This is a genomic window from Pseudomonas putida, from assembly GCF_050989985.1.
Taxonomy (GTDB): domain Bacteria; phylum Pseudomonadota; class Gammaproteobacteria; order Pseudomonadales; family Pseudomonadaceae; genus Aquipseudomonas; species Aquipseudomonas putida_AI.
The window spans coordinates 6,710,748-6,767,955 of sequence record NZ_CP158815.1; the positions used below are offsets into that span (position 1 = coordinate 6,710,748).

Below are 57,208 nucleotides of genomic sequence, written 5' to 3' on the forward strand. Positions count from 1 at the left end.
TCGATGGTGCCGCAAGACATGGGGCTGGAGTTCCTGCCGTTCCTCAATAACCCGATCGTCGCCGTCGCCCCACCGGATCATCCGTTGTGCCATATGGGGCCGTTGCGCTTGCAAGACCTTGAACCCTACACATTGCTGTTGCGCGAACCCGGCTCGGGTACACGCATGGCGTGCGAGGAGTATTTCAAGGAGAAGCGCGTGCACTTCAACCAGACTCAGGAAGTCTCGTCAGCCGAAGCCCAGCGTGAATGCGTGTTGGCCGGATTGGGCGTTGCGCTATTGACACGCCACGCCCTGAATCTGGAACTGGCAACCGGCGGGCTGATCGAGCTGCCGGTCGAAGAACTGCCGCTGTACCGCAGTTGGTGCCTGGTGCAGGCCAAGGCCAAACGGCTTTCACCGGTGGCCCACGCATTCCTTGCGTTTGTCCGCAGCGAGCGGGTGCAGATCAGCGGGCTGGTTGAGCGTTTCGACGGGAAGTCGTCGACGCTGTCTGCCAGAAGTTGAGCTCGAAATCTTCAGGAAAATCGCCGATTTCGGCAAGAAGTTGACGCTGTTCAGAGCGATATTCGATAGCGCGGCGGAACTCCATGCGACGCTGGTCTTCCTGCTGACGGCGGGTTTTGACGGCGCTGTTGCGTTCTTCGTAGTGCTGGGCCATTTCGAGTCTCCCAAGGCGAGTACGGGAGCTTCAAGATAGGTGCGAGGGATGACGGTTTGGCGGCTTGGGGGTTACAGGCTGATGAATGTTGTGGCGAATTCAATGACGCCTCGCGAGCAGGCTCGCTCCCACAGTCGACCGAGACCTCCTGTGGGAGCGAGCCTGCTCGCGAATCAGGTCGGAACGACCTGAGGGCGACGTCAGTCGTCCAGCGCTTTGACCGACTTGGGCGACAACCGCAAGCTGCGAAGGCTGCGCTTGACGCTCTTGAGGTGATTCACCAGACTCGGTCCGCGCGCCATGGCAACGCCCATCGCCAGCACATCGATCACCACCAGATGGGCGATCCGTGAGGTCAGTGGCGTATAGATCTCGGTATCTTCGTGCACATCGATCGCCAGGTTGACGGTCGACAGCTCGGCCAGCGGCGTCTGGCTGGGGCACAGGGTAATCAGCGAAGCACCGCTTTCACGCACCAGGTTGGCGGTGATCAGCAGATCCTTGGAACGCCCGGACTGGGAAATACAGATCGCAACGTCAGTTGGCTTCAGGGTCACCGCCGACATCGCTTGCATGTGCGGGTCGGAATAGGCCGCCGCGGTCAGCAGCAAGCGGAAAAACTTATGCTGCGCATCCGCCGCTACCGCGCCCGAGGCGCCGAAGCCGTAGAACTCCACGCGCTGGGCCTGGGACATCAGCGTCACCGCTCGCTGCAGCTCCACCGGATCGAGCTTCTCGCGAACCTCCATCAGGGTGTGCAGAGTGGTGTCGAAGATTTTCAGGCTGTAGTCGGCGACCGAATCATCTTCATGGATCGCGAACTGCCCGAAACTCGCGCCCGCCGCCAGGCTTTGGGCCAGCTTCAACTTCAGGTCCTGGAACCCGGAACAACCGATGGCACGGCAAAAACGCACGATGGTCGGCTCACTGATGCCGACGCTGTGGGCCAGGTCGGCCATGGAGCTGTGCATCACGGCCGCGGGGTCAAGCAGCACGTGATCGGCGACCTTGAGCTCCGACTTGCGTAACAGGTGACGAGACTGGGCGATGTGTTGCAGCAGGTTCAAAGGGATGGACTCTTTGTTATTGGCAGGTGCCGGGGATGTAGCACGCTTGTAGTTATACTACATGAAACGGCATTTTGCCTGCACCATACGTAACCAGATCCCTCGATTTCAGGTGCTCGCGCTTCATGTAGCCCCTGCTCAGCGCTCGACACACCATCTCTACAAGACATGAAAGGACAGGGCGCAACATCAAAGTTATATATATCCGCATCCAACTTATAACTAGCGAAACATACAGCCTCACAAAACAAACCTGTAAAGACTTCTCACCCGCTATTTCAGGTGGATATATTGATTTGGCAGGAAGCAACTAAATCAACTACAGGAGTTAAACATTATGAGCATTGAAACCAAAGACTGGACCGCACAAATCGACAGGATGCCAGGCAACCCATCTTTCCGTGTCTATGGCACCGTAGCCGTTGCCCACGCAGGCGTTACACCCAAGCTGGAATACATGAAACTGCAGGACAAATCATTCAATATCCGACTTGAGCTGAAACTTGAAACTTCCAATGAAGCATCGCTGCAAGTCGTAACTGAGAAATTTGTCGAATACAAAGTAATGGGGAACTCCAATGTCACTGGCGTCAGTATTTTTCATGAAGGCAAACTACTGCACCATATCGACGACATCATGATTACCGACTAAATGGCAAATCCACTTCCCGTCGACCTTGAAGAACGTTCGGCGGGAAGTGTTTCTTCAATCCACGCGTTGTTCGCGCAGCAGACCTGCCAACCCCTCCGCCTCAATCGGCCGACTGATCAGATACCCCTGAACCTCATCGCAGCACTCTTTCTTGAGGAACTCCAACTGCTCGAGCCGCTCCACCCCTTCCGCCACGACCTTCAACGACAAACCATGCGCCATGGTGATGATTGCCCGCGTAATCGCCGCATCTTCAGTGCCCTCGCCCAAGCCGCGAATGAAGGCCTGATCGATCTTCACGTAGTCCACCGGAATCCGTTTGAGATAGCTCAGGGATGAATAGCCGGTACCGAAATCGTCGATCGCCAGCTTCACCCCCAGGTCGCGTAGTTGCTGAAACGTCGCAATGATGTGCTCGACGCTGTCCAGCAACTGACTCTCAGTGAGTTCCAGCTCCAGATAGCGCGGCGCCAGCCCGGTATCTTCCAGCACTTGCCGGACCAGACTGACCAGCTTGCCCTGGCGTAGCTGATGCACCGACAGATTGACCGAGACCCGAATAGGCTCAAGCCCCTGCCGCTGCCACTCACAGGCTTGCAAGCACGCCTGGCGCAACACGAATTCACCGATCGGGCCGATCAGCCCGGTTTCCTCGGCCAGGCCAATGAAGTCCCCTGGCGGCACGCGCCCCATGGTCGGGTGATCCCAACGCACCAGCGCCTCGGCAGCATTCAGCTTGCCCGTGGCCAGGCACAGCTTCGGTTGGTAAAACACCTTCAACTGCCGCTCTTCAACCGCCTTGCGCAGCTGGTTTTCCAGCTGCAAACGCTCCAGCGTGCTGGCTTGCAAGCTATCGGTGTAGAACTGGAAGTTGTTACCGCCCAGATGCTTGGCATGTTGCATGGCCATGTTCGACTGACTGACCAATGCAGAAACATCCCGGGCGCTGTCCGGCAACAGGCTGATGCCCATCGACGCACTGACCACCAGCTCATGACCGTCGATCGTCACCGGCATGCGCAACTTGTTTGACAGCCTTGTCGCCACCCGCGCCAAACTGGAAAGGTTGCCGTAGGCATTGAACAGGACGGCGAATTCATCACCGGACAAGCGTGCAATGGTGTCCGCCTCCGGCAATGCGTTGATCAGGCGACGCGCCATTTTCTGCAGCAGCTGATCGGCGACTTCGTGGCCCAGACTGTCGTTGAGCTGCTTGAAGCGGTCCAGATTGATGTGCAGCAGCGCCAGGTTGCGGTATCCGCCCTGGCGTACGCGTTGCTGCGCTTCACTGAGCCGCTCGCGGAACATCGAACGGTTCGCCAGGCCGGTCAGCTCATCGTGATGGGTCAGGTAGCGCATGCGCTCCTCGGACTCTCGCCTGGCAGAAAGATCGGCGAAGAAGCCCACGATATGACTGACATTTCCCCGACTATCGCGCACGGCATTCAGATGCAGCCATTGCGGATACATCTCGCCGTTCTTGCGGGTTTCCACCAACTCGCCCTGCCAACTGCCGTGCTGTTCCAGCGCATGATGAATCGCGGCGTAATGACGACGGGCATCGCGGCTGCACGGCAACTCGACGACGTTGCGGCCAATGATGTCTTCCATTTCATAGCCGGTTACCCGGCTGAAGGCCTGATTGACCGCGATCAAGGAGTAATGGGGATCGAAAATCACGATGCCTTCGCTGGCGGCCTCGAACACCATCGCCGCCAGTTGCTGCTGTTCTTCGAGCGCCTTGTTGACGCTGATATCGCGGCGGGTACCGACCATACGAATCACCCGGCCATTGGCGGTACGCTCGACCGCTCGACCGCGGTCCTCGATCCAGACCCAATGCCCGTCGCTATGCCGCACGCGGTACTCGACCTGGTAGTCCTCGGTCTGGCCCTTCAAATGCTCGACCAGCGCCCTTCTCAACGCCGGCAGATCTTCCGGGTGCAGACGAGGCTTGAGGTGGCGCAACATTGCCGTCACGTATTCCGGCTCGAGGCCGAACAGCTCCTGAATATGCGTGTGATGGACTTCGTCGGTTTGCAGGTTCCAGTCCCACAACCCCAGCTCACTGGCCTTCAACGCCAGGGCCAGCCGCGCCTCGCTTTTACTCAGCGCCTGGTTGGCGGCATCCAGTTCCAGACTGCGCTGCGCAACGCGGCTTTCCAGACCCACCTGGATCTCGCGCAACTCTTGTTCGGCACGCCGGCGCTGCTCTATTTCCCTGCCCAACTTCTGATTGAGCTGGTCGCTGCAGCTTTGCGCCTGCTGCAGATGCTCGATCAACGCCTGATTCTGGAAACGTTGCAGCAAGCTGCGGTCGATCAGCCGATTGACCTGCCAGGCAACCACGCTCAAGGCCCCGAGCAGAATCAGGCCAAACCAGCCCCACCCCTGCTCCTGCCCCCAAAACATGTAGCCGATGGCCGGCAACAGACAGGGCAAAGTAAACGACAGAAACGCCGGCAAGCTGACGGCATAGGCCACACTGGCTGAAAGCGCCGCCGCGCCGATCAGGCCGAAAACCCAGGCTTGCTGGATAAAGTTGTCGGCGGGAACCAGCGCAATGCCGGCGCCTGCCAGGGTCAGGCCGGTGAGACCCGAACCCAGCAAAAACATGCGCAGCCAGATGGGATGGGCTTGGCGGTTAGGGATCGCCGAATCAAAGGCCGCCACCTGAATCACCCGCAGGGCCACCAGCGACAACAACCACACCAGCCAGACCGTGATCAGGAAGTAGCGCTGCGGACTCCAGAGCAACCCGGCGCAGACCAGACCATTGATCAACATGAACAGCGTGGGCAGCAAAGAGCCTTGATACAGCAGGCGCGTGCGTTCAACCGCTATTTCAACGGCGTATTGCTTGCGGATAACCCGGGGTTCCACAGAAGGGCCCGACAGGTCGGAACTGAGGGTCATAGTTAATATTCTTGTTCTTATAAGGATGGGCATGAGCCCGAAACGTCGACGGAGCATACACAAGCAAATGACCGGACCAAACTGCTCCCGGTCAAAAAACAGACAAAAATCTCGAGCACCCGACTTCGCTTCAAAGGCGTCAGACGAGACCGGCCAACGCTCGCAGCCGGTGACTGACCGGTCGTCCCTCGCACATCTTTCATCGGCTAAAGCAAAGCGATGTTTGCCCGGTGTGACGCCGCCCCCTAGAATGCCCCGATGCGCGATGATCTCTCCCTTCTGCTGAACTCCCTCAACGATGCCCAACGCCAGGCCGTAGCCGCCCCCGTGGGTCGTCAGTTGGTCCTGGCCGGTGCTGGTTCCGGTAAAACCCGAGTGCTGGTGCACCGTATCGCCTGGTTGATCCAGGTCGAAAACGCGTCGCCCCACTCAATCCTGTCGGTGACATTCACCAACAAGGCCGCTGCCGAGATGCGCCAGCGCATCGAACAGCTGATGGGTATCAACCCGGCCGGCATGTGGGTCGGCACCTTCCACGGCCTGGCGCATCGCTTGTTGCGTGCGCACTGGCAAGAAGCGGGCTTGAGCCAGACCTTCCAGATTCTCGACAGCGACGACCAGCAGCGCCTGGTCAAGCGGGTGATCCGCGAGCTCGGCCTGGATGAGCAACGCTGGCCAGCGCGCCAGGCCCAATGGTTCATCAACGGGCAGAAAGACGAAGGCCTGCGCCCGCAACACATTCAAGCCAGCGGCGATTTGTTCCTGGCGACCATGCGCAGCATCTATGAAGCCTACGAGGCTGCGTGCCTGCGTGCCGGTGTTATCGACTTCTCCGAATTGCTGCTGCGCGCCCTCGACCTGTGGCGCGATCACCCCGGGCTGCTGGCGCATTATCAAAAGCGTTTCCGGCACATTCTGGTGGACGAATTCCAGGACACCAACGCCGTGCAGTACGCCTGGTTGCGCCTGCTGGCCAAGGGTGGCGACAGCCTGATGGTGGTGGGTGATGACGATCAGTCGATTTACGGCTGGCGTGGCGCGAAAATCGAGAACATCTACCAGTATTCCGACGATTTCCCGGATGCCGAGCTTATTCGTCTGGAACAGAACTACCGCTCCACCGCCGGCATCCTGAAAGCCGCCAACGCCTTGATCGCCAACAACACCGGGCGCATGGGCAAAGAGCTGTGGACCGAAGGCGGCGATGGCGAAGCCATTAATCTGTACGCAGCGTTCAACGAACACGACGAGGCGCGCTACGTTGTCGAAACCATCGAAAGCGCGCTGAAAACCGGCTTGTCCCGCAGTGATATCGCGATTCTTTACCGCTCCAACGCCCAATCGCGGGTTTTGGAAGAAGCCTTGCTGCGTGAGCGCATCCCTTATCGCATTTATGGCGGTCAGCGCTTCTTCGAACGGGCCGAAATCAAGAACGCCATGGCCTACCTTCGCCTGCTCGAAGGCCGTGGCAACGATGCCGCGCTGGAGCGTGTGATCAATGTACCGGCGCGCGGCATCGGCGAGAAAACAGTCGAAGCGATTCGCGAGCATGCGCGCCACAGCGATGTGTCCATGTGGGAAGCCATGCGTCAGCTGGTTGCCAACAAGGGCGTCACCGGTCGTGCCGCCAGCGCGCTGGGCGCGTTCATGGAGCTGATCGAAAACCTCGCGGCCAAGTGCATGGAGATGCCGCTGCACCTGATGACCCAAACCGTCATCGAGCAGTCGGGGCTCATCGCCTATCACGAAGCGGAAAAAGGCGAGAAAGGCCAGGCCCGGGTAGAAAACCTTGAAGAACTGGTCAGCGCCGCGCGCAACTTCGAAAACAGCGAAGAAGACGAGGACCTGACGCCATTGGCGGCGTTCCTCGGTCACGCCTCGCTGGAAGCAGGGGATACCCAGGCCGACGAGCACGAAGACAGCATTCAACTGATGACCTTGCACAGCGCCAAAGGCCTGGAGTTTCCCTACGTGTTCCTGGTGGGCATGGAAGAAGGCCTGTTCCCCCACAAGATGAGCCTGGAAGAGCCTGGGCGTCTTGAGGAAGAACGTCGCCTGGCCTATGTCGGCGTCACCCGCGCCATGCAGAACCTGGTGATGACCTATGCTGAAACCCGTCGCCTCTATGGCAGCGAGACCTACAACAAGGTGTCGCGCTTCGTACGCGAAGTGCCCAAAGGCCTGATCCAGGAAGTACGGCTGTCAAACAGCGTCAGCCGCCCGTTCGGCGGTGGCCAGCAGCAGAGCACCAGCAGCCTGTTCGGCGGCAGCGAGATACCGCAGACCGGTTTCACCCTGGGCCAGGCGGTACGGCATTCGGTGTTCGGCGACGGCGTGATCCTAAACTTCGAAGGCGCAGGCGCGCAGGCGCGGGTCCAGGTGAACTTCAGCGAAGGCAGCAAGTGGTTGATGCTGGGGTATGCGAAGCTGGAAGCGATCTAACTGCTTTCAAAGGCCCCATGTGGGAGCGGGCTTGCTCGCGAATGCGATGTGTCAGTCACTATATTCGTCGCCTGACATTCCCTCTTCGCGAGCAAGCCCGCTCCCACAATGATCTATGCAACCTTCTACATCATGTTTGCGATCAAGGAATCCGTCATGGGCTCAGGCTTTTTTTCTTCCTGGACATTCTGGGCCCTGTTGTCGGCTGCATTCGCGGCGTTGACCGCCATTTTCGCGAAGATCGGCGTGGAGAACGTCAACTCGGATTTCGCCACGCTGCTCCGGACGATAGTGGTGCTGGTCAGCCTGGCCTTGATTTTGTACGCCACGGGCCAATATCAGTCCCTGGGATCGATCTCCGGCAGGAGTTATCTGTTCCTGCTGTTGTCTGGCCTGGCCACAGGCGCATCATGGATCTGCTACTTCCGTGCGCTCAAGGTCGGCCCGGCCTCTCTGGTCGCTCCGGTCGACAAACTCAGCGTGGTGCTCGTAGCCATACTCGGTGTGGTTCTGCTGGGCGAAAAACTCGACCTGCGCCAATGGGGCGGAATCGGTCTGATCACAGCCGGGGTGGTCATGCTGGCGCTGAGACGCTAGGCATCTTTCCTACAGAACTTATCCACTCATCCTACCGACGAAAGTGAACCAGCCTTATTGCCTGACTGAAGCTGAACCCGACCTGTCAGGCAAAAGCCCGAAACACTCTGCCGCTAGCCAGTAACACCTCAGCTGTGCAACATGGCGCGCGTGCCTTCCACAAACGGGAATTCCCTTTATGAAACGTTTTCTTAGCATCGCCATGGCGTTGTGCATTGGCCTGACGATGAGTCTCGACGTCAATGCCGCCAAGCGCTTCGGTGGTGGCAAAAGCGCAGGTGCTGCGCCTACTCACCAAACCAGCCAGATGGCTCCTTCTTCTCCAGGCATGGGCGGCGCTGCGGCGACCGCTGGTGCTGCCGGCGCCGCTGGCGCGGCTGCCAAGGCCGGCGGTGCTTCGCGCTGGCTCGGCCCTCTGGCCGGTATCGCCGCCGGTGGCCTGCTGGCTTCCATGTTCATGGGCGACGGTTTCCAGGGCATGCAAATCTTCGACATCCTGATCATGGCGGTCATCGCGTTCCTGGTCTTCCGCTTCATCGCCGCCCGTCGTCGCAAGCAGCAGGAGCAATACGCTCCGGCCGGTCACGCGCCGATGCAGCGTGAAGCGTTCGAGCAGAAACCAGCCATGGGCTCGATCTTCGGTGGTTCCGCCGCACCTGCTGCCGCCCGTCCAGTGATCAACGCGCCAGCCTGGTTCAATGAAAGGAACTTCGTCGAAGCGGCCCGCAATCACTTCCAGTCTCTGCAACAGCACTGGGACGCCAACGAGATGGACAAGATCGCCGAGTTCGTAACCCCACAGATGCTGGAGTTCCTCAAGCGCGAACGTGCCGATCTGGGCGACGGTTTCCAGTCCACCTACATTGATAACCTCAATGTGCAGCTGGATGGTGTGGATGATCGCGCCGACAAGACCATCGCTACCCTGACCTTCAGCGGCGTGTCGAAAAACTCGCGTTTCGACCAGGGCGAAGCCTTCAGCGAAAGCTGGAACATGGAACGCGCCCAGGGCGAAAACCAGCCTTGGCTGGTAGCAGGTATCCGCCAGAACGGCTGATCCCCCGCCTCGCTTTTCACGCTGTAAATAAAAACCCCGGCTTGCCGGGGTTTTCTATTTCGCGGTTGCATCTATAGCGAGCTACTGTATAAACCGCCCCATATAAACCGCGCCATTCAAGCAAGAGGATCCCGGACGTGGAAGAAATCATCGAACAACTGCGTGAAGCCAACGAACCGGTACCGGTCCCCTTGGAGTTGCCCGACGAAGATCTGCTGGTCGAAATCGAAGAACAACTGTTCATCGACATCCCCTTCGTCTTCAGAGAGTTTTTGCTGACCGTCAGCGACGTGGTCTACGGCAGCCTTGAGCCCGTGACCGTTACCGACCCGCAATCCCACACCTACCTGCCGGACGTTGCAGCCAACGCCTGGGACGCTGGTGTCGATCGCAGCCTGATTCCGATCTGCCAGGACGGCGACAATTACTATTGCGTCGAAGAAGACGGCACCGTGGTGTTGTGGCTAGCCGAAGAAGAACTGCTCTCCGAAGAAACCTGGGAGTCGGTATGGCACTGGGCGCGGGACGTCTGGCTGGAAAGTTGATTCAGCTGACGCCCCACCGGGTCAGTGCCCTGGCGAGTCCTTGTGATTATCCAGGGTATCGAGCAAAGCCACCTGCATGCGTGTGTGGACGCGGATAAACCAGCGCCACAGCAGCGCGGCCACCCCAGCCGCTACCACGGCAATCAGCATCAGCAACTTGTTGGTCGGCAGAATACTGGCCGACAAGGCTGCCAATAGCAGGAAAATCACCAGCAGCGAAAGAATCGGGATCACTTCGGAGATCACCCGGCGCACCCGCTGCGTGTGACGTCCGGCCATTTCGGGCTTCACCCCCATTTCCGCCAGCAACATCGACAGCGCCTTGAGCTTTCGATAGGCGGCAATCAGGAACGGCAGTGACACCAGCAGCGCCCCTCCCCAGATCAATGCTTTCTGCCAGCTCGGGTCGCCGATCCAGTCTTGCAGATTGACCGAGATACGCTCGGCGAAAAACGCGCCTGCGAGGAAGATCGCAACGACCAGCGCCAGATTGACGCCGACCTGCAACAGAATTCGCCGAATCATCGAGGCCAGCAGCGCACCCTCGCCCTGGGGCTGGATGCTGCGCAACCATTCACCGTACATCCCCAACACCCGCCCCAGCCGTTGTGGCATGACCGCGGCCAGCTTGATCGACAACGGGTCGGCCGCGCGAATGAGATAAGGCGTCAACAGCGTGGTAATCACCGAAACCGCCACGGCCACCGGGTAAAGGAAGTTGCTGGTGACCTGCAGGGTCATGCCCAGCGAAGCGATGATGAAAGAGAACTCGCCAATCTGCGAAAGCCCCATGCCGACGCGCAATGAGGTGCGTCCGTCATTCCCGGCGATATACGCGCCAAGGCCGCAGGACAACATCTTGCCGAGCACCACGGCGACCGTGATCACCGCAATCGGCCAGGCGTATTGCAGCAGGATCATCGGGTCGAGCATCAACCCGATCGCCACGAAGAAAATCGCGCTGAACAAGTCGCGAACAGGTTCGATAAGGCGTTCGATTTTGAGCAACTGCCGGGATTCGGCCATGATGGCGCCAATCAGGAACGCGCCGAGCACCATGCTGTACTCGAGCTTGACCACCAGCAGGCAGAAGCCGAAACACAGGCCCAGCACGGTAATCAGCAGCATTTCGTTGCTTTCGAATTTGGCCACGTAGGCCAGCAATCGCGGCACCAGCAGAATGCCGATCACCAATGCGACGATCATGAACAGCGAAAGCTTGCCGACCGTGGAAAACACTTCGCCGGAACTGACCGTACCGCTGACCGCGATGCTCGACAGCAAGGCGATGATGCCGATCCCCAGGATGTCTTCGACGATCAGCACCCCGAAAATCAGCTGCGCGAAGCGCTGGTTTTTCATCTTCAGGTCGTTGAGTGCCTTGACGATGATGGTGGTCGAGGAAATGGCCAGGATCGCGCCGAGGAACAACGAATCCATGGTGTTCCAGTCGAACCAGCGGCCGATTTCGTAGCCGATCCAGATCATCAGCACGATTTCCAGGAACGCCGCGATAAACGCCGTGGCGCCCACCTTGAACAGCTTGCGCAGGCTGAACTCCAGGCCCAGGCAGAACATCAGGAAAATCACCCCGAGTTCAGCCAGGGTCTTGATGGTGTCTTCGTCATGAATGAGGCCGAAAGGTGGGGTATGCGGGCCAATGATGAAACCCGCCACGATGTAACCCAACACCACCGGCTGCTTGAACCTGTGGAAAAGCACGGTCACCACGCCTGCGACCAACATGATCACTGCCAGATCCTGAATAAAGCTGATGGCATGCATGGTGTGGGGCTCCTTGGATGGAATAGCCCAAGCGCAGACGCAGGAAGCATCCGCTCGAGCAAACTGAAAAATCCGCATTCCGCGTAGGAAATCGCCTCTGCAGCAGGGCTTTTGCAGGGTAACACCGCGACTTCCGACAGAAAGGCGGTGCAATATATGGAAACAGATCGATCCGGCGTGACGGCGGCTTCTCGCCCGGCGTCCCGATAACTGTTGGTTGGAAAAAACCAGCGAGGCACCCCCAGAGGTGCATTCCTCAAACCTTGCCTTGACCCGTGAGAATGCTATGGAACCCGGAAACGCCCAGCTGTCGATGACGGTATTGATGACCCCCGACATGGCCAACTTCTCTGGCAATGTTCACGGCGGGACCCTGCTCAAATACCTCGACGAAGTCGCCTACGCCTGTGCAGCCCGGTATGCCGGACGCTACGTGGTGACCCTGTCGGTGGACCAGGTGATTTTCCGTGAGCCGATCCATGTCGGTGAACTCGTGACCTTTCTTGCTTCGGTCAACTACACCGGGAACACCTCGATGGAGGTGGGCATCAAGGTGGTGACCGAGAACATCCGCGAGCGCTCGGTACGCCATACCAACAGTTGTTTCTTCACCATGGTCGCGGTGGATGACCAGCGCAAACCCGCTTCCGTACCGCCCCTGCAACCGCAAAACAGTGAAGACAAGCGCCGCTTCATGCAGGCCCAGCAACGCCGCCAGATTCGTCAGGAGCTGGAAAAGCGGTATCAGGAAATCAAGGGCGATGCCTGAGTTGGGCAGGCAATTTTGATGCTGTTGTTGAGATAGTCATCGCGAGCAAGCTCGCTCCCACAGTAGATCCCTGTGGGAGCGAACTTGCTCGCGATTGGCTCAACGCCGATCAGAGACTGATCGGCGTCGCTTCGAACCGCACCCGCGGATGGGCAATCCGGTCCTGCGCCCTTACCAGTTCCAGCTCATAGCTGGCGCAGGCCTGGGTTTCCAGCAACACCTCATGCACCGCCGATGCGGCGAATTCGAAAGCGGCCACCAGGCTGTCACCCAGCAGCACACGCGCCAGGAACAATCCGGACGTCAGATCGCCAACGCCCACCGGCTGTCGCGGAAACGCCAGCAGTGGACGTTGCAGATGCCAACTGCCCTCAGCCGTCACCAGCAGCATCTCGAAGACGTCCGGGTTTTTGCCGGGATAGTCCAGATGCTTGACCAGCACGGCTTTCGGTCCGCGCACCAGCAGCGCCCGCGCCATCGCCAGGCAGTCGAACAGGGACTGCGGCTTGCGCCCCGCGAAGCTGTCGAGTTCCAGTTGGTTCGGGCACATGAAATCGGCCACGGCGGCGGCCTCTTCCAGCAGAAAATCACTGACTTCCGCAGGCACGCTGCACCCCTTCTCCGGATGCCCCATCACCGGGTCACACAAGTAGAGCGCTTTCGGATTCATCGATTTGATTCGCGCTACACCCGTCAGGATGGCCCGGCCCTGGGCGGCACTGCCCAGATAGCCCGACAATACGGCATCGCAGTTGCCCAGCTCGCCAATGGCCGCGATACCTTCCACCAGATCAGGTATCTGCTGCGGAGCCAGCACCTCGCCGGCCCACTGCCCGTACTGAGTGTGGTTGGAGAACTGCACGGTATTGAGCGGCCAGACATTCACCCCGACCCGCTGCATCGGGAAAACCGCGGCACTGTTGCCAGCATGGCCGAACACCACGTGGGACTGGATAGCGAGCAGATGGGGCGTGCGTTTCATGCGGTGAGTTTCCGTAAAACGATTGAAATTCGAGCGGCGCAGTATGCGACGAAACACAGCCTGTACGACAGACCGGCGACGCAGTTAAGCTGACACTCTCTTGTTGGAGCACCCTGTTGATGCTGACCCTTGGAAATATTTTCGTGCTGATGCTGTTCGCCACGGCCGGCGCCTGGCTGTGGCACAACCACGGTTTGCGCGAACGCGCGCTGGAGCGGGTCAAGCAGCATTGCAGCAACCTTGGAGTCGAGTTGCTGGACGGCAACGTGGCGCTGAAGAAAATCGCGTTCATCAAGGACGGACGCGGCAAGCGCCGCCTGGCTCGTGTGTATAACTTCGAATTCACCGTGACCGGTGAAACCCGTCATAACGGCACTATCACCCAGTTCGGCGCCCACAGTGCGCAAATTGAACTGGCGCCCTACCCGATGCCCTTCGATGAAACGCCACCTGTGGTCGATGTGGTCAAGCCCGGCAGCAATGTCGTCGAGCTGAGCCATTGGCGGCAGGAACACAGTAAATGGCGCCCGTGAGTTGAAAGATCGCAACCTGCGATCTTTTGACTTTTACCCCACGCGACAGCTGTCCAGACCCTCTTGCAGCACTTTAATCTCCTGCGGTTCAGGGAAAATCAGCTCGATCCGCGAATCCTGTCGCCATTCGCTCGGCTGCCACTGCAGTATCGAGCCATCCAGTGCATTGACCGACTTCCACCCTTCGGCACTGTGAACAACCAGCTTCGCCCGCTGCCAGGCAAGGCTTGAAAGCCACTGGCCGACACGCGCTATATCGAATGCCTGGCTCGGATGCCAGCGCCAGCCGATGCTCCAGCCGCCCTCCTGTTCCTGACTCAGACAGATCGGGAGCGTCGGGTCAGTCCAGATCGCCGGCAATTGCGCTAGCCCCTTGGGCAGTACAAGGTTATCCACGCCTGCTACAGCCTGGGCTGCCAAACCGGGTAACTGGCTCAAAGGCATCGCCGCCTGTTGCGTCCAGTACATCGGCCGTTCAGGCAACTGCGTGGTGAGGCGCTGGCGATCAGCCTCACTGAGGTTTTCCGATTTGTTCATCAGCAGCAGTCCAGCACTGCTCAACGCCTCCTGCTGCGCTTGTGGCAGCGTTTTGCCCGCCGCGAGTGCCTCAGCGTCCAAAACCAGTACACTTGGCAGTACGTTTAGTACACCTAGCCACGGTGTTTCGCTCAGTTGCCTGAGCAATTGCGCCGGATGCCCGAGCCCGGACGGCTCGATAAACAGTCGATCCGGCCGCGCCTTGCGCAGCAATCGTCCGAGGCCGACTTGAAACGGCGCGCCATTGACACAACACAAACAGCCCCCGGCCACTTCACCCAGTGCGATACCATCGGCATCGCGGGTCAATAACGCAGCGTCGAGACCGATCTGGCCGAATTCATTGATCAGCACCGCCCAACGCTCACCGTCCGGGCGTTGCGCCAGCAGGTGCTTGATCAGGCTGGTCTTGCCAGCCCCCAAGGGGCCTGCGATGACGTGGGTGGGGATGTTCTGCAACATGATCGAAGGCTTCTGAGGAGGTGCGGATGCGGTGGATGGGATTGTCATTATTGCTGATGCTGGCCGCCAGTGAGGCGCTCGCACAGGCCTGTGTTGTCCACAGCCAGGGGGAGCGACTGGACGTGAAAGTCTGCCAGCAGAATCGCAACATCCCGGAAAAACTGTTCACCGACGGTTTCTGCCAGCCCACCCTGGCAGGGCAGAAAGTCGAGGTGCAATACGTTGAGCAGTGTCCCGGCGGTGCGTTTGGCGTATGCAGCAACGCTCAAGTCGCCAATATGCCTTACCGCCAGGATATTCACTATTACGGCGTGGCCACCGATGCGGCGTATCTGAAGCCATTCTGCGAAGCCCAGAGCCAGGGAACCTGGCTCAAACCTTGATCTGTTGTACGGTCAGGCAGCCTCGTCGAACCAGGGTCCGAACGGATCTGGAAGCAAACGCCAGCCCTCGGCACCCAAGGCCATTTCGTCATCGGTCAGCAGGCAATCGTCCAGGTCGGAGGTGAGCTGCGCAAAATCGATATTCTGGCCGATGAACACCAGTTCCTGCCGGCAATCGCCCGAGTCGACAGCCCAGTTTTTCATGATGGCCGCGGTGCTTTCCTCATCCTGCGGCCATTGATCCTTCGGCACGAAACGCCACCAGCGCCCCGCGTAACCATGCCGCATCATCCCGCCCGCCTGCGACCAGCTACCGGCGTGCTCAGGCTTGCTCGCCAGCCAGAAGAAGCCCTTGGAGCGCAGCAATTTACCGTTGAGCCATTCACCATCGATGAAATCGAAAAAGCGCTGCGGATGGAACGGACGGCGCGCGCGATAAGCGCGGGAGGCGATGCCGTATTCCTGGGTTTCCGGTATGTGTTCGCCGCGTAGCTCCTGCAACCAGCCTGGCGCCTGCGCGGCTTTCTCGAAGTTGAAACGGCCGGTATTGAGGATCTTCTCCAGCGGCACCTCGCCCATGACCATGGGGATGATCTCTGCCTGTGGATTAAGCCGTTCGAGGATGGCCATCAGCTCCTGTCGCTCCTGGCTACTGATCATGTCGATCTTGCTGATCAAAATGACGTCGGCAAATTCGACCTGCTCGATCAACAGTTCCGTAATGGCGCGCTCATCCTCCTCACCCAGGGTTTCGCCACGGGAAGCCAGGCTTTGCGCAGCCTGGTAATCGGGAAGGAAATTCAGGCCATCGACCACGGTAACCAGTGTGTCCAGGCGGGCGATATCGCTGAGGCTCTGTCCCTTTTCGTCGCGAAACGTGAACGTCTCCGCCACGGGCAGCGGCTCGGAAATCCCCGTGGATTCGATCAGCAGGTAATCAAAACGCCCTTCCCGGGCGAGATTGCTCACCTCCTCCAGCAAATCTTCGCGCAGGGTGCAGCAGATGCAGCCGTTGCTCATCTCGACGAGCTTTTCCTCAGCGCGATTGAGACTGACATCACGTTGAACCTCGCTGCCGTCGATGTTGATCTCACTCATATCATTGACGATTACAGCAACACGCAGATGAGTACGATTACGTAGTACGTAATTAAGAAGTGTACTTTTCCCTGCTCCAAGAAAGCCCGACAGGACGGTCACGGGTAAACGATCAGGCATTTGAGGTTCCTCACAGGTTTCCCGGTCAAATCGTCGGGCTAAAACAATGTTATAGTGTAACAACATTATTAATCCAGCCCTGTTGCCCGCGATGACAAAGAGCACGATGCTGAAGGCCGTCCTGATCGGTGAGAAAAACCATGGGTAATCCCCTGAAAATCGTGCTGCTGAGCGCTTCATTGCTGGCGGCAGTCGATGCCTGGGCGCAAGTCCCGCCCCTCGCCAACTGCACACGCAGCGCCAACCTGCTGGCCTGTGTGGATGGCCAAGGCAACGCCTACAGCGTCAACACCGCCGGTAGCACGATCTATTTGCGAGGCTTCGAATCCTCCGGAAATCGCTATTGGGCTCAAACGAACAGCCGCTATGGCCAGCTGACTTTTTTCACCGGTATCGCCTCGGACGGCGAAACCTGGGTGGGTTACAACCAGCGAGTCGGCTGGACCACGATCAACCGGTTCTCCAGTTCCGGAGGCAGCAGTGGCAAGTTCACCTGCAGCCGGATCGCCGGCTGTTGAGGTGAGATCGGAGGACAAACCTGTCGTCCGTGCGCAATGAAGAACTGTTCATGAAAATGGCATCGCCGGCATTATTGTTATAGTGTAACGTCAAATCGACTTTCACTCTGGACCTGCCCATGAATGCGCTGACTCTCCCGGATATCGCCGCGCAGGCCTCACGCCAAGCCCTGCCACTGGAATGGGTAGGCATGTGTGGCATTGCTCTTCCCGTGTTGTTTGATGGCGAACGGTTAGCCGCAAAGGTCGATGCTGGCGTGAGCCTCGATAACGGTGAAGCACGTGGCATTCACATGTCGCGGCTCTATCTGGCGCTTGAAATGCTTGAACAGGAAAGCCTCTCGCCTGCGCTGCTCCGGCAGGTTTTGCAGCAGTTCCTCGACAGCCATGAAGGACTGTCGAACAGTGCTTTCCTGAAGATTCACAGCCAATTGCTGTTGAAAAGGTCAGCGCTGATCAGTCCTTTATCAGGGTGGAAAACCTATCCCGTCAGCATCGATGCGCGTTTGAAAAACGCGATGTTCCACGTGGAACTAAAAATCGAGGTGGCTTATTCCTCAACGTGCCCTTGCTCAGCGGCGCTGTCTCGACAACTAATCCAACAGCAATTCGCCGAAGATTTCCCCAACCGGACACTGCATCAGGCCGACGTATTGGCTTGGCTCGGCTCTCCCAAAGGCATCGTCGCCACACCGCACAGTCAACGAAGCACCGCGCAATTGACGCTGCACCTGGATGATTATCTGGAGGAGCTACCGCTGATCGCGCTGATCAATGACGCCGAAGCCGCCCTCGGCACCGCTGTGCAAACCGCCGTGAAGCGCGCGGACGAACAAGCCTTCGCGTTGGCCAACGGGCAGAATCTGATGTTCTGCGAAGACGCCGCACGCCGCCTGAACCTGGCTCTGAAGCGCGCACCCGGTATCAATGGCTTCCATATCCGGGTTGTTCACGCCGAAAGCCTCCACGCCCACGACGCCGTCGCTGAAAGTCACTGGAGGCGCGAGCCAAGTCCCCAAGTGCCCCCTGGATATGCGTCGACAAACGTCTAGATGACAACAGCTAACAATTACCTCTAATGTGAATGGGCATGTGATCGAAGCAGAGAACAATAACCATGATCCAGATCACCCTGCCGGACGGTTCATTGCGTGAATACGATCAGCCTCTGACTGTGCATGAGGTGGCGGCGAGCATCGGTCTTGGATTGGCCACTGCAGCAGTCGCGGGTCGGGTGGACGGGGTGCTGGTGGATTGTGAGTTCATGATCCGCACAAACGCCCGGGTCAGCATCGTGACACCGCAGGAGCCCGATGGACTGGAGATCCTGCGCCGTTCCTGCACACTGATGCTGGCGATGGCGGTCAAGCAACTGCATGCCCATGCACAGTGGCGAATGGGTTCGGAGCTGGGTGATGGGTTCTATTGCGAATTCTCTGTCGAGCGTCCTCTGACGACGACGGATCTGCATCTGATCGAAGCGCGCATGCAATCGCTGGCAGCCACCAACCATTCCATTCGCCGACGCTCAACGCCCGCTCAAACTTCCGCAGGTCCCTCGTTGTATCGCCTCGGGGACACCGATTATCTGACGACAGGCCCCCACGTCCCCACCACCAGGGTTTTGCAGGCATTCGCCCTCGATCACATCAGCGGTACCTTGCAACAACGCATCTACGGCACTTGCTGGTCCAGCCACGAGGAGCTGCAGCAATGGCGCCTGCCACCACACGTGATGGTGGTCAGCATGGACGACCGTCAGACCCACTATGCACACAGAGTCACCGAACGCTTGCGACGCAGCGGCGTACGCGCCCTCGCGGATCTGCGCAACGAGAAAGTTCATCACAAGATTCGTCAGCACAGTCAGACGGTGCCGTATCTGGTGGTGGTCGGAGAGAAGGAAAAGGCGGGGGGGTTTGTCAGTGTCCGCAGTCGCAGCGGAGAGGATTTGGGCAGGATGGAGATTGAAGCGGTGTGTGAGTGGCTGGACCAGCCTGAGGTTTGATATTGACCCTGCTGACGCCATCGCGGGCAAGCCTTGCTCCTACACGTACGCTGAGCCTGTAGGAGCGGGGCTTGCCCGCAAAGCTTTTAGGCTCTTGGCTTGACGGTCCCGCAATCCTGTCCCAGCCACACAGCCCGGGTGTCCAGACTTCCCTTCTGCTGAATGCCGGTCGCATTGAACGTACCGTTGACCTTGGTGGTGAACTCACGATCGCTGACGAACGTGGCGACGCCCGCGCCCTGCGCTTTCGGACAGCTGAAACGGAATTTCCACTGATTGCCCGTGCGATCGGTGATTTGCTGTTTGCAGCCCGATTGCGGATCCGTCAGCGGGATGTCGTCTGACTTGACCTGCTCCGGCGTCAGGCACGCGCGAATGCCTTTGCCACCCATGGTGATGCCCTGCTTTTCCAGCTGTGCGCGTTGTTCCGGGGTCATCTGGCTTTGTATCTGACCGAGGATCAATTGCAGATCCGGCATGTTCTGGTCATCGACCTTCATGTTGCTGGTGGTCAATTCCCACAAACCCGGCTGGAGCATTTGCGCATGAGCAGCAACAGGAAGTGCCAAACCCAGCGTGATGGCCAAACCCAGCAGACGAACGTTCATCGTGTAACTCCTGATCAGTAATGGCCGTTAGACGCCAACCGCGAGGTTCGGTTCATGGGCCAATTAAATAGCGACATTCTGCCCGGAACATGGTCTGTTAGGCATTGAATCTTCAGGAGCAAGGCTGCCCCCATGGATTATTTTGGACCGCATATTTTCGGCTACACCATCGCGTTGCTGCACTCTCTCGGCACGATTGCAGCGATCCATGCCGTGCTGACCGTCCGAACCGCACAAGGCTCGATCGCATGGGCCTTGTCTCTGATCTTCATGCCGTACCTGACACTCATCCCCTACCTGGTATTCGGCCGCAGCACCTTCGACGGTTACATCAAGGCCCGGCGCCAGGCCAACGAAGAAATGCGCAAAGCCGTCTCCGAGCTCAACTGGCGGCCCTGGGTGGAAGAAGCACTCACCGCCCGCGCCTCCAACGCCTATGCATCGCTGCGGGCCATGCCGAAGCTCGGACGCATGCCTTGCCTGGCCAACAACGAAGTACGGCTGCTGATCAATGGCCGCGCCACCTTCGATGCAATCTTCGATGCCATCAGCCAAGCGAAGGAAGCGGTGCTGATTCAGTTCTTCATCATTCACGACGACCGCCTCGGCCAGCGCCTGCAAAAACTGCTGCTGGAGAAAGCCGCCGAAGGCGTTGCGATTTACCTGCTCTACGACCGCATCGGCAGCCACTCCCTGCCCCATGGTTACGTCCAGGCGCTGCGCGAGGGTGGTGTCGAGGTCAAAGCCTTCGCCACGCGCAGCGGCTGGCTCAATCGCTTCCAGGTCAACTTCCGCAATCATCGCAAGATAGTAGTCGTCGACGGCATTATCGGCTTCGTCGGCGGGCACAACGTGGGCGACGAGTACATGGGCGAGAAACCGCCCCTGGCACCCTGGCGCGATACCCATGTACAGGTCCGCGGCCCTGTGGTGGCCAGCATGCAGGAGTCTTTCGCCGAGGACTGGTTCTGGGCTGCACGCTCGTTACCGCCGCTGATCCTGCCGGAGGTGTACCCGGACGGCGGTGTGCTGTGCCAGATGCTCGCCAGCGGACCGGCAGACCCCTATGAGACTTGCTCGCTGTTCTTCGTCGAGTCCATCCACGCAGCCACCGAACGAGTGTGGATCACCAGCCCGTATTTCATCCCCGACGAAGCGGTATTCGCCGCTCTGCGCCTGGCCGTCTTGCGTGGGGTCGATGTGCGGATCCTGCTGCCCTCCCGCCCCGATCATCGAATCGTCTACGCAGCTTCCAGCCTGTTTGCCTTTGAAGCTGTGCGCGCCGGCGTGCGGGTGTTCCGCTACGAACCCGGCTTCCTGCATCAGAAAGTGGTGTTGATCGATAATGAAATCAGCGCGATCGGCAGTGCCAACATGGACAACCGTTCGTTCCGCCTGAATTTCGAAGTGATGCTGTTGACCGTCGACAGCGCGTTTGCCGCCAAGGTGGAACAGATGCTCAACGACGACTTCGATCAGGCCCACGAGATCGCCAAGGAAGAAAGCCGGGAGACCCACCGCCTGCAACAGGTCGGCATGCGGATCGCCCGGCTTATCTCACCCATTCTCTGAGTGGGTTCTAGGGGTTGTAGATATCGTCCCGCGTCCATGGCAGTTCATGACTGCCATCGGCGTGCGCCTTGACCGCCAGAATCTGGTGCAGGTTGATCCAGCCCTTGGCGAACGCGTAGGCACAACCGGCCAGATACAGGCGCCAGATCCGCAACGCTTGTTCCGGCACCAGTTTCCCTGCCGCTTCAAGATTGTCTTCCAGGCGTTCGCTCCAATGATCCAGCGTGCGCGCGTAATGCAGGCGCAGGCTTTCAACGTCGACAATCTCGAGCCCCGCTTCGCTGATCCGCGCGGAAATCATCGACAGATGCGGCAGCTCGCCGTTGGGGAAAACGTACTTCTCGATGAAATCGCCGGCACCGCGTCCAACCGGACGGCCATCAGTGTGCTTGGCGGTGATCCCGTGGTTCATCACCAGGCCGCCTTCTTTCACCGCGCCGAACAGGGTGTTGCAGTACTCAGCCAGATTCTCGTGGCCGACGTGTTCGAACATGCCGACACTGACCACTTTGTCGAAACGACCGTCCTGCGGCAGGTCGCGATAGTCGAGCAATTGCAACTCGACCAGGTCTTCAAGACCTTCTTCCTTGACCCGCTCGCGGGCCAGGGCCAGTTGTTCCTTGCTGAGGGTGATGCCGAATACTTTTGCACCGAACTCACGGGCCGCATAGCGCGCCAGACCACCCCAGCCACAACCTACGTCCAGCAGATATTCACCCGGCTGCAAACGCAGCTTGCGGCACAGATGACGAAACTTGGCTTGCTGGGCTTGCTCAAGGCTTTCGCTACCGGTCTCGAAATACGCACAGGAATAGGCCATGTCGCTGTCGAGCCACAGCTGATAGAAAGCGTTGGAAAGGTCATAGTGATAGGAAATCGCCTTGGCGTCGGTTTCCTTGTCGTGGGGGATACGGACCGTATCTCCATCGTCATCATCCTCCAGCAACGCCTGACTCAACTCATCGCAGACGCGGATGACTTCACTGATGGAGCCTTCAAGTTCCAGTTTGCCCTCGACAAACGCGGCCCCCAGCGAGTCCAGGCTGGGACGGGAAAACTGGGTCACCATCTTGGGATCCTTGACCACGATCGTGACGCTGGGCGTGGGTCCCAGATTGAACTCATGGCCATCCCAGAGTCGCAGGCGTAGCGGAAGCTGCAGATTCTGTAAGGCCGGTGGAAGTTGCGCGAGCATGGAATATCCCCCTGGTTTCAGACGTCTGCTGAGAGGTTAGCCCATCCTTGAAAAATAGCCTCCTATCGAATTAATAGCGGATTTCCATGGGTTTTCCACTCTGCTTTCCAGCCGCGTGGACTCACAAAAATGACCGCTATTACCGTAGAAGACTGCGGACTCAGCTAACAGTTCGCTAAATTTTTACGTGCCCTACTGTAGGAGCTAGCCCTGCTAGCGATGAACAAAAGAGCGCCGCGCTCACCCGGAAAACACGCGTTATCGTTAACGACCATCGCGAGCAGGCTCGCTCCTACAGTTTCAGCAACGGCTCCTGAAAACGCAGCAAACGACCCGCGTTGCCCAGCACCAGCAAGGTGCTGAGGTTGTGCAGCACGGCGGCGATCATCGCCCCGGCCGCGCCGAGCCAGCCAAATGCGGCGAAGGCAACGATAGCCAGCGTCCAGCCTAGACCGATGATCACGTTGACCTGCAAAGTGCTCCGGCACTGGCGGCTCAAACGCACACAGGTACCGAGGCGACGCAAATCACTGCCGATCAGCACGACATCCGCCGACGCCAGGGCAATGTCCGCGCCACCAGCGCCCATCGCCACGCCGACCACGCCAGCCTTGAGGGCCAGCGAATCGTTGATGCCATCCCCCACTACCATAGGCCGGAAACCGTTACCGATTTCTTTCAACACGCGATTGAGCTTGTCTTCGGGCAACGCCTGCGCCTCGACATCGCTGATGCCGATATCACGGGCGAGTGTGTGCGCAACGCTCTTGCGGTCGCCGGTGAGCAACAATTGCCGACCCAGGCCAAGCTCACGTAACTCGTTCAGGGCAAACCGCGCTTCGGGTTTCACGCTATCGGCCAGCAGCAGCCAGGCGAGGAATTCGCCGTTGAGCGCCAGCCCGGCAATCGGGCCATCGTGTTCCGGAACCGCCGAGGTCGGAATCTGCAATTGGGCGAACAACTCAGGTCGCCCCAGCGCCGCCTCACCCTGATCGGTCATAGCCACCACACCCAAACCCTGATGCTCACGAATATCGGTCAGCAGCAGGAAATGCTCATGGGTCACCAGGCCAGCCAGCGCTCGGCTGACCGGATGACTGCTGGCGGAACCGAGGCTGGCGGCGAGCTTCAGGACAGGCGAATGATCTTCCAGCGGGCTGTCGATGGATTGCAGGCGCAAGGTGCCGAAGGTCAGGGTTCCGGTCTTGTCGACCACCAGCGAAGTGAGATCGGCCAGCTCCTCCAGGAACGCCGAGCTGCGAATCAAAATCCCGTGGCGCGCAGCCACGGCCACTCCGGCAATCGCCGTAGCCGGCGCCGACAACACCAACGCACAGGGACACGCTGCCACCAATACCGCGAGCATCGCCTGGGCGTTGTTGGTGATGAACCAGGTCACCGCGGCCAACAGCAAGACCAGCACCAGGTAGCTTCCCGCATACCGCTCCAGCAAGCGGGTGATCGGCGGCTTGGAACGCTCGGCGTTTTGCATTAGTGCGATGACTTTGCCGAGGGTCGATTCGCGCCCGGTGCGGGTCACTTCGATTTGCAGCAGGCCATCGAGATTGATCGCACCACCGAACACCTGCATTCCGGCGCTGGCTTCAATCGGCACCGATTCACCGGTAATGGAGGCGGTGTCGAGACTCGCCTGGCCAGACAACACCCGACCATCGGCCGGCACCCGATCACCGGCGCGCACTTCCACTCGATCCCCGGCCTTGAGCTTGGCGTTGTCGACTTCGACGATGGAGCCATCGGCCTGAACCAGGCGCGCGTGGCTGCGCGTCAGTTTGCCCAGGGCGTGAATGGCTTCCTGCGAACCGATGACACTGCGCTCTTCCAGCACATGGCCGAAGATCATGATGATCGGCAACAGGGCCGCCGTCAGCAGATCACCGGTTGCCCAGGCGCCGAGCATGGCCAACGCGATCAACTGATCGGTGATGCCATGCAGGCTCGGATAACGCAGGCTGTACCAGGCCGAACGCATCACCGGCACGGCCACCAACACAGAGGCGAAACCCAACAGCAGTTGGCTGACACCGGTTTGCTCAGGCGCCAGCCAGCGCCAAACCAGACCCAGTGCGAGCAAGCCAAGTGCGAGCATGGCCAGGGTCAATTGGCGGGCGGCGCTGCGTTGTTCAGCCGAGGACAACAGGCTCGGTGCAGCGGCGGTTTGCGCAGTCATTGTGCAGCTCCCTGAATGATCAGGCGGGAATCGTCTTTGGGATCGACGGTGGTCACTGAGCCTGCCTGGCCGAGAATTTTCGGCATCCGCTCGCGGTAGATTCGCAGCAGCATTTGCGGGTCGGTCCCCTGTTGTTGCGCCTTGGCCAGACTCAACACAGTGGCAGTGTCGGCGGAGGCTTTCGCCAATCGTTCACTGGCCTGGGCATGGGCAACTTGCAGCGTTCGATCCGCTTGCTCGTTGGCAGATTGGGTCAATTTCTCGGCTTCCGTGCGCGCGTTGGCCACGGCTTTATCGGCTTGCTGGCTGGCCGTCAGTACGGCGTTGAAGGCATTTACTGCCGGGCCGGGCAAGCTCGATTGCACATCCACTCGCGCCACCTCGATGCCGAGCCCTTGTCCTGTGGAGGCCAAATCGGCGAGGCGTTGGTTGATGCCCCGCACCAAATCGCCACGCAAGCGCTCGCGCCGTTCCGCCGCCTGATTGTCCGCGCCAATCAGTTCCGGTCGCGCCACGAGGATGGTGTCCAAATCCCGTGCCGCCGTCAGCGCCACGGTGCTTCGGGTGACGAGTCGATCCAGTGCCGGCAACACATGTTCGCCCTGCAGCACGAAGGCATAGGGATCGGTGACTTTGTAAAACACCCGCACATCCAGTTGCACCACCCCGGCATCCCCGGTCAGCAGATACCCGGAGCCCGCCAGCGCATCGCTGATCGGCGTGGCAAAACTGGCCACACGATCGGCCTGTAACGCCGCATCACTGCGCAGCAGATTTTCGACCCGGCGCTCGCTCACCCGATCCGCGGCCGGCAACAAGATGACCTGCTCAAAGGGTCGCGGCCAAGCCAACAGCAGGCCGGCATTCTGGATGCGATCCAGCGCCCCAAAGTGCAAAACCACCGCGCGATCCTGCGGATCGATCTGCCGCACATTGGAGAACGCCCATGCCAAGGCGGCCAATGCCGTCACCGCGTACAAGGCAAAAAACGCCAGACGCCCGGCTTGAATCCACGGGCTGCTCAACTCATTTGTTCCACGTGGAACCCAACTCATGGTTGCGATCCGGATTTGTTGTCGAGGCTCGGCGGGCCATCCACCAGCACACGGAATGGCGCGGCATCGGTACGCAGTATCAGTTTCGCCCCCGGAGTGACCACCGTGCCCAGGGTATCGAGGGAGCGCAGCAAGTTATAAAGCTGCGGCGAACCCGCATAGGCGCGACCGTAAATTTGCGCCGCTTCCACCCGGGATTGCGCTTCGATTTCCGCCGCTTTCACCGACGCATCGGCCTGCACGATCCGCGCATCACGCTCGGCGGCTGAACGGATTTGCGCCGCTTCCCGTTTGCCGATGGCGGTGCGTTCGGTGGCGATGGTTTCACGCTCGGCGCGCATGCGATCGACCGTTGCAGTGAGAGTTACCGATGGCAACGTCAGACGCTCGACGCCCACTTGCAACACGCGCACGCCATAGGTGGCCAGTAACTGCTGATCGATTTGCTGGCGCAGCTGCGCTTCGAAATCGGCGATGTGCACCTGGCTGGCGTCGGTGTTCACCAGATTGGCCAGATCGAAACTGCTGGCCGTGGTTTCCAGCGCCGAGCCGACAAAGGTGCGAATCTGCCGCGCCGCTTCGTCCGGCTGATTCTGCACGGCACGCATGAAGCGTTGCACATTGTCCGGATCGCCCTGAACCTGCCACGCCACATAGGCCTGAACGATGATACGAAGACCGTCTCGCGTGCCGACGTCCTGCAAGCCGCTTGAGGTGGTGCGCAACCGCAGATCCACTGGAATCGCCGCCTCGAACGGCGCCGGCCAGCGCCAGCCAAGTCCAGGCTCAAGCAACACCCGTGACGGATTACCGAAGCGCGTGATCACGGTCGCCTCCCCTGACCGCACCTGCACCAGGCTTGCAGCGGCTACGGCAAACGCCACCAGCACCGCGGCCCACCCCATGCGTCGCCACGGGAAGGGACCCGCCTCCTGTGGATCGCCGTGATGGTGATGATGGTGATGGCCGTGGTGATGGTGCCCGCCATGGCCGTGATCATGGCCGCTGTGGTCATCGTGATCGTGAGAGTGCGACTGGCTCAATTGGAGGCTCCTGGCTGAGCGGTTTTACGCGACGACGCGGGGTCAGCCGGCAACGTGAACGTTCTGAGGTCGATGGTCGGCGCATTGTTGCTACCGCCCAGGCGATGATCGAGCACCAGCAATTTGGCGTTGGCCAAACCCTGGGACAGTTGACTGAGGTATTGCTCCAGCACAAAGGCCTGCCCGGCGCTGGCGTAAGCCTTCTGCTCGGCGCTGAACTTGAGATCGGCGGCTTGTGCACCCGCATTGATTTCACGGGCACTGGCCGTGGCTTGATCGCGGGCGACACTGGCCTGCAACTGCGCCTGGTTGGTGGCTTCGCTGGCAGCGCCACGTTCGCGAGAGATCAACGCCTGGGCACCAATCTGTGCGGCTTGCACACTGTGGTAGGCATTGGCAGCCCCGGCCGGTGGATGGATCGCCTCGACCACTGTGGCGAGAATTTCCACACCGCTGTCGAGTTTTTCAAGGTCCGCCTGCACCGCACGGCCGATCTCCTGGGCAAGCCCTACCCGATCCTCACCGAGCAAACCGTCCAGCGTGCGCGAGGCGAAATCGTGAACCAGGATACGACTGGCCGTGCTGCGGATCAGCGTCGGCACATCCGCACTGTTGTAGGTTGCTGCCAGCGCCGCCTGGTCGCTCAAGCCGATGCGATAAACGAAGCGCACGTCCATGTTGACGATCTGAAAGCTCTGCTGGTCGCCCCGGCTGCTGGCGATCACCTGGGATTTGTCATTCACATGGCTGGCATCCCACAAACGATTGGCCGTGATCGGCGCCGGCCCCTCGGCGGGGTCCGCCTGAACCGGTACCGACGTTTCGCCGACACTGGTGGCCAACTCATGAACCACGCCATTCTCGACACTCAGCACCCGGCCCAGCGGCCAGGGTAAACCGGCATGCAAACCGGGGCCGAACACCATGACCGGTTTACCGAAACGCTCGTAGATGCCCCGCCCTTGCAGCGGTATTTCGTGAATGCCTGTCAGTGCCCAACCGACCACGACCACCACTGCCAGCACCGGCAAAAAAGCCCGGCGCATGTAAGTGAAAGCCCAGATTTGCCGCAGGTCGATGCCGAAGCGATTGTGTAACTCGTGCTGCAACGCCAGCAGCGGCTGTGGTGGCCAGCGCAGCATGTCCGCGACAAAACTGCGCGCCAGCAGCGTTGGTTCAAGCTGCTCACGACGGGGACTGAACAACGACAACACCGCGCGCAACAACAATTCAGCGGCGACCAAACCCGGCAGCACACCGATCAATACCGCCAGGCGCACGGGCCAGACGGCGGTTTCACTGCCGAAAAACAGGCACAACGCCCCCAGTACCAGGCTGATGATCGACACTCGTACCATCTGCGCCAAGGCGCCGGCTTCTGGCCATTGAGCGGGGTTTTCCTGGGCCAGGTGACGCTCCAGCACCAGCAATCCGAACGCCAGCAGCAATGCCAGGGCCGCGCCGACGGTGGCCGACAATCCAAGTGCAGCGGGCGGCAAGCCGAGGTTCCAGACCTGCCCTACGCAATACAGCGCTAACAAAGCCCAGCCGCCGAGCCACAACGTCGGCGCACCGATCTGCCTGAGCAGGTTGAGCCAACGCTGCCCGATGCGGTCCAGCAGTCGTTCATACCAACCCGTCGGGCCTTCGACCTCCTGAACAAGCACTTCGGGCTCTACCGGGCTCATGGCCCGCGCGCGCCATTGGCTCACGAACCTGGCCGATTGCAGGCTCGCCATCACGACCAGCAGCGCCGCGCTTTGATTGAACAGCAAGGCAGGCCAAAGGGATTGCGGCGCAAACAGCCCGACAAAGAACCCCAGCACCAGTCCCATTGCCACCAACACGCCGCAGCCAATCGCGAGCTGACGCAATCGCCGCCCTTGAAAAACCGCCTGCTGAAAACGCGGCAGCTCGGCTACCTGCGCTCCCTCCACTTCGAGATCGACTTGCATACCACTCCAGTGCCCGGCTTGTTCACATCAAATCTCGTTACGATATAACGATAACAGTGAAATTTCTGTACATAGTCGCGCTATCTAAAAACGAGAAACCTGTCGCTTGCCTGAAGCCTTGACCGAAATGCTCCAAAACGCTCATATTACGATCGTAATCTTTTTCGAAGACTACGTTTACCCTCTCGATTCCTTCGATCCAGGAGCAGATCCATGAGCACTTATGATGTCGTGATACTTGGCGGTGGGCCCGGCGGTTACAACGCGGCCATTCGTGCAGGGCAACTGGGTTTGAAAGCGGCTTGCGTCGAAGGACGCGCCACCCTCGGCGGCACCTGCCTGAACGTCGGCTGCATGCCCTCCAAGGCATTGCTGCATGCCTCCGAGCTTTACGACGCGGCCATGGGAGCGGAATTCGCCAACCTGGGCATCGAGGTCAAACCCTCCCTCAATCTCGCGCAAATGATGAAACAGAAAGATGAAAGCGTGGCCGGGCTCACCAAGGGCATCGAGTTTCTCTTTCGCAAGAACAAGGTCGACTGGATCAAGGGCTGGGGCCACATCGACGGACCGGGCAAGGTCACCGTGACGGATAACGCCGGTGGCAAGACCGAGCTGAGCGCCAAGGACATCATCATCGCCACCGGCTCCGAACCCACTCCCCTGCCCGGCGTAGACATCGATAACAAACGCATCCTCGATTCCACCGGTGCGCTGTCACTGGCTGAAGTACCCAGGCATCTGGTGGTGATCGGTGCCGGGGTGATCGGTCTGGAACTGGGTTCGGTGTGGCGGCGTTTGGGCGCACAGGTCACCGTGGTCGAATTCCTCGACCGGATCTGCCCGGGTGTGGATGGTGAAGCAGGCAAAACCCTGCAGCGTTCCCTGAGCAAGCAAGGCATCAGCTTCAAGTTGAGTTCGAAGGTGACTCGCGCAACGGCGAGCGATACCGGCGTGCAGCTCAGCATCGAACCAGCGGCCGGTGGCACTGCTGAATTGCTCGAAGCCGATTATGTGTTGGTCGCCATCGGACGTCGGCCTTATACACAAGGCCTGGGGCTGGAAAACGTCGGCCTCGCCACGGACAAGCGCGGCATGCTGGCCAACAAGGGCCACCGCACCGAAGCCGCCGGCGTCTGGGTAATCGGCGACGTGACGTCAGGGCCGATGCTCGCCCACAAGGCCGAAGACGAAGCCATGGCCTGCGTCGAGCAGATTGTTGGCAAGGCCGGCGAGGTCAACTACGCACTGATTCCCAACGTGATCTACACCAAACCGGAACTGGCCAGCGTCGGCAGTACGGAAGAACAACTGAAGGCCGAAGGGCGTGCGTACAAAGTCGGCAAATTCCCCTTCACCGCCAACAGCCGGGCGAAGATCAATCACGAAACCGAAGGCTTCGCCAAGGTTTTGGCCGATGAGCGCACCGACGAGATTCTCGGCGTACACCTGGTCGGGCCGAGCGTCAGTGAAATGATTGGCGAGTACTGCGTGGCCATGGAATTCAGCGCTTCGGCCGAAGATATTGCCCTGACTTGCCATCCACACCCGACCCGTTCCGAGGCTTTGCGCCAGGCGGCGATGAACGTTGAGGGGATGGCGACGCAGATGTAAGCCTGGTGATTTGCGGTGGTTGGCTACCGCTATCGCGAGCAAGCTCGCTCCCACATTAGCTCAATGATTCCCTGTGGGAGCGAGCCTGCTCGCGATTGAAGTCGACTCGGTTTAAAGCGGCAAATGCCCCAACGGCAACTCGCCCGGCGCCTTCACCGTATGAATCGCAAAATTGCTGCGGATATCACTGACCCCCGGCAACTTGAGCAAGCTCCCCGTGAGAAACCGGTCATAGGCGCGCAAGTCCGGAACCACCACCTGCAACAGAAAATCCGATTCCCCCGACACCAGAAACGCCGAGATCACTTCAGGCAAGGCCGTCACGGCCAGGCGGAAAGCCTCGGCCTGTTCATCGTTATGACGCTCGACCTTCACCCCGACGAACACGGTCAAACCAAGCCCCACCTCATCGCGATCCAGATTGGCCTGATAACCACGAATCACTCCGGCTTCTTCAAGCATGCGCACCCGGCGCAAGCAAGGTGACGCGGACAGGCCGATCTCGTCAGCCAGCTGCACATTGCTCAGGCGACCGTCCCGTTGCAGCGCGGCGAGGATCTTGCGGTCGTAGGCGTCGAGTTTCATGGTTTGGCAGATCCCGATGGTTTTGCGGTCATTGCGTGGCAGGTTATGCCAATCCACAACGTACTGGAAGCCAACTACGCAAGCACCTGCCCTGCCCTTGCGTCATAGACTGACCCTACCGAATCGACAACGAATGGGGTGCGACATGGCGGGACTGTGGCTGTTTTTCATGGCGCTGGCGGTGGTTTACCTGCTGCCGGGACCAGACATGATCCTGCTGCTGCAGACCGGCGCCCGGCAAGGCAAAGGTGCGGCGCTGGCCACTGCCGTCGGGTTGGCCGTTGCGCGTGGTTGTCACGTTGCCCTGGCGGCATTGGGGCTGGCGGCGCTGTTCAAGGCGGCGCCCTGGACCTTCGATGTGGTACGTCTGACGGGTGCGCTTTACCTGCTATGGATCGGCATCCAGTGTCTGCGCTCGACCCTGCTGCCCGCCCTGAATGACGCAAACAAAGTCGATGAAAAACCGCGCTATCGGCAAGCCATGCAGCGCGGTTTGCTGACCAACCTGCTCAACCCTAAAGCCCTGCTGTTCTGCTCGGTGCTGCTGCCACAGTTCATCGATCCACAGGCCGGACCGGTGCTCGGGCAATTTGCCGCGCTCGGTGTGGTGCTGGTCGCGGTCGGCTTGCTGTTCGACAGCGCTTACGCCCTGGCCGGTGCCGCCCTCGGCCGATGGTTGCAACGCAGCCCATCAGCTCAACGCCTGCAGCAGTGGTTATTCGGCAGCCTGCTGATCGGCTTCGCCGTGCGGCTGACCTTTATTCAACAGGCGTGAACCTCAACGGGTCTTGCGGCGGCGACTGATCAACAACAACGCCGCTGCGGTCACTGCCAGCACACCACCGATCTGCAACGATTTCTTGTACGGCCTCAGCGCAGCGCGAGCCGCAGCAATGGGCTCAGTGACATAGCGTTTGTCGGCACTCCGGAAATCGGGCTCCGCGCATTGATGACCGAAATCACCGGCCCATAAAACATAGGGGCCGTTCTCGACATAGCGCCGATAGAACGCGCTTTGCTCTTGCAGACTTGTCCCCCACATCGACGCTTTGCACAGCACCGCCGCAAATGCCTGGCTGCTGTGGGGCAAGTGATCAGCGGCCTTGTTCGCCAGCGCTGTCGCGACATAACGGTAATGAAAGCGCTCATCCGGTTTTGCCACGGACACTCGCTGGCGCTGGACTTCGCCCTCGGCAATCAACGGCCCAACTTTCAACGCGGTGGATTCCAGACTGTAGCTTCCGTCAAAAGTCGCGAAGTCCGGCGCCATCTCGTAGCCCAACAACTCCATGCCGTTGAAGCGAGCCAGAGTCCCCGCGTAGTAGTAAGCGAACGCGCGTGTGCTCGGCCACCATTTCGATTCGGCATCGTGGCGCAATTCGCCATACCACTTGGCCTTGGCCTGCAGGTCGGCATTGTCGAAATACGCGGGGGCTTCGTCGTAACGTTCCTCGCGCAACAAACGCCGCCCGAGCAGGTTGCGCAGTTTGGCGGCTACCGGCAGCGGGACATAGTTATCGCGATCCTGCTGAGTCAACGCTGGCGGTGCGGGCACCTGAGTGTCGACGTAGTGTTTGAGTTCATCGAGGGTCAGCACCCGCTCGGCCACCGTCGCCGCATCGAACCAGTAGATGTCTTTGCTTCGATAGAGCTGATCGAAGGCTTGCAGGTAATCCCCGCGTTGCAGGGCCAGAATCGCGCTTTCGCCGTCCACGCGACATTTGGGCTGCACGGTTTCGAACGCCCAGTCCGGCGTGCGGCGCTCGCCCCAGGATTCATCCTGCGGAAAGGCCTGGGCCGCCTTCGCATACGCGGCGGCCGCAGAGTTTTTGTCGCCCTCGCGCACCGCCAGCTTGGCCCGCAACCACCAGGCCAGACCGCCATCGCCTGCGTGCTCGAGAAACGCCTTGGCGCTGGTGTAATCGCCCTGTTGATAATTCATCGCCGCCAGTCGATCGGCATTATCGAGACTGGCGCGGGTGCTGTTTTGCAGGAGCTTGATCAGTTTTTGTTCGTTTGGCGGTTGATCACCAAATGACCAGCCCAGGCGACTGATCAACCCGGCCGTCACCAATTGCTGCACCGGTTTGCCCTTGAGCAACGCGGCCAGTTGATCCTCTGGCATGGCCGCCAGATCAGCCATCAACAACTTCAACGAGGTGTAGCCCACCGTCGAGGCGTGCCGGTTTTGCGTGGCATAGAGTTCGATGGCGTTGTTCCAGTCACCTGCAGTGCGGGCCACACGAGCCTCTTCGCCAAGGCTGGCGACACCCAGTTCCAGCGGGTCGCTGAACCCGTCGATACTCAGTTGCCGGGTTTGCTCGAAAGCCTTTCGCGATTGCGCCATCAGGTCGGGTTCCGCCCCGGCTTGCGAGCTCCTGGCGAACAACGCCCGACCCAACGAGTAAGCGGCCCAGGTACTGCGCAACGCCCGCTGATCCGCCGGCAAGTCGAGAACCTTGTGAAAATACTCCGCCGCCAACCCATGATCGCCGGAAGCAAAGGCCACGGCCCCGGCCAGATACAACCTGAGTTCGGCTGGCAGGCTCTCCCCTTGGACCTCAACCTGATGCGCATCGGTCAGTTCGCGCAGCTGCTTTACCAACGCTTGTTGTTCTGCGCTCAGACCGACTTGCTCGGCCTGGTAGCGCTGTTCTGCGTAATCGGAAGCGTCCAGGCCATAGGTGACTTCGGTGACGTCTTTCAGTCCGGCGATCGCATGACCAAGGCGATTGATCTCAAACCGGAAGTTGCCCTCCGGCAGCTCCGCCAGCGACTGGTCGCGGTGATCCAGCAAGCGCATGGGAAAGTCGGGACCGCACGCCAACGCCGAACCCACGGGCAGACTCAGGCTCAGACACAGCAGATGACGTGACCAGTTATGGCTGAACATTCGACGCTCCTTGATCAATGTTTGCACAGCGCGCCCAACCAATGGCGCGCTGCCCGCCGGCCGCAATCCGGCCTTCGCGCTGGCGGGTGAAGGTAAGCAGATCAGCCTCTTGTTGCAATGAATAACCGGCCAACGCATCGGCTCCTTCGCAACCCTGTGCAGCCAGAGTCAGGCGTTCGGGCCAGGCATTGTCGAGGTTGCCCTCGTTACGAAGACCAATGTCATAGAGGCCTTGTTGCATTGTGAGGCTGAGCTTCAGGTGGCTGAGCAGCGCATCACCACGGGCCACTGCGCGTAATGTGGTCAGGCTCCAGGCACGACGGTCGTTGGCCAACGGCAGACGAAACCAGATTAAACCGGCCAGATGAGACGGCGGATCAGCGCGCAGCTCACGACCGAGCTGGCCCAATTGCTGAGGGTCGGCCATCAGCTCTCGGCGTTTGCCATCGAGTCCGATGCTGACTTCACTCTCCACAATGGGTGCATCGTTGGTGCTCGACAGCAGCGCGACACCATAGGCGGGCAGTGCCAGATAGAAAGGCTTCACGGTGATGCGACCCCAGGCCTTCGCCCACTGCCGGGCCTGATCCGGATCGAACAAACCATGACGCGGATCAGTCACCGCATGAACCTGCAGCACGCTGCTATCGACCGTGGATAACAGCGCGGGCAATTCGGGACTGTTGAGCCAAGCGGGCAATGCAGTGATGCTCAGAGGCATCGAGGTGGAGAGTGCTGCGCGCAAGTGAGTCAGAAATTCTCGGTAGGTCGGCAGCCGGGCATTACCCGCATCGTGGTCGATTTCCACTCCCGCAAGGTTCAGATCCTGCGTTTGCCAATCTTTGATCAGCTGCTGAATCTGCGACGTGATGTCTTGCTGATCCAGAGCCGGGAGTTGCCCATCGAGGCGAATCACAGCAATCAGCGGGCGACCATCGCGCTTGAGCAGAGTCGGATCGATCCGTGCCCGAGTCCAGCCCGCTTTGGGGAAAGCCTGCAAGGCCAGAACGCGCAAGGTCGAAAAATCTCTACGACTGTCACTCAGGGCCGGCTCATGGTCAGCCGTCCATTGCCGTTGCCAAACATAGAGTTGCTGATCCAGCAGTGGTGCGTCTTTTCGTTCGCAACCATTGATCAGCGCCAGCGCCATCAGCAACGCCGACAGGCGCACGTAAAAATGCATATGACTTCCGGTCCCTTCGAAGCTGCCGAGCTGCGAGTCTAACGCAGCTCGGCAACGGAAGGATGACGCCGAAATGTTCCACGTGGAACGCTCATCTGCCGCCAATCACATCAGGCAGTTTTTTGCAGACCTGCAACCGTGCGCGGCATGCCGACAAACCCTGGCAAGGCTTCGACACGGGCCAGCCAGGCGCGGATGTTGGTGTAGTCGTCCAGCGACACATTCCCTTCCGGCGCATGGGCGATGTAACTGTAGGCAGAGACGTCGGCAATGGTTGGCTCGCTGCCGACCAGGAATGGCGACTTGGCCAATTCCTGATCGATGACTTTGAGCACGGTATGGGCGTATGCGATGACTTCGTCGGCGTTGTAAGGCGCACCAAAAACGGTAATCAATCGGGCTCGGGCTGGACCGAAGGCAATCGGACCTGCGGCGACAGACAACCAGCGCTGCACTTTTGCCGCACCGACCGGATCAGCAGGCAACCAACGACCATTGCCGTATTTTTGTGCCAGATAAACCAGGATCGCGTTGGAGTCAGCGAGCACAACGCCTTGATCGTCCAGCACCGGCACCTGACCGAAAGCATTGAGTGCCAGATACTCAGGCTTCTTGTGTTCGCCCTTGGCCAAGTCGACAAAGATCAGCTCGGTCGGCAGCTTCAGCAGCGAGAGCATCAGCTCCACACGGTGGGCATGGCCGGAACGTGGGAAGTTGTAGAGTTTGATGGCTTGCATGGACGACTCCGCGGGTGAGTGGCGCTGTTCGAAAGGATCAGCACCGATGGCAGCCATCTTCTACCAGTGGCGGAAACAACAGAATAACCACCGAACGCAATCCATTATTTCAACGAGCGAAATAACCAATCAGCCCGATAAAGCTGAATCTTCCCTCAGTGCTTTCACTGTGAAATCGACAAAACTGCGGACCCGCGCCGGGGCCTTGCGCCCGCCCTGATAGACGACATGGATAGGTAGCGGTGGCAGTTCGTAATCGGCCAGGACAATTTCCAATTCCCCGTCAGCAACCTTGCTCGCCACCTGATAAGACAGGACCCGGGTGTAACCGAGCCCGAGCGCAGCTGCGTTGATCGCGGCCCGGTTCGCGGTCACCATCAGTCTTGGGTCGGCACGTACTGACAGTGGTTCGTCCCCTTCAAGAAACGGCCAATGCTTGAGCTGTCCAATCGCAGACGTTGCAATGATTGGTGCCTCAGCCAAGTCTTGTGGATGTGTTGGTCGGCCATGAGTCGCAAGAAACTGCGGCGACGCCACGATCACCCTGCGCACCTGTCCCACCCGAATCGCATGCTGATTGCTGTCAGGCAGCTCACCGATGCGAACCGCCACATCGATCCCCTCCTCGACCACACTGACCACTCGATCAACCAGCAGTGCATTGATCGTGACATCAGGGAATTGAGTCAGAAAATTCACCATGAGCGGTGTGATGTATAGCTCACCAAACAAAACCGGCGCGGTGATCGTCAGTTGCCCTCTGGGCAGGATATGGCTGCCTGCCGCCGAATCTTCGGCTTCCTGCACTTCGGCGAGAATTCTCCGACAGTCCTCGAGGAACCGCTGCCCCGCTTCGCTCAAATGCACACTGCGCGTAGTGCGTGTGAGCAACTGCGTGCCGATGCGCTTCTCCAATCCCGCCACTGCCCGGGTGACGCTGGCCGCGGACATCCCCAAACGTCGCGCTGCCGCCGAAAAACCCTGGTCTTGGGCAACGGCAGCGAAGACCTGCATTTCCTGGAAGCGGTCCATGAGCGAATCCTCGATTCAGATAAAAAAATCGCAACCAAATGGCTGCGATTTTTAAGGGTTCGAACAACTGTGGATAACTTATTCCACAGTCACCGATTTCGCCAGGTTGCGCGGCTGGTCAACGTCGGTGCCCTTGAGCACAGCAACGTAGTACGACAGCAGCTGCAGCGGGATGGTGTAGAGGATAGGCGACAGGATGTCGTGGATGTGCGGCATGTTCACAACGTGCGTGCCTTCACCATTGGTCATGCCGGCTTTCTCGTCGGCGAAGACGATCAGTTGGCCACCGCGGGCGCGGACTTCCTGAAGGTTGGATTTCAGTTTTTCCAGCAGCTCGTTGTTCGGTGCAACAGTCACCACGGGCATGTCGTTATCCACAAGGGCCAATGGGCCGTGCTTCAGCTCGCCGGCTGGGTAGGCTTCAGCGTGGATGTAGGAAATTTCCTTGAGCTTGAGCGCGCCTTCCATTGCGACCGGGAATTGCGCACCACGGCCCAGGAACAAGGTGTGGTTCTTTTCCGAGAACAGCTCGGCGATTTTCTCCACGGTGCTGTCCATGGCCAACGCCTCACCCAAGCGGCTCGGCAGGCGGCGCAGTTCCTCGACCAATGCAGCTTCAACGCCACTGGCCAGGGTGCCGCGAACCTGACCCAGGGACAGGGTCAACAGCAACAGGCCTACCAGTTGTGTGGTGAAGGCTTTGGTCGACGCCACACCGATTTCGCGACCGGCCTGGGTCAGCAGGGTCAGGTCGGATTCACGCACCAGGGAACTGATACCGACGTTGCAGATGGCCAGGCTGGCGAGGAACCCCAATTCCTTTGCATTACGCAGTGCGGCCAGGGTGTCGGCGGTTTCACCGGACTGGGAGATGCTGACGAACAGCGTGTCAGGCTGCACTACCACCTTGCGATAGCGGAACTCGCTGGCGACTTCGACCTGGCACGGTATACCGGCCAGTTCTTCGAGCCAGTAACGCGCGACCATGCCGGCGTGGTAGCTGGTGCCGCAAGCCACGATTTGCACGTTGCGCACTTTGGCGAACAGCTCAGCAGCCTGTGGACCGAAAGCCTGCACCAGCACCTGGTTCGGGCTCAGGCGACCTTCCAGGGTGCGCTGCACAACGGCCGGTTGCTCGTGGATTTCCTTGAGCATGTAGTGACGGAACTCGCCCTTGTCGGCAGCTTCCGCACCATCGCTGTATTGCACCATCTTGCGTTCGACCGCCTTGCCGGTCACGTCCCAGATCTGCACGCTATGGCGACGAATCTCGGCGATATCGCCCTCCTCCAGGTACATGAAGCGGTCGGTGACCTGGCGCAGGGCCAACTGGTCGGACGCGAGGAAGTTTTCTCCCAGGCCCAGACCGATAACCAGCGGGCTGCCGCTACGGGCCGCAACCAGGCGATCAGGCTGCTTGGCGCTGATGACGGCCAGGCCGTATGCACCATGCAAATCCTTGACCGTTGCCTTGAGGGCCTCGGTCAGGTCAGGCAGCTCCTTGAGTTTGTGGTTCAGCAGGTGAGCGATGACTTCGGTATCGGTGTCCGAGGTAAAGACATAGCCCAGCGCCTTGAGTTGTTCGCGCAGCGCTTCGTGGTTTTCGATGATGCCGTTGTGCACAACGGCCACGCCTTCAGAGAAATGCGGGTGCGCATTGCGCTCGCACGGGGCACCGTGGGTGGCCCAACGAGTGTGGGCAATCCCCAGGCGACCGTTCAGCGGCGACTCTGCAAGCGCTTGTTCCAGCTCGCTGACTTTACCCGGACGACGTGCGCGCTCAAGTTTTTCTTCATCGGTAAAAACCGCAACACCGGCACTGTCATACCCGCGGTATTCAAGGCGTTTGAGGCCCTCGACCAGGATGGCGGTGATGTTACGTTCTGCGACTGCTCCGACAATTCCACACATGCTATTTCTCCTGACTGACAGCCGCGCAAATCAAATTGATGCCGCGGGCCTGAATCTGATCGCGGGCCTCGAGCGACAGGCGATCATCGGTAATAAGGGTATGGACACTGCTCCAGGGCAGCTCCAGGTTGGGAATCTTGCGACCGATCTTGTCAGCCTCCACCATCACCACCACTTCCCGGGCAACTTCGGCCATGACGCGGCTCAGACCCAGCAGTTCGTTGAAAGTGGTTGTACCGCGAACCAGATCGATGCCATCGGCTCCGATGAACAACTGATCGAAGTCGTAGGAGCGTAGTACCTGTTCCGCGACCTGCCCTTGAAAGGACTCGGAATGCGGATCCCAGGTTCCACCGGTCATCAACAGCACCGGCTCGTGCTCGAGTTCACTCAAGGCATTGGCGACATGCAGGGAGTTGGTCATCACCACCAGTCCCGGTTGTTGACCGAGTTCCGGAATCATCGCGGCGGTAGTGCTGCCGCTGTCGATGATGATCCGCGCATGCTCGCGAATTCGTGTGACTGCAGCTCGAGCAATGGCTTGCTTGTATTTGGAGACCGGCTGACCAACATCGGCCACCAGTTCCTGAGGCATGGTGATCGCGCCGCCATAACGACGGAGCAGTAGACCATTGCTTTCAAGTGCGGCCAGATCCTTGCGGATCGTAACTTCTGAAGTTTCGAAGCGTTTGGCCAATTCATCCACACTGACTTCGCCCTGCTCGTTGAGCAAGGCAAGAATGTTGTGCCGACGTTGAGGTGTGTTGCGCTTCGACATGGGGAGATAAGTTTCGTTTCGAAAGTTAACAGAGCCAATCAAAACCTATCAGTGAAACTTCGTCAAGCATGGTGCGATAAAAAGATCTGTGGATAAAAGCACTCGCGGGCAAGGCCGCTCCCACAAGGCATGTTGATAACCCTGTGGGAGCGAGCTTGCCCGCGAAGGTAATGGATCAGTCTGTGCGTAACTTCAGCTGATCATCGTTATGTGGATAACTCAGCTCTTCTTGACCTTCTCAGGCCGTTTCCAGCCATCAATATTCTTCTGCCGAGCACGACCCACGGCCAACTGAGCTTTATCCACATTCTGGGTAATGGTCGAACCAGCCGCGGTGGTTGCACCGGCAGAGATATCCACAGGCGCTACCAGCGAGTTGTTGGAGCCGATGAAGACATCTTCACCCAGCACGGTTTTCCACTTATTCACACCATCGTAGTTGCAGGTGATCGTACCCGCGCCGATGTTGGTACGCGCGCCGATTTCGGCATCGCCCAGATAAGCCAGGTGGCCGGCTTTGGCGCCTTCACCGAGATGAGCGTTTTTCAACTCGACAAAGTTACCCACATGCGCCCGCGCATCCAGTACGGTGCCAGGACGCAAACGCGCGAAAGGACCGGCATCGCTGTTTTCGCCGAGAATCGCACCTTCGATATGGCTGTTCGCCTTGATCACCACGCCTTTGCGCAGGGTGCTGTCCTTGATCACGCAGTTCGGGCCGATTACCACGTCGTCCTCGATGACTACTTTGCCTTCGAGAATCACGTTGATATCGATCAGCACGTCGCGGCCTACCGTCACTTCACCGCGTACGTCGAAACGTGCCGGGTCGCGCAGCGTTACGCCCTGGGCCATCAGGCGGCGACCGGCGCGCAACTGGTAGTGACGCTCAAGCTCGGAAAGCTGTTTGCGATCGTTGGCGCCCTGCACCTCCATGGCGTCGTGTGGCTGTTCGGTCGCCACCACCAAACCGTCCTTGACCGCCATTTCGATCACGTCAGTCAGGTAGTACTCGCCCTGCACATTGTTGTTCGACAGACGGCCGGTCCAGGCAGCCAGGCGATCGGCAGGCACCGCGAGAATACCGGTGTTGCCTTCCTTGATAGCGCGTTGAGCTTCGTTGGCGTCCTTGTGCTCGACAATGGCCGCGACCTGGCCATCCGCACCACGAACGATTCGGCCATAACCGGTTGCATCGTCCAGCTCGACAGTCAGCAGACCCATCTGCGTTGGGGTTACCAGCTTGAGCAGGCGCTGCAGGGTTTCGACTTCGATCAGCGGCACATCACCGTAAAGAACCAATACGGTGTCGGCTTCGATGAAAGGAACCGCTTGGGCAACGGCATGGCCGGTACCCAGTTGTTTGTCCTGAAGGACGAAATTGAGATCGTCGGCAGCCAGGCGCTCGCGTACGGCATCGGCACCGTGGCCGATCACCACGTGGATTCGCTGTGGATCAAGTTGCCGGGCGCTGTGGATAACATGGCCAAGCATGGAATTGCCGGCAATCGGATGCAAAACCTTCGGCAAGGACGAACGCATGCGCGTACCTTGGCCAGCAGCGAGAATAACGATTTCAAGAGACATGACTGGCTACCAATCCTGGGTGGTCAGCGGCTGCGACCAAAGTGATGAAAATCGGAAAAGAAAAAAGGGTAGCCGAGGCTACCCTTTTTAATCAATCGCACAACAAGATCGCCTTAATGGCCGAACTTCTTGCGGATCTGCTGGACGGTGCGCAGCTGAGCAGCAGCCTCGGCCAGACGTGCGGAAGCAGAACCGTAATCGAATTCTGCGCCCCGGTCATGCAACGCCTTCTCGGCAGCCTTAACGGCTTCCTGAGCGGAGGCTTCGTCCAGGTCGGCAGCACGTTGCACAGTGTCTGCAAGTACCTTGACCATGTTCGGCTGAACCTCGAGGAAACCACCGGAGATGTAGTACACCTCCTCTTCCCCGCCCTGCTTGACCAAGCGGATCGGACCTGGCTTCAGGTTAGTGATCAGCGGCGCGTGACCCAGAGCGATACCAAGATCACCCAGTGCACCGTGCGCAATCACCATCTCGACCAGACCGGAAAAGATTTCTCCTTCCGCGCTGACGATATCGCAATGGACTGTCATAGCCATCTGATTGCCTCACCCTAAATTAGCGCCCGTTTCCGGGCGCCGGGATTACAGTTTCTTGGCTTTCTCGATCGCTTCTTCGATGCCGCCAACCATGTAGAACGCTTGTTCTGGCAGGTGGTCGTAGTCACCGTTGAGGATGCCTTTGAAGCCAGCAATGGTGTCTTTCAGGGAAACGTATTTGCCTGGAGAACCAGTGAAGACTTCAGCCACGAAGAACGGCTGCGACAAGAAACGCTGGATCTTACGAGCACGGTTTACCAACTGCTTGTCGGCTTCCGACAGCTCGTCCATACCCAGGATCGCGATGATGTCCTTCAGTTCTTTGTAACGCTGCAGAACGTACTGTACACCGCGAGCGGTTTCGTAGTGATCGTTGCCGATCACGTTCGGGTCCAGCTGACGCGAAGTCGAGTCCAGTGGGTCTACCGCTGGGTAGATACCCAGGGAAGCGATGTCACGAGACAGAACGACGGTGGCGTCCAAGTGGGCGAAGGTGGTCGCTGGCGACGGGTCAGTCAAGTCGTCCGCTGGTACGTATACGGCCTGGATCGACGTAATCGAACCTTGCTTGGTCGAAGTGATGCGCTCTTGCAGTACGCCCATCTCTTCAGCCAGGGTCGGCTGGTAACCTACTGCGGAAGGCATACGGCCCAGCAGTGCGGATACTTCAGTACCGGCCAGGGTGTAACGATAGATGTTGTCGACGAACAGCAGAACGTCGTTACCTTCGTCACGGAACTTCTCGGCCATGGTCAGGCCGGTCAGAGCTACGCGCAGACGGTTTCCCGGCGGCTCGTTCATCTGGCCGTATACCAGTGCCACTTTGTCCAGAACGTTGGAGTCCTTCATCTCGTGGTAGAAGTCGTTACCCTCACGAGTACGCTCACCCACACCGGCGAACACGGAATAACCGCTGTGCTCGATGGCAATGTTACGGATCAGTTCCATCATGTTTACGGTTTTGCCTACACCGGCACCACCGAACAGACCAACTTTACCGCCCTTGGCGAACGGGCAAACCAGGTCGATAACCTTGATGCCGGTTTCCAGCAGGTCGTTGCCGCCCGCTTGTTCTGCGAAGGATGGAGCAGCGCGGTGAATACCCCAGCGCTCTTCGGTGTCGATCGGGCCAGCTTCGTCAATCGGGTTGCCCAGGACGTCCATGATCCGGCCCAGGGTCGCTTTACCGACTGGTACGGAGATGGCAGCGTTGGTGTCAACTACGTCCAGACCGCGCTTCAAGCCTTCGGTGGAACCCATCGCAATGGTACGAACTACGCCGTCGCCCAGCTGTTGCTGAACTTCCAGGGTAGTGTCCGCGCCTTGTACTTTCAGCGCGTTGTAGATGCTCGGTACGCTGTCGCGTGGAAATTCCACGTCGATAACGGCGCCGATGATTTGAACGATACGTCCGCTACTCATAGCTGGATCCTCTGAATATTTGAACCGTTAAACCGCGGCAGCGCCGCCGACGATTTCCGAGATCTCTTGGGTGATCGCAGCCTGACGCGCCTTGTTGTAGACCAGCTGCAATTCGCTGATCAAATCACCGGCGTTGTCGGTAGCGTTCTTCATCGCGATCATCCGCGCAGCTTGTTCAGCCGCGTTGTTCTCGACCACCGCCTGGTACACCTGCGCCTCCACGTAACGCACCATCAGGCCGTCAAGCAGCTCTTTGGCGTCAGGTTCGTAGAGATAGTCCCAGTGGTGCTTGAGGTCTTGATCCGGGGTTGCCACCAGCGGAACCAATTGCTCCACGGTAGGCTGTTGCGTCATGGTGTTGATGAACTTGTTGGATACCACGGACAAACGGTCAATACGGCCGTCCAGATAGGCATCCAGCATCACCTTGACGCTGCCGATCAGGTCATTGATCGACGGCTCTTCACCCAGGTGGCTGATAGCTGCAACGACGTTGCCGCCGAAGTTGCGGAAGAAAGCCGCACCCTTGCTACCAATCACACAAAGATCGATCTCGACACCGTTTTCGCGGTTTACCGCCATGTCCTTGACCAAAGCCTTGAACAGGTTGGTGTTCAAGCCACCACACAGACCACGGTCACTGCTCACAACGACATAACCGACGCGCTTTACTTCACGGTCGATCATGAACGGGTGGCGATATTCCGGGTTAGCGTTGGCCAGATGACCAATAACCTGGCGGATACGCTCCGCATAAGGGCGGGTAGCAGCCATGCGCATTTGTGCCCTGCGCATTTTGCTGACCGCCACTTTTTCCATGGCGCTGGTAATTTTTTGCGTGCTTTTGATGCTCGCAATCTTACTGCGAATCTCTTTTGCGCCTGCCATGTAACACCTATCAGGTTAGCAAGCGGGAGCCTTGCGACTCCCGCTGCGGCTTACCAGGTTTGGGTGGCCTTGAACTTCTCGATACCGGCTTTCAGGCCGCTATCGATTTCGTCATTGAAGTCACCCTTCACGTTGATCTTGGCCATCAAATCGGCGTGATCGCGGTTGAAGTAAGCAATCAGCGCTTGTTCGAAGCTGCCGACTTTGGCGATTTCAATGTCAGTCAGGAACCCACGCTCAGCGGCATACAGCGACAGCGACATGTCAGCGATCGACATTGGCGCGTATTGCTTCTGCTTCATCAGCTCGGTAACGCGCTGACCATGCTCAAGTTGCTTACGGGTCGCTTCGTCCAGGTCAGAAGCGAACTGGGCGAATGCTGCCAGTTCACGGTACTGAGCCAGAGCGGTACGGATACCACCGGACAGCTTCTTGATGATCTTGGTCTGAGCGGCACCACCCACACGGGATACCGAAACACCGGCGTTCACAGCTGGGCGGATGCCCGAGTTGAACATGGCCGATTCCAGGAAGATCTGACCGTCGGTGATGGAAATCACGTTGGTCGGAACGAACGCAGAAACGTCGCCAGCCTGGGTTTCGATGATCGGCAGTGCGGTCAGGGAACCGGTTTTGCCGGTCACTGCGCCGTTAGTGAACTTCTCTACGTACTCTTCCGAAACGCGGGATGCGCGCTCCAGCAGACGGGAGTGGAGATAGAACACGTCGCCTGGGTAAGCTTCACGGCCTGGTGGACGGCGCAGCAGCAGGGAGATCTGGCGGTAAGCCACTGCCTGCTTGGACAGATCGTCATAAACGATCAGCGCGTCTTCACCGCGGTCGCGGAAGTATTCGCCCATGGTGCAACCGGCGTATGGTGCCAGGTATTGCAGCGCAGGAGATTCCGAAGCACTGGCAGCCACGATGATCGTGTTCTTCAGTGCGCCGTTTTCTTCCAGCTTGCGAACCACGTTGGCGATGGTCGATTGCTTCTGACCGATGGCCACGTAGACGCAGAAAATGCCGCTGTCTTTCTGGTTGATGATCGCGTCGATCGCCAGAGCGGTCTTACCGATCTGACGGTCACCGATGATCAGCTCACGCTGGCCACGGCCTACCGGGATCATGGCATCGACAGCCTTGTAGCCAGTCTGTACAGGCTGGTCTACCGATTTACGCCAGATCACGCCTGGAGCAACTTTCTCGACCGCGTCGGTCTCGGTGCTGTTCAGTGGACCTTTGCCGTCAACCGGGTTGCCCAGTGCGTCGACTACGCGGCCCAGCAGTGCCTTACCAACAGGAACTTCCAGGATGCGGCCAGTGCACTTGGCGCTCATGCCTTCAGCCAGACCTTGGTAAGCGCCCAGAATTACGGCACCTACGGAGTCTTGCTCCAGGTTGAGGGCCATACCGTAGACGCCGCCCGGAAACTCGATCATCTCGCCGGACATAACGTCGGCCAGACCGTGAATCCGCACGATACCGTCAGATACGCTGACGACAGTGCCTTCGTTACGGGCTTGGGAGGTCACATCGAGCTTGTCGATGCGGCCCTTGATAATTTCACTTATTTCGGAAGGATTGAGTTGCTGCATTGCTCTGCTGCCCCTTCAAACTCAAGATTTCAATGCTTCGGCAAGTTTCGCGATTTTGCCGCGAATCGAGCCATCGATAACCAGGTCGCCGGCGCGGATGACAACACCACCAATTAGGGAGCTGTCTTCCTCGACTTGCAGGCGCACTTCCCGGTTGAGTCGTGCACTGAGAACCTTGGCGAGTTTGTCTTGCTGTTCTTGGTTCAATGCGAATGCACTGGTGACTTCAACATCTACCGACTTCTCTTGCTCGGCCTTGTACAGGTCGAACAGAGCGGCTATCTCCGGCAAAAGCGAGAGACGGTCGTTTTCGGCAACGACGGTAATGAAGTTCTGTGCCTTGGCATCAAACTTGTCGCCGCACACGTCATTGAACGTGGCGGCCTTTTCTGCGCTCGTCAGTCGCGGGGCCTTGAGCACACGCTGCATGGTGTCGTCTTGCGACACCGCTGCTGCCAGGCCGAGCATGGCTGACCAATTGGCCAGTTGCTGGTGGGCCTGAGCGTGCTCGAAGGCCGCCTTAGCGTAAGGTCGGGCCAACGTGGTCAGTTCTGCCATGATCGCCCTCGCTTAGATTTCAGCAGCCAGTTTGTTAACCAGCTCTGCGTGCGCGTTTTGATCGATTGTGGCGCCCAGGATCTTCTCAGCACCACCAACGGCCAGGCTACCCACTTGGGCGCGCAGCGCGTCTTTGACACTGTTCAGTTCCTGTTCGATCTCGGCCTGAGCCTGAGCCTTCACACGGTCAGCTTCGACGCGAGCCTGTTCACGGGCTTCGTCGACAATCTGGGTACCGCGTTTCTTGGCTTGCTCGATGATTTCAGCTGCCTGAGCTTTCGCTTCGCGCAGTTGCTGACCCGCTTTCTCTTGGGCCAACTCCAGGTCGCGAGCTGCTCGGCTGGCAGCGTCCAGACCATCAGCGATCTTCTTTTGACGTTCACGCAGAGCTGCGATGACCGGAGGCCATACAAACTTCATGCAGAACAGTACAAAAATCAGGAACGCAACGGACTGGCCAATCAGGGTCGCATTAATGTTCACGCCAACACCTCGCAGTTACGTTGTCCATCACACCAAATTACCCGGAAGATCCGAGTAATTAGCCAGCGATCTGACCAACGAACGGGTTCGCAAAGGTGAAGAACAGAGCGATACCAACACCGATCATGGTTACGGCGTCGAGCAGACCGGCAACGATGAACATTTTAACTTGCAGCATTGGAACCATTTCTGGCTGACGCGCTGCGCCTTCCAGGAACTTGCCGCCCAGCAGGCCGAAACCAATTGCGGTACCCAGTGCGCCCAGGCCGATCAACAGTGCAACAGCGATAGCGGTTAGACCAACTACAGTTTCCATCTTTCCTCCCGACTTTTACGTCGTATGGTTTAGGTTTTTTTAATTTAAAGCGGTAAAACAAATCGTTTCAGAGGCCCTGTTAGGGGCACCCTCTCGTTTGACCGAGAGGGACATCAGACTAGTCGAAACTGGTCTTAATGGTTTTGTTCATGCGCCATCGACAGGTAAACGATGGTCAACATCATGAAGATGAACGCCTGCAGGGTGATGATCAGGATGTGGAATACCGCCCACGCCCACTGCAGAACAACGCCCAGGCCGCTGAGCCAGAGCAGACCGCTGCCGAACATCACAGCAATCAGAATGAACACCAGCTCACCGGCATACATGTTGCCGAACAGACGCAGTGCCAGAGAGATTGGCTTGGCGATCAGGGTCACGAATTCAAGCAGGAAGTTCACCGGAATCAGCAAAGCCTGAACGAAGATGTTCTTGCTGCCGAACGGGTGCAGGGTCAGCTCGCCGATGAAGCCGCCGATGCCCTTGACCTTGATGCTATAGAAAATGATCAGTGCGAAAACCGAGAACGCCATGCCCAGGGTCGCGTTCGGGTCGGTAGTCGACACGGCGCGGAACGGGATGTGGTGGTCGCCGGAGATCAGGATGGCCAGCTGAGGAATCCAGTCGACCGGTACCAGGTCGACGGCGTTCATCAGGAACACCCAGACGAAGATGGTCAGTGCCAGCGGTGCAATCACCGGGCTACGGCCATGGAAGCTGTCTTTCACGCTGCCATCGACGAATTCGACCAATACTTCAACGAAGTTCTGCAAAGCACCTGGCTGACCGGAAGTCGCTTTCTTCGCCGCCATGCGGAAAAGGAAAACGAAGATCAGACCCAATGCGATCGACCAGCCGAGAGTATCGACGTGGAAAGCCCAGAAGCCCATTTCCTTGGCTTCTGCTGCGGTGTGGGCAAAGCCCCAGCCGCCGGTAGGGTGCTGACCGAAAGTCAGGTTCTGCAAGTGGTGCTGGATATAGCCCGAAGCCGTTGTTTCTGCCATGGTTGCCTCAAACGCCCTAAGGTCTCGAAAGTCTTGTTCTCATCAGCAGGGGAGCGAACCAGCTGACCGACTGAGTCAGCACGAAGGCACCGAATACTGCAATCGGCGCCAATGGCTTCACACCTGCAAACACCAGTGCAAACAGCACTGCCGTCAAAATCAGTTTCCCTGCCTCGCCGGCATAAAACGACCGGACGATGGACTGGGCTGCTCGGGCGCCGGAAAACCGAAATGCCTTATGAGCGAAATAAACATTGGGCAGCAAGGCTATCAGTCCTCCGCAAAGTCCTGAGTATCCAGCGACGACTCCGTACCATTTCCAAAGCGCCAAAGCGGCGATGAGCAAAACGATAAATTGGGCCATCAACACCGGAAAAACAGCCAGGCGATGGAACGGCAAGCGGTTTGGCGTGCGGGTTTCCATCACTATTGCTCTCCAATGGTCGGCTGCCGAAATTCAATAACTTGGCATAATTTGTGCCGACAAAATGCGCGCAGAGTATAGGGGCGGTTTGGCCCCTATTCAACTATCGGGTAGTGATTTCCGACTGCGCGCTACATGAGGAAATGTTTCAGCGAATATGTGCGAGTACACCTTGTAGTTCATCCAAGGAGTTATATCCAATCACTAACTGCCCTTTACCCTTCTTACCGTGGCGAATCTGCACCGCAGAGCCTAGGCGCTCGGCCAGACGCTGTTCCAGTCGGGCAATATCCGGGTCCGGTTTTGCAGGTTCGACAGGCTCCGGTTTACCACTCAACCACTGACGAACCAGTGCCTCAGTTTGGCGCACGGTCAGCCCGCGTGCGACAACATGTCGCGCCCCTTCAACCTGTTGATTGTCCGGCAAACCGAGCAATGCACGGGCATGACCCATTTCCAGGTCACCATGGGACAACATGGTCTTGATGACTTCCGGCAGCGAGATCAGGCGCAGCAGGTTGGCCACAGTCACCCGGGATTTGCCAACGGCTTCGGCCACTTGTTGCTGGGTCAGCTGGAACTCCTGCTGCAAGCGCTGCAGGGCAACAGCTTCCTCGATCGGATTGAGGTCTTCGCGCTGAATGTTCTCGATCAGCGCCATGGCGATCGCGGTTTCATCCGGAACATCGCGCACCATCGCCGGAATGGTTTCCTGCCCGGCTTGCTGGCTTGCACGCCAGCGGCGTTCACCGGCGATGATTTCATAGCGACCGCTGCCGATCGGACGAACCACAATCGGTTGCATCACGCCCTGGGCCTTGATCGACTGCGCCAGCTCTTCCAGCGCCTGCGAATCCATATCGCGTCGCGGTTGATATTTGCCGCGCTGGAGCAAATCCAGCGGCAAATGCTGCAGCTCACGGTGATCGGCTTGCGCTGCCTGTTCTTCCAGGGAGCTGATGGTCGGACCACTCAGCAGTGCATCCAGTCCACGTCCGAGACCTCGTTTCTTGACGGCCATGGGGATTCCTTAAGTTGCCTGAGCAGCGGCGATACGTGAGTTTTTGCGCTGACGGCGCACCATTTCGCCCGCCAGAGCCAGATAGGCGACGGCGCCACGCGAGGCCTTGTCATAGGCCAGCGCTGGCATGCCGTAGCTCGGGGCTTCGGCCAATCGAATGTTGCGCGGAATGACGGTGTCATAGAGCTGATCACCGAAGTGTTCCTTGAGCTGCGCCGACACATCGTTCATCAGGCTCAAGCGTGGGTCGTACATCGTACGCAGCAGCCCTTCGACCTTGAGATCCGGGTTGAGCAGTTCAGAGATGCGCTTGATGTTATCCACAAGGTCGCTCAGACCTTCGAGTGCAAAGTATTCGCACTGCATGGGGATAATGACCCCGTCCGAGGCAACCAGGGCGTTCAACGTCAGCATCGACAGCGACGGCGGGCAGTCGATCAAAATGTAGTCGTAGTTTTCACGGATCGGCGCCAACGCACTGCGCAGGCGGCTCTCCTTCATCTGCATTTCCAGCAGGACCACTTCGGCCGCAGTCAAATCGCGGTTGGCCGGCAGCAGTTGATAACCGCCGTGCTCGGAAAAGTGCATGGCCTGAGCCAGATCGCACTCACCGATCAACAGGTCATAGACCGAATTTTCCAGGCCATGTTTATCCACACCGCTACCCATGGTGGCGTTGCCCTGTGGATCGAGATCGATCAACAGCACCCGACGCTTGGTCGCGACGAGCGATGCTGCGAGGTTGATACAGGTGGTGGTCTTGCCCACACCACCCTTCTGGTTCGCTATCGCGAATACCTTAGCCATTCTTGCTTGTGTTCCCAATCATGCCGTGCGGCGCAGTATCAGCAGATGGCGTTGGCCTTGGCAACCGGGTACGGCCAGGGCGTGTTCGCTATCGAGGTGGAAGTCTGTCGGCAATGCTACCAGTTCATCGGCGGGATGAACGCCCTTCATTGCCAGCCAGCGCGTATCGTTATCGCCGAGGTGACGAGTCCAGTTGGTGAAGTTCTCCATGCTGCTGAACGCCCGGGAAATGATCCCGGTGAACGGCTGGGCAGGCTGGAAGGCTTCTACGCGACTGTGGATAACTTGCAGGTTGTCCAGTTTGAGTTCGAGTTTGACCTGGGTCAGGAAGCGAGTTTTCTTGCCGTTGCTGTCCAGGCAGGTCACTTGAGACTCGGGAAACAGGATGGCCAGCGGAATGCCCGGCATACCGCCGCCGCTGCCTACGTCCAGCCAGCGACCGTTTTCGATAAATGACATCACGCTCAGGCTGTCGAGCAAATGGCGCGACACCATCTCGTCCGGATCACGCACGGCGGTCAGGTTGTAAGCCTTGTTCCATTTGATCAACAGGGCCAGATAACCCAGCAGCTGCGTGTGCTGGGTTTCTGTCAGCGTAACACCGAGCTGGCGAGCGCCTGTGGATAACTCTTCGGCATGTTGCGAGGTGACCAACGAACTCAAGCGCTTTGCTCCAACTGACGGCCCGCGCCGCGTTTTTTCAAATGAATCATCAACAGCGAAATCGCTGCCGGGGTAACGCCCGGGATGCGTGACGCCTGGCCCAAAGTCTCCGGACGGGTCGCGCCGAGCTTGCTCTGGATCTCTTTGGAGAGACCGGAAATGTTCGTGTAATCGATATCCACAGGCAGTTTCGTGTCTTCGCTGGCGCGCAGACGCGCGATTTCATCCTGTTGGCGGTCGATGTAACCCGCATATTTGGTCTTGATTTCGACCTGCTCGGCGACCTGTGGATCTTCCGCACCTTCGCCTGTGACCGCGATGAGACCAGCGTAGTCGATTTCCGGACGGCTCAAGAGGCTGAGCAAGTTGTATTCGTGGGTCAACGGAGTGCCGAATTTTTCGGCAATCGCATCGCCTTGAGCAGTGCCCGGGCGAACCCAGGTACTTTTCAGGCGCTGTTCTTCAAGCGCAATGCCTTCGCGCTTTTTGCTGAATGCGGCCCAACGCTCGTCATCGACCAGACCCAGCTCGCGACCTTTTTCAGTCAGGCGCATGTCCGCGTTGTCTTCGCGCAGAATCAAACGGTATTCGGCACGAGACGTAAACATTCGGTACGGTTCTTGAGTACCGAGGGTAATCAGATCGTCGACCAGTACTCCGATGTAGGCCTCATCACGGCGCGGACACCAGGCGTCTTTGCCTTGTGCACGCAGTGCGGCGTTGGTTCCGGCCAGCAATCCCTGGGCGCCGGCTTCTTCGTAACCGGTTGTGCCATTGATCTGGCCGGCAAAGAACAAGCCGCCGATCACTTTGGTTTCCAGGCTGTATTTGAGGTCTCGCGGATCGAAGTAGTCGTATTCGATGGCGTAGCCCGGGCGAACGATGTGCGCGTTTTCCATGCCGCGGATCGACTGGACGATCTGCAATTGCACGTCGAATGGCAGCGATGTGGATATCCCGTTCGGATACAGCTCGTTGGTGGTCAAACCTTCCGGCTCGATAAAGACCTGGTGGCTTTCCTTGTCGGCAAAGCGATGGATCTTGTCTTCGATCGACGGGCAGTAACGCGGGCCAATACCTTCGATCACACCGGAATACATCGGCGAACGATCAAGGTTGGCGGCAATGATTTCGTGGGTGCGCGCATTGGTATGGGTAATCCAGCAGCTGATCTGCCGTGGATGCAGTTCCTTGGACCCCATGAATGACATCACCGGAATCGGCGTATCGCCTGCTTGCTCGGTCATCACCGAGAAATCCACAGACCTGGCGTCAATACGCGGAGGCGTACCGGTTTTCAGGCGACCGACGCGCAAAGGCAGTTCACGTAGACGGTGAGCCAGGGCAATCGAAGGTGGATCACCGGCACGGCCGCCGGAAAAGTTCTGCATGCCGATGTGGATAAGTCCACCGAGGAAGGTACCTGTGGTCAAAACCACCGAATCGGCCATAAAACGCAGGCCCATTTGAGTGACCACACCCCGTACTTGGTCCTGCTCAACGATCAGATCGTCGGCGGCCTGTTGAAATATCCACAGGTTGGGCTGATTTTCCAGGATTTCGCGGACAGCTGCCTTGTAGAGAACCCGGTCAGCTTGTGCACGGGTTGCACGCACAGCTGGGCCTTTGCGGCTGTTCAATACGCGAAATTGAATACCACCCTTATCGGTGGCCAGAGCCATCGCGCCACCAAGGGCGTCGATTTCTTTGACCAGATGGCTTTTACCGATCCCGCCAATCGCGGGATTGCAACTCATGGCACCAAGGGTTTCCACGTTATGCGTCAGCAACAGGGTTTTTACCCCCATACGTGCTGAGGCCAGTGCTGCCTCGGTACCGGCATGACCGCCGCCGATGACGATCACTTCAAAACGGGAAGGGAAATCCACCACGCACCTCGTGCCTGCTTAAGTAGGTAATTCAGGAATAGTTGGGCTCAGGTTTTTGGACCTGGTCGACAAGTATAGGGACTTCGCCCTTCCTAAAGAACCCTTTGCACAAAATTTAACCAGCTGTGGAGAAGTCGGAGTTATAGAAATTAAAAAGAGAGAAATTTATAAAACCTTTGTTTTTATGTTTATTTCTACTGACCCTCCTATCTGTGGATAGATTGGTACAGGCCTTTATTTTCAACATGTACAGCGATTCAAAACCCTGTGGTCATGTGCTAAGGAGGCCCTTGGATAACCGGTGTAAGCCTGTGGATTAAAGTGATGGTTATCCACAGCGGTGGTTGTATCCAGTTTTGAAGCCCTGTTATCAACTGCCCTCAGTGCCAGTTATTCACAGAGCTTAATCCACAGAAATGAGTCGGATGACGGAATCGGGACACGACTTATCCGCTCAAGCAGAAAGGTCTGCTCGGCACTGGAGGTTGTTTTTCAGAAAGGAGAGAGGACAGGCAGGCACGAATGGCCTGCCTGTGAACAAGAAAGGACTATTTACCGATGCAGAAGCTGGAGAAGATCCGTCCTAACAGATCATCAGAGCTGAAGGCGCCGGTGATTTCCCCCAGCGCCTGCTGTGCTTGTCGCAGATCCTCGGCCAGCAATTCGCCGGCGCCGGCCAGGGTCAGTTGAGAACGGCCGTGTTCCAGAGACGCACTGGCGTGGCGCAGGGCCTCAAGGTGACGCCGTCGAGCACTGAAGCTGCTTTCTGATGTCTGTTCGTAACCCATGCAGGCCTTGAGGTGTTCGCGCAGCAGTTCCAGGCCGGCACCTGCTGATTTGGCACTCAGGCTGATAGTGACATGGCCATCGTCGCTGACATCCAGGGCAATCACCTCCCCCGTCAGGTCAGCCTTGTTGCGGATCAGTGTGACTTTCGCCGGATCGGGACGGGTTTCGAGAAACTCCGGCCACAGTGCGAAGGGGTCGAGCGCTTCGGGGGCCGTTGCATCGACTACCAACAGGACACGGTCCGCCTCGCCAATGGCTTTCAACGCCCGCTCGACGCCGATCTTTTCCACATGGTCATCGGTATCACGCAAACCTGCGGTATCGACCACATGCAGTGGCATGCCATCGATGTGGATATGTTCTCGAAGAACATCTCGCGTAGTGCCCGCAATTTCGGTAACGATGGCGGCTTCGCGACCGGCCAGGGCATTGAGCAGGCTCGATTTGCCGGCATTTGGCCGACCAGCGATCACCACCGTCATACCATCGCGGAGCAACGCGCCCTGCCCGGCTTCACGCATGACGGTGGATAACTCGTCACGCACCTTGTCGAGCATGCTCAGCACATGGCCATCCGCGAGGAAGTCGATTTCTTCCTCCGGAAAGTCGATCGCCGCCTCGACATAGATGCGCAAGCCGATCAATTGCTCGGTCAGGTTATGCACACGCGCCGAAAAGGCGCCCTGTAACGAACGCAGCGCATTGCGAGCGGCCTGCGCAGAACTGGCTTCGATCAGGTCGGCGATGGCTTCGGCCTGGGCCAGGTCGAGCTTGTCGTTCAGAAATGCACGTTCGCTGAATTCCCCGGGCCGGGCCAGACGGCAACCCAATTGAAGAGAGCGTTGGAGCAACATATCCAGCACGATCGGTCCGCCGTGCCCCTGCAGCTCCAGCACGTCTTCACCGGTGAAGGAGTTCGGCCCCGGAAAATACAGCGCGATGCCTTGATCCAGTACTTCGGCGTTTTCACCAAGGAACGGACCATAGTGGGCAAATCGCGGCTTGAGCTCGCGACCGCCGAAGGCCTTGGCCGCAACACTGGCCAAGGGCCCGGAAATACGGACGATGCCGACACCGCCTCGACCTTGAGCGGTGGCGACGGCTGCGATGGTTTCGCGAGGAGCGCTCATAAACCGGTATCCAGACAAAAATGACAGATAGCAAAACGCCCCACTAGGGGGCGTTTTGAGTGGTGATCCACAGTGTAAATCAGGCGGCTGCTTTGGTAGTCGCTTCGATCTTACGAGTGATGTACCACTGTTGGGCGATCGACAGGCAGTTGTTCACTACCCAGTACAGCACCAGACCAGCCGGGAACCACAGGAAGAAGAAGGTGAAGATGATTGGCATCAGCTTCATCACCTTGGCCTGCATCGGATCCGGTGGAGTCGGGTTCAACTGCTGCTGGATGAACATGGTTGCACCCATGATGATCGGCAGAATGAAGAACGGATCCTTGATCGACAGGTCAGTAATCCACAGCATGAATGGCGCCTGGCGCATTTCAACGCTTTCCAGCAGAACCCAGTACAGCGAGAGGAAAACCGGCATCTGCACGAGGATTGGCAAGCAACCTCCCAGCGGATTGATTTTCTCTTTCTTGTACAGCTCCATCATGGCTTGGGACATTTTCTGCCGGTCGTCGCCATGTTGCTCTTTCAGCGCGGCCAGTTTCGGTGCTACTGCACGCATGCGGGCCATGGATTTGTAACTGGCGGCCGACAACGGGAAGAAGAGCCCTTTGATCAGCATGGTCAGGAAAATAATCGACCAGCCCCAGTTACCCACAATGGCGTGGATATGTTGCAGCAACCAGAAGATCGGTTGAGCGATGAACCACAGGATCCCGTAGTCGACGGTCAGTTCCAGACCTGGGGACAACTCTTTCAGCACGGCCTGGCTTTTCGGACCGGCGTACAGAATGGCGCTGGTTTCAGCCTTGGCACCCGGTGCAACGGTCAGCGACGGACCGGTATAGCCGATGATGTAGTTGCCTTTGCTGTCTTTACGAGTCTGGACGATGTTGTTTTCGCCCTTGGCCGGAATCCAGGCAGTCACGAAATAGTGCTGCAACCAGGCAACCCAACCACCGGTAACGGTTTCTTTCAGCGCGCCCTTGTCCATGTCCTTCATGGACACTTTCTTGTACGGCTCGGAACTTGTCCACAGGGCTGCGCCCAGGTAGGTCGCGGTGCCGGTAGCGGTACTGGAAGAAGGATCGGAGCTGGCGTCACGCTTCAATTGCGCGAACATCGCACCGGACCACGGTTGTGCGCTTTCGTTGTCGATCAAGTAGGAAACGGTTACGTCATACAGGCCGCGTTTCAGGGTGAAACGCTTGATGTAATTGACACCGTCCTTGCTGAACTTCAGGTCCACGACCAATTGGTCCTGACCTTCAGCCAGTTGATAAACCTTCTTCTCCGAGGTGTAAACCGGACGACCGGCAGGACTTGCATCCGGACCGTTGGTACCGATCAGACCGCTCTGAGCCAGATAAGTACGCTCGTTGCCATTGTCGAACAGCTGGAATGGAATTTCCGGATGGTCCTGGCGACGTGGATACAGCGGCAGTTTTAGCTGGGCGACATCACCACCTTGTGGATCGATGGCCAGATCGAGCACATCCGTTTTTACCTGGATGAGGTCGGTGCTTGCAGCAACCGGAGTTTCGGCAGGTGCACTGGTATCGTTTGCGGCGTGTGGAATGTCGTCACTGACGGACGCTTTATTGCCAGTTGCCGTGTCCGGGAGGCCCGGTGCGGTCGTACTGGAAGCAACATTCTGAGTCGGCAAGGCAGCTTGGCCGTAGTCCTGGTTCCATTTAAGAACCATGACGTAGGACACGATTGCCAGGGCGACGATCAGGATCGTGCGTTTGATATCCATGATTACTCGGCCATCGAAGAAGAACGGGAGGTAGGGATAGGTGGAACCGGGTCGTAACCACCGGGATTCCACGGATGACAGCGACCTAAACGACGAAAGGTCAGCCAGCCACCGCGCAGAAGGCCATGATTTTCGATGGCTTCCAACGCGTAGCAGGAACAACTGGGGTAGAAACGACAGTGATTTGCCATCAGGGGACTAATGGCATAGCGATAAAACTGGATCGGAACGAGTGCCAGTTTACGCATCTGGACTGTCTACCCCTACAGTTTCGGTTTTGACTGCCGGTACCGGCTTGCTACGTGCCAGACGTTTCCAGAGCTTGCCGAAATGCTGAATCAATTCGGGGTTTTCTACATCACCCAAACCTTTGCGCGCGACGATAACTATGTCCCAGCCGACCAGTGAATCCTGGTTCAGGCGAAACGATTCGCGCATCAGACGTTTGAGGCGATTGCGTTCAACTGAGAGCTTTACGCTCTTTTTCCCGATAACCAGCCCGAGACGGGGGTGATCGAGATCATTGTTGCGTGCAAGGAGCAGGAGATTTTTCCCCGGAACCTTGCCGGTAGGGGAGTCAAAGACTGCCTTGAAATGCCGGGGTGTAAGCAGACGCTTTTCCCGACTGAAGTCCTGACTCACCTCCAGTGCCGGATTATCAAACTGCCAGACGTGCGCGACCTTTGGCGCGACGACGCGACAGGACGGCACGACCGTTCTTGGTAGCCATGCGAGCACGGAAACCGTGGGTACGAGCGCGTTTGATAGTGCTTGGTTGGAAAGTACGTTTCATGTCGTGTTACCTGGTTCGTCCACAACGGGCCGGAATGGCCCCCGTTTTAAGAGACCG

Annotated in this window: 54 protein-coding genes (1 of these 54 running past the window's edge); 15 read left to right on the forward strand and 39 right to left on the reverse strand. The window is 58.6% G+C overall.

The genetic code is table 11. The annotated features are described in order from the left end of the window. Window positions 1-507, forward strand: partial view of a LysR family transcriptional regulator gene (locus ABTV29_RS30615; protein ID WP_433768205.1) — the 3' portion only. The gene continues 456 nt to the left of window position 1, outside the view; the window shows 507 of its 963 coding nt (coding positions 457-963); its start codon lies off the left edge, out of view; the stop codon is at window positions 505-507. Here ABTV29_RS30615 and ABTV29_RS30620 read toward each other — a convergent pair. Further along, window positions 449-661 (reverse strand): PA3496 family putative envelope integrity protein, encoded by a 213-nt coding sequence (locus ABTV29_RS30620; RefSeq protein ID WP_433768206.1) that lies wholly within the window; start codon window positions 659-661, stop codon window positions 449-451. The two genes, ABTV29_RS30615 and ABTV29_RS30620, sit on opposite strands and share 59 nt — an antisense overlap. Before the next feature lie 200 nt (window positions 662-861). After that, complete coding sequence (hexR, locus tag ABTV29_RS30625) at window positions 862-1,728, reverse strand: transcriptional regulator HexR (protein ID WP_007927594.1); 867 nt, start codon at window positions 1,726-1,728, stop codon at window positions 862-864. Between the two features lie 337 nt (window positions 1,729-2,065). Between hexR and ABTV29_RS30630 the strand changes: the two genes are divergently transcribed. Continuing rightward, window positions 2,066-2,380 carry a hypothetical protein gene (locus tag ABTV29_RS30630; protein WP_433768207.1) on the forward strand — a complete coding sequence of 105 codons (315 nt, stop codon included), beginning with the start codon at window positions 2,066-2,068 and terminating at the stop codon, window positions 2,378-2,380. Window positions 2,381-2,434: 54 nt separating this feature from the next. On the opposite strand, the gene ABTV29_RS30635 is transcribed toward ABTV29_RS30630, so the two are convergent. Further along, window positions 2,435-5,296, reverse strand: coding sequence for an EAL domain-containing protein (locus tag ABTV29_RS30635; protein ID WP_433768208.1), 2,862 nt, complete (start codon window positions 5,294-5,296; stop codon window positions 2,435-2,437). 258 nt (window positions 5,297-5,554) lie between these two features. On the opposite strand from ABTV29_RS30635, the gene uvrD reads away from it, so the two are divergent. The 4 genes from uvrD to ABTV29_RS30655 all read left to right on the forward strand — a co-directional run bounded on the left by uvrD (window position 5,555) and on the right by ABTV29_RS30655 (window position 9,937). Beyond that, complete coding sequence (gene uvrD, locus ABTV29_RS30640) at window positions 5,555-7,738, forward strand: DNA helicase II (protein ID WP_433768209.1); 2,184 nt, start codon at window positions 5,555-5,557, stop codon at window positions 7,736-7,738. Between the two features lie 156 nt (window positions 7,739-7,894). After that, entirely contained in the window at window positions 7,895-8,335 is a 441-nt protein-coding gene (locus ABTV29_RS30645) for an EamA family transporter (RefSeq protein ID WP_433772083.1), read from the forward strand. A 178-nt stretch (window positions 8,336-8,513) separates the two neighbouring features. Then, window positions 8,514-9,392 (forward strand): Tim44 domain-containing protein, encoded by an 879-nt coding sequence (locus ABTV29_RS30650; RefSeq protein WP_433768210.1) that lies wholly within the window; start codon window positions 8,514-8,516, stop codon window positions 9,390-9,392. 137 nt (window positions 9,393-9,529) lie between these two features. Then, on the forward strand, window positions 9,530-9,937 hold the full coding sequence (locus tag ABTV29_RS30655; protein ID WP_433768211.1) for an SMI1/KNR4 family protein: 408 nt from the start codon (window positions 9,530-9,532) through the stop codon (window positions 9,935-9,937). 21 nt (window positions 9,938-9,958) lie between these two features. Here ABTV29_RS30655 and ABTV29_RS30660 read toward each other — a convergent pair whose 3' ends face one another. Next, window positions 9,959-11,722 carry a cation:proton antiporter gene (locus tag ABTV29_RS30660; protein WP_433768212.1) on the reverse strand — a complete coding sequence of 588 codons (1,764 nt, stop codon included), beginning with the start codon at window positions 11,720-11,722 and terminating at the stop codon, window positions 9,959-9,961. Window positions 11,723-12,008: 286 nt separating this feature from the next. Here ABTV29_RS30660 and ABTV29_RS30665 point away from each other — a divergent pair, with 286 nt between their 5' ends. After that, window positions 12,009-12,491: an acyl-CoA thioesterase gene (locus ABTV29_RS30665; protein ID WP_110965679.1), complete on the forward strand. Its 483-nt coding sequence runs from the start codon at window positions 12,009-12,011 to the stop codon at window positions 12,489-12,491. A 109-nt stretch (window positions 12,492-12,600) separates the two neighbouring features. Here the strand turns inward: ABTV29_RS30665 and pdxY are convergent, their stop codons facing one another. After that, a complete protein-coding gene (gene pdxY / locus ABTV29_RS30670) occupies window positions 12,601-13,473 on the reverse strand; it encodes a pyridoxal kinase PdxY (RefSeq protein ID WP_433768213.1) in 873 nt (290 codons plus the stop codon). Window positions 13,474-13,592: 119 nt separating this feature from the next. Here pdxY and ABTV29_RS30675 point away from each other — a divergent pair, with 119 nt between their 5' ends. Further along, window positions 13,593-14,006, forward strand: a complete 414-nt coding sequence (locus tag ABTV29_RS30675) for a DUF3301 domain-containing protein (protein WP_433768214.1) — start codon at window positions 13,593-13,595, stop codon at window positions 14,004-14,006. A gap of 33 nt (window positions 14,007-14,039) precedes the next feature. Here ABTV29_RS30675 and ABTV29_RS30680 read toward each other — a convergent pair whose 3' ends face one another. Then, complete coding sequence (locus tag ABTV29_RS30680; RefSeq protein WP_433768215.1) at window positions 14,040-15,005, reverse strand: CobW family GTP-binding protein; 966 nt, start codon at window positions 15,003-15,005, stop codon at window positions 14,040-14,042. A 26-nt stretch (window positions 15,006-15,031) separates the two neighbouring features. On the opposite strand from ABTV29_RS30680, the gene ABTV29_RS30685 reads away from it, so the two are divergent. Next, a complete protein-coding gene (locus ABTV29_RS30685; protein WP_433768216.1) occupies window positions 15,032-15,388 on the forward strand; it encodes an NADH:ubiquinone oxidoreductase in 357 nt (118 codons plus the stop codon). A gap of 12 nt (window positions 15,389-15,400) precedes the next feature. On the opposite strand, the gene zigA is transcribed toward ABTV29_RS30685, so the two are convergent. After that, on the reverse strand, window positions 15,401-16,606 hold the full coding sequence (gene zigA, locus ABTV29_RS30690) for a zinc metallochaperone GTPase ZigA (RefSeq protein ID WP_433772085.1): 1,206 nt from the start codon (window positions 16,604-16,606) through the stop codon (window positions 15,401-15,403). A 140-nt stretch (window positions 16,607-16,746) separates the two neighbouring features. Here zigA and ABTV29_RS30695 point away from each other — a divergent pair, with 140 nt between their 5' ends. From ABTV29_RS30695 to ABTV29_RS30705, 3 genes are all read left to right on the forward strand, one after another. Beyond that, window positions 16,747-17,124 carry a glutamine synthetase gene (locus tag ABTV29_RS30695; protein WP_433768217.1) on the forward strand — a complete coding sequence of 126 codons (378 nt, stop codon included), beginning with the start codon at window positions 16,747-16,749 and terminating at the stop codon, window positions 17,122-17,124. A 119-nt stretch (window positions 17,125-17,243) separates the two neighbouring features. Continuing rightward, on the forward strand, window positions 17,244-18,176 hold the full coding sequence (gene folE2, locus ABTV29_RS30700; protein WP_433768218.1) for a GTP cyclohydrolase FolE2: 933 nt from the start codon (window positions 17,244-17,246) through the stop codon (window positions 18,174-18,176). 65 nt (window positions 18,177-18,241) lie between these two features. Further along, window positions 18,242-19,132 carry a His/Gly/Thr/Pro-type tRNA ligase C-terminal domain-containing protein gene (locus ABTV29_RS30705; RefSeq protein ID WP_433768219.1) on the forward strand — a complete coding sequence of 297 codons (891 nt, stop codon included), beginning with the start codon at window positions 18,242-18,244 and terminating at the stop codon, window positions 19,130-19,132. Window positions 19,133-19,218: 86 nt separating this feature from the next. Here ABTV29_RS30705 and ABTV29_RS30710 read toward each other — a convergent pair whose 3' ends face one another. Beyond that, the gene (locus ABTV29_RS30710; protein WP_433768220.1) at window positions 19,219-19,740 is read right to left on the reverse strand and encodes a DUF3617 domain-containing protein; all 522 of its coding nucleotides are present in this window, start codon (window positions 19,738-19,740) and stop codon (window positions 19,219-19,221) included. A gap of 132 nt (window positions 19,741-19,872) precedes the next feature. Between ABTV29_RS30710 and cls the strand changes: the two genes are divergently transcribed. After that, window positions 19,873-21,312 carry a cardiolipin synthase gene (gene cls / locus ABTV29_RS30715; protein WP_433768221.1) on the forward strand — a complete coding sequence of 480 codons (1,440 nt, stop codon included), beginning with the start codon at window positions 19,873-19,875 and terminating at the stop codon, window positions 21,310-21,312. A gap of 7 nt (window positions 21,313-21,319) precedes the next feature. Here cls and cfaB read toward each other — a convergent pair whose 3' ends face one another. The 5 genes from cfaB to hflK (ABTV29_RS30740) all read right to left on the reverse strand — a co-directional run bounded on the left by cfaB (window position 21,320) and on the right by hflK (ABTV29_RS30740) (window position 28,751). Further along, complete coding sequence (gene cfaB / locus ABTV29_RS30720; RefSeq protein ID WP_433768222.1) at window positions 21,320-22,507, reverse strand: C17 cyclopropane fatty acid synthase CfaB; 1,188 nt, start codon at window positions 22,505-22,507, stop codon at window positions 21,320-21,322. A gap of 292 nt (window positions 22,508-22,799) precedes the next feature. Then, window positions 22,800-24,698, reverse strand: coding sequence for a heavy metal translocating P-type ATPase (locus ABTV29_RS30725; protein WP_433768223.1), 1,899 nt, complete (start codon window positions 24,696-24,698; stop codon window positions 22,800-22,802). Continuing rightward, window positions 24,695-25,753: a protease modulator HflK gene (gene hflK / locus ABTV29_RS30730; RefSeq protein WP_433768224.1), complete on the reverse strand. Its 1,059-nt coding sequence runs from the start codon at window positions 25,751-25,753 to the stop codon at window positions 24,695-24,697. The genes ABTV29_RS30725 and hflK (ABTV29_RS30730) overlap by 4 nt, the downstream gene beginning before the upstream one ends. Then, a complete protein-coding gene (gene hflC / locus ABTV29_RS30735) occupies window positions 25,750-26,796 on the reverse strand; it encodes a protease modulator HflC (protein WP_433768225.1) in 1,047 nt (348 codons plus the stop codon). The genes hflK (ABTV29_RS30730) and hflC overlap by 4 nt, the downstream gene beginning before the upstream one ends. After that, entirely contained in the window at window positions 26,793-28,751 is a 1,959-nt protein-coding gene (gene hflK, locus ABTV29_RS30740; protein ID WP_433768226.1) for a protease modulator HflK, read from the reverse strand. The genes hflC and hflK (ABTV29_RS30740) overlap by 4 nt, the downstream gene beginning before the upstream one ends. A gap of 213 nt (window positions 28,752-28,964) precedes the next feature. On the opposite strand from hflK (ABTV29_RS30740), the gene lpdA reads away from it, so the two are divergent. After that, window positions 28,965-30,365 carry a dihydrolipoyl dehydrogenase gene (lpdA, locus tag ABTV29_RS30745; protein WP_433768227.1) on the forward strand — a complete coding sequence of 467 codons (1,401 nt, stop codon included), beginning with the start codon at window positions 28,965-28,967 and terminating at the stop codon, window positions 30,363-30,365. Between the two features lie 111 nt (window positions 30,366-30,476). On the opposite strand, the gene ABTV29_RS30750 is transcribed toward lpdA, so the two are convergent. Further along, on the reverse strand, window positions 30,477-30,950 hold the full coding sequence (locus tag ABTV29_RS30750; RefSeq protein WP_110965663.1) for an Lrp/AsnC family transcriptional regulator: 474 nt from the start codon (window positions 30,948-30,950) through the stop codon (window positions 30,477-30,479). 145 nt (window positions 30,951-31,095) lie between these two features. Here ABTV29_RS30750 and ABTV29_RS30755 point away from each other — a divergent pair, with 145 nt between their 5' ends. Next, a complete protein-coding gene (locus ABTV29_RS30755; RefSeq protein WP_433768228.1) occupies window positions 31,096-31,725 on the forward strand; it encodes a LysE family translocator in 630 nt (209 codons plus the stop codon). Between the two features lie 3 nt (window positions 31,726-31,728). Here the strand turns inward: ABTV29_RS30755 and ABTV29_RS30760 are convergent, their stop codons facing one another. From ABTV29_RS30760 to rpmH, 25 genes are all read right to left on the reverse strand, one after another. Continuing rightward, window positions 31,729-33,843, reverse strand: coding sequence for a hypothetical protein (locus ABTV29_RS30760; RefSeq protein WP_433768229.1), 2,115 nt, complete (start codon window positions 33,841-33,843; stop codon window positions 31,729-31,731). Further along, window positions 33,830-35,026, reverse strand: coding sequence for a DUF3142 domain-containing protein (locus tag ABTV29_RS30765; protein WP_433768230.1), 1,197 nt, complete (start codon window positions 35,024-35,026; stop codon window positions 33,830-33,832). Before ABTV29_RS30765 ends, ABTV29_RS30760 begins: the two co-directional genes overlap by 14 nt. Window positions 35,027-35,136: 110 nt before the next feature. Further along, entirely contained in the window at window positions 35,137-35,763 is a 627-nt protein-coding gene (locus ABTV29_RS30770; protein ID WP_433768231.1) for a glutathione S-transferase family protein, read from the reverse strand. Window positions 35,764-35,892: 129 nt separating this feature from the next. Further along, entirely contained in the window at window positions 35,893-36,795 is a 903-nt protein-coding gene (locus ABTV29_RS30775; RefSeq protein WP_433768232.1) for a LysR family transcriptional regulator, read from the reverse strand. Window positions 36,796-36,873: 78 nt separating this feature from the next. Beyond that, window positions 36,874-38,706 carry a glutamine--fructose-6-phosphate transaminase (isomerizing) gene (gene glmS / locus ABTV29_RS30780; RefSeq protein WP_433768233.1) on the reverse strand — a complete coding sequence of 611 codons (1,833 nt, stop codon included), beginning with the start codon at window positions 38,704-38,706 and terminating at the stop codon, window positions 36,874-36,876. A gap of 1 nt (window position 38,707) precedes the next feature. Beyond that, a complete protein-coding gene (locus tag ABTV29_RS30785; RefSeq protein ID WP_433772087.1) occupies window positions 38,708-39,484 on the reverse strand; it encodes a DeoR/GlpR family DNA-binding transcription regulator in 777 nt (258 codons plus the stop codon). A 219-nt stretch (window positions 39,485-39,703) separates the two neighbouring features. Beyond that, window positions 39,704-41,071, reverse strand: coding sequence for a bifunctional UDP-N-acetylglucosamine diphosphorylase/glucosamine-1-phosphate N-acetyltransferase GlmU (glmU, locus tag ABTV29_RS30790; protein WP_433768234.1), 1,368 nt, complete (start codon window positions 41,069-41,071; stop codon window positions 39,704-39,706). Window positions 41,072-41,184: 113 nt separating this feature from the next. Next, window positions 41,185-41,610, reverse strand: a complete 426-nt coding sequence (locus ABTV29_RS30795) for a F0F1 ATP synthase subunit epsilon (RefSeq protein WP_110965655.1) — start codon at window positions 41,608-41,610, stop codon at window positions 41,185-41,187. A gap of 45 nt (window positions 41,611-41,655) precedes the next feature. Next, entirely contained in the window at window positions 41,656-43,032 is a 1,377-nt protein-coding gene (gene atpD / locus ABTV29_RS30800; RefSeq protein WP_110965654.1) for a F0F1 ATP synthase subunit beta, read from the reverse strand. Between the two features lie 27 nt (window positions 43,033-43,059). Beyond that, entirely contained in the window at window positions 43,060-43,920 is an 861-nt protein-coding gene (atpG, locus tag ABTV29_RS30805; protein ID WP_433768235.1) for a F0F1 ATP synthase subunit gamma, read from the reverse strand. A 50-nt stretch (window positions 43,921-43,970) separates the two neighbouring features. Further along, window positions 43,971-45,515: a F0F1 ATP synthase subunit alpha gene (atpA, locus tag ABTV29_RS30810; RefSeq protein ID WP_433768236.1), complete on the reverse strand. Its 1,545-nt coding sequence runs from the start codon at window positions 45,513-45,515 to the stop codon at window positions 43,971-43,973. A 21-nt stretch (window positions 45,516-45,536) separates the two neighbouring features. Then, window positions 45,537-46,073, reverse strand: coding sequence for a F0F1 ATP synthase subunit delta (locus ABTV29_RS30815; RefSeq protein WP_433768237.1), 537 nt, complete (start codon window positions 46,071-46,073; stop codon window positions 45,537-45,539). Window positions 46,074-46,085: 12 nt separating this feature from the next. After that, the gene (locus tag ABTV29_RS30820; RefSeq protein ID WP_433768238.1) at window positions 46,086-46,556 is read right to left on the reverse strand and encodes a F0F1 ATP synthase subunit B; all 471 of its coding nucleotides are present in this window, start codon (window positions 46,554-46,556) and stop codon (window positions 46,086-46,088) included. 58 nt (window positions 46,557-46,614) lie between these two features. Next, window positions 46,615-46,872 carry a F0F1 ATP synthase subunit C gene (gene atpE, locus ABTV29_RS30825; RefSeq protein ID WP_003097235.1) on the reverse strand — a complete coding sequence of 86 codons (258 nt, stop codon included), beginning with the start codon at window positions 46,870-46,872 and terminating at the stop codon, window positions 46,615-46,617. A 134-nt stretch (window positions 46,873-47,006) separates the two neighbouring features. Beyond that, entirely contained in the window at window positions 47,007-47,876 is an 870-nt protein-coding gene (atpB, locus tag ABTV29_RS30830) for a F0F1 ATP synthase subunit A (RefSeq protein ID WP_110965649.1), read from the reverse strand. A 16-nt stretch (window positions 47,877-47,892) separates the two neighbouring features. Then, window positions 47,893-48,300, reverse strand: coding sequence for a F0F1 ATP synthase subunit I (locus tag ABTV29_RS30835; protein WP_110965648.1), 408 nt, complete (start codon window positions 48,298-48,300; stop codon window positions 47,893-47,895). 148 nt (window positions 48,301-48,448) lie between these two features. Further along, window positions 48,449-49,321 (reverse strand): ParB/RepB/Spo0J family partition protein, encoded by an 873-nt coding sequence (locus ABTV29_RS30840; protein ID WP_110965647.1) that lies wholly within the window; start codon window positions 49,319-49,321, stop codon window positions 48,449-48,451. A 9-nt stretch (window positions 49,322-49,330) separates the two neighbouring features. Further along, window positions 49,331-50,128, reverse strand: coding sequence for a ParA family protein (locus ABTV29_RS30845; protein ID WP_110965646.1), 798 nt, complete (start codon window positions 50,126-50,128; stop codon window positions 49,331-49,333). 18 nt (window positions 50,129-50,146) lie between these two features. Next, window positions 50,147-50,791 (reverse strand): 16S rRNA (guanine(527)-N(7))-methyltransferase RsmG, encoded by a 645-nt coding sequence (gene rsmG, locus ABTV29_RS30850; RefSeq protein ID WP_433768239.1) that lies wholly within the window; start codon window positions 50,789-50,791, stop codon window positions 50,147-50,149. Continuing rightward, window positions 50,788-52,680, reverse strand: a complete 1,893-nt coding sequence (gene mnmG / locus ABTV29_RS30855; protein WP_433768240.1) for a tRNA uridine-5-carboxymethylaminomethyl(34) synthesis enzyme MnmG — start codon at window positions 52,678-52,680, stop codon at window positions 50,788-50,790. The genes rsmG and mnmG overlap by 4 nt, the downstream gene beginning before the upstream one ends. A gap of 548 nt (window positions 52,681-53,228) precedes the next feature. Beyond that, window positions 53,229-54,599, reverse strand: coding sequence for a tRNA uridine-5-carboxymethylaminomethyl(34) synthesis GTPase MnmE (mnmE, locus tag ABTV29_RS30860; protein ID WP_433768241.1), 1,371 nt, complete (start codon window positions 54,597-54,599; stop codon window positions 53,229-53,231). A gap of 79 nt (window positions 54,600-54,678) precedes the next feature. Beyond that, window positions 54,679-56,358, reverse strand: coding sequence for a membrane protein insertase YidC (gene yidC, locus ABTV29_RS30865; RefSeq protein WP_433768242.1), 1,680 nt, complete (start codon window positions 56,356-56,358; stop codon window positions 54,679-54,681). A 2-nt stretch (window positions 56,359-56,360) separates the two neighbouring features. Beyond that, on the reverse strand, window positions 56,361-56,606 hold the full coding sequence (gene yidD, locus ABTV29_RS30870) for a membrane protein insertion efficiency factor YidD (RefSeq protein ID WP_003213574.1): 246 nt from the start codon (window positions 56,604-56,606) through the stop codon (window positions 56,361-56,363). Further along, complete coding sequence (rnpA, locus tag ABTV29_RS30875) at window positions 56,599-57,000, reverse strand: ribonuclease P protein component (protein WP_010465490.1); 402 nt, start codon at window positions 56,998-57,000, stop codon at window positions 56,599-56,601. The genes yidD and rnpA overlap by 8 nt, the downstream gene beginning before the upstream one ends. A gap of 16 nt (window positions 57,001-57,016) precedes the next feature. Then, on the reverse strand, window positions 57,017-57,151 hold the full coding sequence (gene rpmH, locus ABTV29_RS30880) for a 50S ribosomal protein L34 (RefSeq protein WP_003213577.1): 135 nt from the start codon (window positions 57,149-57,151) through the stop codon (window positions 57,017-57,019). Window positions 57,152-57,208 lie beyond the last annotated feature (57 nt).

Excerpts from the sequence above, each read along its gene's own strand:
- ABTV29_RS30835 (WP_110965648.1), bottom strand. The coding sequence starts at position 48,300 with ATGGAAACCCGCACGCCAAACCGCTTGCCGTTCCATCGCCTGGCTGTT.
- glmS (WP_433768233.1), bottom strand. The coding sequence starts at position 38,706 with ATGTGTGGAATTGTCGGAGCAGTCGCAGAACGTAACATCACCGCCATC.
- atpB (WP_110965649.1), bottom strand. The coding sequence starts at position 47,876 with ATGGCAGAAACAACGGCTTCGGGCTATATCCAGCACCACTTGCAGAAC.
- ABTV29_RS30675 (WP_433768214.1), top strand. The coding sequence starts at position 13,593 with ATGCTGACCCTTGGAAATATTTTCGTGCTGATGCTGTTCGCCACGGCC.
- uvrD (WP_433768209.1), top strand. The coding sequence starts at position 5,555 with ATGCGCGATGATCTCTCCCTTCTGCTGAACTCCCTCAACGATGCCCAA.
- mnmE (WP_433768241.1), bottom strand. The coding sequence starts at position 54,599 with ATGAGCGCTCCTCGCGAAACCATCGCAGCCGTCGCCACCGCTCAAGGT.
- ABTV29_RS30710 (WP_433768220.1), bottom strand. The coding sequence starts at position 19,740 with ATGAACGTTCGTCTGCTGGGTTTGGCCATCACGCTGGGTTTGGCACTT.
- lpdA (WP_433768227.1), top strand. The coding sequence starts at position 28,965 with ATGAGCACTTATGATGTCGTGATACTTGGCGGTGGGCCCGGCGGTTAC.
- ABTV29_RS30650 (WP_433768210.1), top strand. The coding sequence starts at position 8,514 with ATGAAACGTTTTCTTAGCATCGCCATGGCGTTGTGCATTGGCCTGACG.
- ABTV29_RS30695 (WP_433768217.1), top strand. The coding sequence starts at position 16,747 with ATGGGTAATCCCCTGAAAATCGTGCTGCTGAGCGCTTCATTGCTGGCG.
- ABTV29_RS30840 (WP_110965647.1), bottom strand. The coding sequence starts at position 49,321 with ATGGCCGTCAAGAAACGAGGTCTCGGACGTGGACTGGATGCACTGCTG.
- hflK (WP_433768224.1), bottom strand. The coding sequence starts at position 25,753 with ATGAGTTGGGTTCCACGTGGAACAAATGAGTTGAGCAGCCCGTGGATT.
- ABTV29_RS30815 (WP_433768237.1), bottom strand. The coding sequence starts at position 46,073 with ATGGCAGAACTGACCACGTTGGCCCGACCTTACGCTAAGGCGGCCTTC.
- ABTV29_RS30770 (WP_433768231.1), bottom strand. The coding sequence starts at position 35,763 with ATGCAAGCCATCAAACTCTACAACTTCCCACGTTCCGGCCATGCCCAC.
- atpG (WP_433768235.1), bottom strand. The coding sequence starts at position 43,920 with ATGGCAGGCGCAAAAGAGATTCGCAGTAAGATTGCGAGCATCAAAAGC.
- folE2 (WP_433768218.1), top strand. The coding sequence starts at position 17,244 with ATGAATGCGCTGACTCTCCCGGATATCGCCGCGCAGGCCTCACGCCAA.
- ABTV29_RS30665 (WP_110965679.1), top strand. The coding sequence starts at position 12,009 with ATGGAACCCGGAAACGCCCAGCTGTCGATGACGGTATTGATGACCCCC.
- ABTV29_RS30630 (WP_433768207.1), top strand. The coding sequence starts at position 2,066 with ATGAGCATTGAAACCAAAGACTGGACCGCACAAATCGACAGGATGCCA.
- ABTV29_RS30785 (WP_433772087.1), bottom strand. The coding sequence starts at position 39,484 with ATGTCGAAGCGCAACACACCTCAACGTCGGCACAACATTCTTGCCTTG.
- ABTV29_RS30795 (WP_110965655.1), bottom strand. The coding sequence starts at position 41,610 with ATGGCTATGACAGTCCATTGCGATATCGTCAGCGCGGAAGGAGAAATC.
- pdxY (WP_433768213.1), bottom strand. The coding sequence starts at position 13,473 with ATGAAACGCACGCCCCATCTGCTCGCTATCCAGTCCCACGTGGTGTTC.
- atpA (WP_433768236.1), bottom strand. The coding sequence starts at position 45,515 with ATGCAGCAACTCAATCCTTCCGAAATAAGTGAAATTATCAAGGGCCGC.
- atpE (WP_003097235.1), bottom strand. The coding sequence starts at position 46,872 with ATGGAAACTGTAGTTGGTCTAACCGCTATCGCTGTTGCACTGTTGATC.
- glmU (WP_433768234.1), bottom strand. The coding sequence starts at position 41,071 with ATGTCTCTTGAAATCGTTATTCTCGCTGCTGGCCAAGGTACGCGCATG.
- ABTV29_RS30680 (WP_433768215.1), bottom strand. The coding sequence starts at position 15,005 with ATGTTGCAGAACATCCCCACCCACGTCATCGCAGGCCCCTTGGGGGCT.
- ABTV29_RS30725 (WP_433768223.1), bottom strand. The coding sequence starts at position 24,698 with ATGACTGCGCAAACCGCCGCTGCACCGAGCCTGTTGTCCTCGGCTGAA.
- hflK (WP_433768226.1), bottom strand. The coding sequence starts at position 28,751 with ATGCAAGTCGATCTCGAAGTGGAGGGAGCGCAGGTAGCCGAGCTGCCG.
- rpmH (WP_003213577.1), bottom strand. The coding sequence starts at position 57,151 with ATGAAACGTACTTTCCAACCAAGCACTATCAAACGCGCTCGTACCCAC.
- yidC (WP_433768242.1), bottom strand. The coding sequence starts at position 56,358 with ATGGATATCAAACGCACGATCCTGATCGTCGCCCTGGCAATCGTGTCC.
- cls (WP_433768221.1), top strand. The coding sequence starts at position 19,873 with ATGGATTATTTTGGACCGCATATTTTCGGCTACACCATCGCGTTGCTG.
- ABTV29_RS30765 (WP_433768230.1), bottom strand. The coding sequence starts at position 35,026 with ATGCATTTTTACGTGCGCCTGTCGGCGTTGCTGATGGCGCTGGCGCTG.
- ABTV29_RS30620 (WP_433768206.1), bottom strand. The coding sequence starts at position 661 with ATGGCCCAGCACTACGAAGAACGCAACAGCGCCGTCAAAACCCGCCGT.
- ABTV29_RS30705 (WP_433768219.1), top strand. The coding sequence starts at position 18,242 with ATGATCCAGATCACCCTGCCGGACGGTTCATTGCGTGAATACGATCAG.
- ABTV29_RS30755 (WP_433768228.1), top strand. The coding sequence starts at position 31,096 with ATGGCGGGACTGTGGCTGTTTTTCATGGCGCTGGCGGTGGTTTACCTG.
- ABTV29_RS30645 (WP_433772083.1), top strand. The coding sequence starts at position 7,895 with ATGGGCTCAGGCTTTTTTTCTTCCTGGACATTCTGGGCCCTGTTGTCG.
- ABTV29_RS30685 (WP_433768216.1), top strand. The coding sequence starts at position 15,032 with ATGCGGTGGATGGGATTGTCATTATTGCTGATGCTGGCCGCCAGTGAG.
- cfaB (WP_433768222.1), bottom strand. The coding sequence starts at position 22,507 with ATGCTCGCGCAACTTCCACCGGCCTTACAGAATCTGCAGCTTCCGCTA.
- ABTV29_RS30750 (WP_110965663.1), bottom strand. The coding sequence starts at position 30,950 with ATGAAACTCGACGCCTACGACCGCAAGATCCTCGCCGCGCTGCAACGG.
- ABTV29_RS30635 (WP_433768208.1), bottom strand. The coding sequence starts at position 5,296 with ATGACCCTCAGTTCCGACCTGTCGGGCCCTTCTGTGGAACCCCGGGTT.
- ABTV29_RS30760 (WP_433768229.1), bottom strand. The coding sequence starts at position 33,843 with ATGTTCAGCCATAACTGGTCACGTCATCTGCTGTGTCTGAGCCTGAGT.
- zigA (WP_433772085.1), bottom strand. The coding sequence starts at position 16,606 with ATGCCTGATCGTTTACCCGTGACCGTCCTGTCGGGCTTTCTTGGAGCA.
- ABTV29_RS30660 (WP_433768212.1), bottom strand. The coding sequence starts at position 11,722 with ATGCATGCCATCAGCTTTATTCAGGATCTGGCAGTGATCATGTTGGTC.
- atpD (WP_110965654.1), bottom strand. The coding sequence starts at position 43,032 with ATGAGTAGCGGACGTATCGTTCAAATCATCGGCGCCGTTATCGACGTG.
- ABTV29_RS30845 (WP_110965646.1), bottom strand. The coding sequence starts at position 50,128 with ATGGCTAAGGTATTCGCGATAGCGAACCAGAAGGGTGGTGTGGGCAAG.
- yidD (WP_003213574.1), bottom strand. The coding sequence starts at position 56,606 with ATGCGTAAACTGGCACTCGTTCCGATCCAGTTTTATCGCTATGCCATT.
- ABTV29_RS30775 (WP_433768232.1), bottom strand. The coding sequence starts at position 36,795 with ATGGACCGCTTCCAGGAAATGCAGGTCTTCGCTGCCGTTGCCCAAGAC.